56 protein-coding genes and 9 tRNA genes (2 of these 65 cut by a window edge) are annotated in these 57,671 nt (G+C 45.3%); 33 read left to right on the top strand and 32 right to left on the bottom strand.

The genetic code is table 11. The annotated features are described in order from the left end of the window. The 3 genes in view from gshB to ruvX are tightly spaced (at most 60 nt apart) and all read left to right on the top strand, a layout consistent with a single transcriptional unit that may run on beyond the window. Positions 1 to 261, top strand: the end of a protein-coding gene (gene gshB, locus FKN93_RS06905; RefSeq protein ID WP_158137782.1) for a glutathione synthase. The gene continues 696 nt to the left of window position 1, outside the view; 261 of the gene's 957 nt are visible here — the last part of the coding sequence; its start codon lies beyond the left edge, outside the window; it ends in the stop codon at positions 259 to 261. A gap of 39 nt (positions 262 to 300) precedes the next feature. Further along, positions 301 to 864, top strand: coding sequence for a YqgE/AlgH family protein (locus FKN93_RS06910; RefSeq protein WP_040904706.1), 564 nt, complete (start codon positions 301 to 303; stop codon positions 862 to 864). A gap of 60 nt (positions 865 to 924) precedes the next feature. Further along, entirely contained in the window at positions 925 to 1,350 is a 426-nt protein-coding gene (ruvX, locus tag FKN93_RS06915) for a Holliday junction resolvase RuvX (protein ID WP_004396054.1), read from the top strand. Positions 1,351 to 1,352: 2 nt separating this feature from the next. On the opposite strand, the gene FKN93_RS06920 is transcribed toward ruvX, so the two are convergent. Both FKN93_RS06920 and FKN93_RS06925 read right to left on the bottom strand, forming a co-directional pair. Beyond that, positions 1,353 to 2,459, bottom strand: a complete 1,107-nt coding sequence (locus FKN93_RS06920) for a PilT/PilU family type 4a pilus ATPase (RefSeq protein ID WP_158144300.1) — start codon at positions 2,457 to 2,459, stop codon at positions 1,353 to 1,355. A 10-nt stretch (positions 2,460 to 2,469) separates the two neighbouring features. After that, on the bottom strand, positions 2,470 to 3,507 hold the full coding sequence (locus tag FKN93_RS06925; RefSeq protein ID WP_170904735.1) for a type IV pilus twitching motility protein PilT: 1,038 nt from the start codon (positions 3,505 to 3,507) through the stop codon (positions 2,470 to 2,472). A gap of 26 nt (positions 3,508 to 3,533) precedes the next feature. Here FKN93_RS06925 and FKN93_RS06930 point away from each other — a divergent pair, with 26 nt between their 5' ends. The 6 genes from FKN93_RS06930 to hemW all read left to right on the top strand — a co-directional run bounded on the left by FKN93_RS06930 (position 3,534) and on the right by hemW (position 7,915). Further along, a complete protein-coding gene (locus tag FKN93_RS06930) occupies positions 3,534 to 4,250 on the top strand; it encodes a YggS family pyridoxal phosphate-dependent enzyme (RefSeq protein WP_154169238.1) in 717 nt (238 codons plus the stop codon). A gap of 82 nt (positions 4,251 to 4,332) precedes the next feature. After that, positions 4,333 to 5,151: a pyrroline-5-carboxylate reductase gene (gene proC / locus FKN93_RS06935; RefSeq protein WP_004396058.1), complete on the top strand. Its 819-nt coding sequence runs from the start codon at positions 4,333 to 4,335 to the stop codon at positions 5,149 to 5,151. Positions 5,152 to 5,203: 52 nt separating this feature from the next. Further along, entirely contained in the window at positions 5,204 to 5,761 is a 558-nt protein-coding gene (locus FKN93_RS06940; protein WP_170904736.1) for a YggT family protein, read from the top strand. Continuing rightward, positions 5,761 to 6,054 (top strand): DUF167 family protein YggU, encoded by a 294-nt coding sequence (gene yggU / locus FKN93_RS06945; protein ID WP_004396060.1) that lies wholly within the window; start codon positions 5,761 to 5,763, stop codon positions 6,052 to 6,054. The genes FKN93_RS06940 and yggU overlap by 1 nt, the downstream gene beginning before the upstream one ends. A gap of 92 nt (positions 6,055 to 6,146) precedes the next feature. Next, entirely contained in the window at positions 6,147 to 6,752 is a 606-nt protein-coding gene (locus FKN93_RS06950; protein ID WP_158137781.1) for an XTP/dITP diphosphatase, read from the top strand. Beyond that, the gene (gene hemW / locus FKN93_RS06955; RefSeq protein ID WP_170904737.1) at positions 6,746 to 7,915 is read left to right on the top strand and encodes a radical SAM family heme chaperone HemW; all 1,170 of its coding nucleotides are present in this window, start codon (positions 6,746 to 6,748) and stop codon (positions 7,913 to 7,915) included. The genes FKN93_RS06950 and hemW overlap by 7 nt, the downstream gene beginning before the upstream one ends. Before the next feature lie 56 nt (positions 7,916 to 7,971). Here the strand turns inward: hemW and glsB are convergent, their stop codons facing one another. Together glsB and trmB are read right to left on the bottom strand one after the other, a co-directional pair. Further along, positions 7,972 to 8,892, bottom strand: a complete 921-nt coding sequence (gene glsB, locus FKN93_RS06960) for a glutaminase B (RefSeq protein WP_154169242.1) — start codon at positions 8,890 to 8,892, stop codon at positions 7,972 to 7,974. 191 nt (positions 8,893 to 9,083) lie between these two features. After that, positions 9,084 to 9,803, bottom strand: a complete 720-nt coding sequence (trmB, locus tag FKN93_RS06965; protein ID WP_154169244.1) for a tRNA (guanosine(46)-N7)-methyltransferase TrmB — start codon at positions 9,801 to 9,803, stop codon at positions 9,084 to 9,086. 209 nt (positions 9,804 to 10,012) lie between these two features. On the opposite strand from trmB, the gene mutY reads away from it, so the two are divergent. The 12 genes from mutY (at position 10,013) to FKN93_RS07025 (ending at position 14,011) form a co-directional block, all read left to right on the top strand. Further along, the gene (gene mutY, locus FKN93_RS06970; protein ID WP_161425471.1) at positions 10,013 to 11,068 is read left to right on the top strand and encodes an A/G-specific adenine glycosylase; all 1,056 of its coding nucleotides are present in this window, start codon (positions 10,013 to 10,015) and stop codon (positions 11,066 to 11,068) included. Positions 11,069 to 11,088: 20 nt separating this feature from the next. Beyond that, entirely contained in the window at positions 11,089 to 11,364 is a 276-nt protein-coding gene (locus tag FKN93_RS06975) for an oxidative damage protection protein (RefSeq protein ID WP_004396066.1), read from the top strand. Positions 11,365 to 11,459: 95 nt separating this feature from the next. After that, positions 11,460 to 12,590, top strand: coding sequence for a membrane-bound lytic murein transglycosylase MltC (gene mltC / locus FKN93_RS06980; RefSeq protein WP_004396067.1), 1,131 nt, complete (start codon positions 11,460 to 11,462; stop codon positions 12,588 to 12,590). Positions 12,591 to 12,699: 109 nt separating this feature from the next. After that, positions 12,700 to 12,775 (top strand) — tRNA-Phe (locus FKN93_RS06985). A gap of 53 nt (positions 12,776 to 12,828) precedes the next feature. Then, positions 12,829 to 12,904 (top strand) — tRNA-Thr (locus tag FKN93_RS06990). 6 nt (positions 12,905 to 12,910) lie between these two features. Continuing rightward, positions 12,911 to 12,986, top strand: a tRNA-Phe gene (locus tag FKN93_RS06995). A 12-nt stretch (positions 12,987 to 12,998) separates the two neighbouring features. Then, positions 12,999 to 13,074, top strand: a tRNA-Asn gene (locus tag FKN93_RS07000). A 436-nt stretch (positions 13,075 to 13,510) separates the two neighbouring features. Then, positions 13,511 to 13,586 (top strand) — tRNA-Phe (locus FKN93_RS07005). 53 nt (positions 13,587 to 13,639) lie between these two features. Further along, positions 13,640 to 13,715, top strand: a tRNA-Thr gene (locus tag FKN93_RS07010). A 16-nt stretch (positions 13,716 to 13,731) separates the two neighbouring features. Further along, positions 13,732 to 13,807: transfer RNA gene (locus FKN93_RS07015), tRNA-Asn, on the top strand. A 36-nt stretch (positions 13,808 to 13,843) separates the two neighbouring features. Then, positions 13,844 to 13,919: transfer RNA gene (locus FKN93_RS07020), tRNA-Thr, on the top strand. Between the two features lie 16 nt (positions 13,920 to 13,935). Next, a tRNA-Asn gene (locus FKN93_RS07025) sits at positions 13,936 to 14,011 on the top strand. A 132-nt stretch (positions 14,012 to 14,143) separates the two neighbouring features. Here the strand turns inward: FKN93_RS07025 and djlA are convergent. Beyond that, the gene (gene djlA / locus FKN93_RS07030; RefSeq protein WP_158144308.1) at positions 14,144 to 14,998 is read right to left on the bottom strand and encodes a co-chaperone DjlA; all 855 of its coding nucleotides are present in this window, start codon (positions 14,996 to 14,998) and stop codon (positions 14,144 to 14,146) included. A 146-nt stretch (positions 14,999 to 15,144) separates the two neighbouring features. Between djlA and lptD the strand changes: the two genes are divergently transcribed. The 6 genes from lptD to apaH all read left to right on the top strand — a co-directional run bounded on the left by lptD (position 15,145) and on the right by apaH (position 22,093). After that, entirely contained in the window at positions 15,145 to 17,502 is a 2,358-nt protein-coding gene (gene lptD, locus FKN93_RS07035) for an LPS assembly protein LptD (RefSeq protein ID WP_170904738.1), read from the top strand. A 225-nt stretch (positions 17,503 to 17,727) separates the two neighbouring features. Next, positions 17,728 to 19,023 carry a peptidylprolyl isomerase SurA gene (surA, locus tag FKN93_RS07040; RefSeq protein WP_154169252.1) on the top strand — a complete coding sequence of 432 codons (1,296 nt, stop codon included), beginning with the start codon at positions 17,728 to 17,730 and terminating at the stop codon, positions 19,021 to 19,023. After that, on the top strand, positions 19,013 to 20,002 hold the full coding sequence (pdxA, locus tag FKN93_RS07045; RefSeq protein WP_170904739.1) for a 4-hydroxythreonine-4-phosphate dehydrogenase PdxA: 990 nt from the start codon (positions 19,013 to 19,015) through the stop codon (positions 20,000 to 20,002). The genes surA and pdxA overlap by 11 nt, the downstream gene beginning before the upstream one ends. Before the next feature lie 13 nt (positions 20,003 to 20,015). Then, a complete protein-coding gene (rsmA, locus tag FKN93_RS07050; protein ID WP_154169254.1) occupies positions 20,016 to 20,831 on the top strand; it encodes a 16S rRNA (adenine(1518)-N(6)/adenine(1519)-N(6))-dimethyltransferase RsmA in 816 nt (271 codons plus the stop codon). 67 nt (positions 20,832 to 20,898) lie between these two features. Further along, the gene (gene apaG / locus FKN93_RS07055) at positions 20,899 to 21,279 is read left to right on the top strand and encodes a Co2+/Mg2+ efflux protein ApaG (RefSeq protein ID WP_004396073.1); all 381 of its coding nucleotides are present in this window, start codon (positions 20,899 to 20,901) and stop codon (positions 21,277 to 21,279) included. A 10-nt stretch (positions 21,280 to 21,289) separates the two neighbouring features. Then, positions 21,290 to 22,093, top strand: a complete 804-nt coding sequence (gene apaH, locus FKN93_RS07060; protein ID WP_170904740.1) for a bis(5'-nucleosyl)-tetraphosphatase (symmetrical) ApaH — start codon at positions 21,290 to 21,292, stop codon at positions 22,091 to 22,093. 64 nt (positions 22,094 to 22,157) lie between these two features. Here apaH and folA read toward each other — a convergent pair whose 3' ends face one another. The 6 genes from folA to rplU form a co-directional block, all read right to left on the bottom strand. Continuing rightward, the gene (gene folA, locus FKN93_RS07065; protein WP_170904758.1) at positions 22,158 to 22,628 is read right to left on the bottom strand and encodes a type 3 dihydrofolate reductase; all 471 of its coding nucleotides are present in this window, start codon (positions 22,626 to 22,628) and stop codon (positions 22,158 to 22,160) included. Between the two features lie 132 nt (positions 22,629 to 22,760). Further along, positions 22,761 to 23,234: a threonine/serine exporter family protein gene (locus FKN93_RS07070; protein ID WP_161425480.1), complete on the bottom strand. Its 474-nt coding sequence runs from the start codon at positions 23,232 to 23,234 to the stop codon at positions 22,761 to 22,763. Positions 23,235 to 23,236: 2 nt separating this feature from the next. Beyond that, positions 23,237 to 23,998, bottom strand: coding sequence for a threonine/serine exporter ThrE family protein (locus tag FKN93_RS07075; protein ID WP_004396077.1), 762 nt, complete (start codon positions 23,996 to 23,998; stop codon positions 23,237 to 23,239). Between the two features lie 131 nt (positions 23,999 to 24,129). Beyond that, on the bottom strand, positions 24,130 to 25,299 hold the full coding sequence (gene cgtA / locus FKN93_RS07080) for an Obg family GTPase CgtA (protein WP_004396078.1): 1,170 nt from the start codon (positions 25,297 to 25,299) through the stop codon (positions 24,130 to 24,132). Positions 25,300 to 25,508: 209 nt separating this feature from the next. Next, positions 25,509 to 25,766 (bottom strand): 50S ribosomal protein L27, encoded by a 258-nt coding sequence (gene rpmA / locus FKN93_RS07085; RefSeq protein ID WP_004396079.1) that lies wholly within the window; start codon positions 25,764 to 25,766, stop codon positions 25,509 to 25,511. Between the two features lie 20 nt (positions 25,767 to 25,786). Continuing rightward, positions 25,787 to 26,098 (bottom strand): 50S ribosomal protein L21, encoded by a 312-nt coding sequence (gene rplU / locus FKN93_RS07090; protein ID WP_004396080.1) that lies wholly within the window; start codon positions 26,096 to 26,098, stop codon positions 25,787 to 25,789. Positions 26,099 to 26,370: 272 nt separating this feature from the next. Between rplU and ispB the strand changes: the two genes are divergently transcribed. Continuing rightward, entirely contained in the window at positions 26,371 to 27,342 is a 972-nt protein-coding gene (ispB, locus tag FKN93_RS07095) for an octaprenyl diphosphate synthase (RefSeq protein ID WP_154170703.1), read from the top strand. A gap of 88 nt (positions 27,343 to 27,430) precedes the next feature. Here the strand turns inward: ispB and FKN93_RS07100 are convergent, their stop codons facing one another. Together FKN93_RS07100 and mdh are read right to left on the bottom strand one after the other, a co-directional pair. Beyond that, complete coding sequence (locus tag FKN93_RS07100) at positions 27,431 to 28,837, bottom strand: basic amino acid/polyamine antiporter (RefSeq protein WP_158144312.1); 1,407 nt, start codon at positions 28,835 to 28,837, stop codon at positions 27,431 to 27,433. 722 nt (positions 28,838 to 29,559) lie between these two features. After that, complete coding sequence (gene mdh, locus FKN93_RS07105) at positions 29,560 to 30,492, bottom strand: malate dehydrogenase (protein ID WP_004396084.1); 933 nt, start codon at positions 30,490 to 30,492, stop codon at positions 29,560 to 29,562. A 449-nt stretch (positions 30,493 to 30,941) separates the two neighbouring features. Between mdh and argR the strand changes: the two genes are divergently transcribed. The 5 genes from argR to FKN93_RS07130 all read left to right on the top strand — a co-directional run bounded on the left by argR (position 30,942) and on the right by FKN93_RS07130 (position 36,729). Beyond that, positions 30,942 to 31,412, top strand: a complete 471-nt coding sequence (gene argR / locus FKN93_RS07110; protein ID WP_004396085.1) for a transcriptional regulator ArgR — start codon at positions 30,942 to 30,944, stop codon at positions 31,410 to 31,412. A 379-nt stretch (positions 31,413 to 31,791) separates the two neighbouring features. Further along, entirely contained in the window at positions 31,792 to 32,760 is a 969-nt protein-coding gene (locus tag FKN93_RS07115) for a TAXI family TRAP transporter solute-binding subunit (RefSeq protein ID WP_004396086.1), read from the top strand. Positions 32,761 to 33,120: 360 nt separating this feature from the next. Continuing rightward, complete coding sequence (locus FKN93_RS07120) at positions 33,121 to 35,703, top strand: TRAP transporter permease (protein WP_170904741.1); 2,583 nt, start codon at positions 33,121 to 33,123, stop codon at positions 35,701 to 35,703. Between the two features lie 68 nt (positions 35,704 to 35,771). Continuing rightward, positions 35,772 to 36,209 (top strand): universal stress protein, encoded by a 438-nt coding sequence (locus FKN93_RS07125; RefSeq protein ID WP_040904710.1) that lies wholly within the window; start codon positions 35,772 to 35,774, stop codon positions 36,207 to 36,209. 118 nt (positions 36,210 to 36,327) lie between these two features. Then, positions 36,328 to 36,729 carry a DUF2061 domain-containing protein gene (locus FKN93_RS07130; protein ID WP_154169264.1) on the top strand — a complete coding sequence of 134 codons (402 nt, stop codon included), beginning with the start codon at positions 36,328 to 36,330 and terminating at the stop codon, positions 36,727 to 36,729. 37 nt (positions 36,730 to 36,766) lie between these two features. On the opposite strand, the gene FKN93_RS07135 is transcribed toward FKN93_RS07130, so the two are convergent. The 19 genes from FKN93_RS07135 to FKN93_RS07225 all read right to left on the bottom strand — a co-directional run. Beyond that, positions 36,767 to 37,558, bottom strand: coding sequence for a hypothetical protein (locus FKN93_RS07135; RefSeq protein WP_170904759.1), 792 nt, complete (start codon positions 37,556 to 37,558; stop codon positions 36,767 to 36,769). Between the two features lie 139 nt (positions 37,559 to 37,697). Continuing rightward, positions 37,698 to 38,120 carry a ribonuclease E inhibitor RraB gene (gene rraB / locus FKN93_RS07140; protein WP_004396090.1) on the bottom strand — a complete coding sequence of 141 codons (423 nt, stop codon included), beginning with the start codon at positions 38,118 to 38,120 and terminating at the stop codon, positions 37,698 to 37,700. A gap of 132 nt (positions 38,121 to 38,252) precedes the next feature. Next, positions 38,253 to 39,698: a metalloprotease TldD gene (gene tldD / locus FKN93_RS07145; protein WP_154169266.1), complete on the bottom strand. Its 1,446-nt coding sequence runs from the start codon at positions 39,696 to 39,698 to the stop codon at positions 38,253 to 38,255. Continuing rightward, positions 39,695 to 40,528 (bottom strand): carbon-nitrogen hydrolase family protein, encoded by an 834-nt coding sequence (locus FKN93_RS07150; protein WP_154169268.1) that lies wholly within the window; start codon positions 40,526 to 40,528, stop codon positions 39,695 to 39,697. The genes tldD and FKN93_RS07150 overlap by 4 nt, the downstream gene beginning before the upstream one ends. A gap of 15 nt (positions 40,529 to 40,543) precedes the next feature. Next, positions 40,544 to 44,410 carry a YhdP family protein gene (locus FKN93_RS07155; protein WP_170904742.1) on the bottom strand — a complete coding sequence of 1,289 codons (3,867 nt, stop codon included), beginning with the start codon at positions 44,408 to 44,410 and terminating at the stop codon, positions 40,544 to 40,546. A gap of 12 nt (positions 44,411 to 44,422) precedes the next feature. Continuing rightward, positions 44,423 to 45,892, bottom strand: coding sequence for a ribonuclease G (gene rng / locus FKN93_RS07160; RefSeq protein ID WP_154169272.1), 1,470 nt, complete (start codon positions 45,890 to 45,892; stop codon positions 44,423 to 44,425). A 22-nt stretch (positions 45,893 to 45,914) separates the two neighbouring features. Continuing rightward, the gene (locus FKN93_RS07165) at positions 45,915 to 46,481 is read right to left on the bottom strand and encodes a Maf family protein (RefSeq protein ID WP_170904743.1); all 567 of its coding nucleotides are present in this window, start codon (positions 46,479 to 46,481) and stop codon (positions 45,915 to 45,917) included. Beyond that, a complete protein-coding gene (gene mreD / locus FKN93_RS07170; RefSeq protein ID WP_040904712.1) occupies positions 46,478 to 46,966 on the bottom strand; it encodes a rod shape-determining protein MreD in 489 nt (162 codons plus the stop codon). The genes FKN93_RS07165 and mreD overlap by 4 nt, the downstream gene beginning before the upstream one ends. After that, the gene (gene mreC, locus FKN93_RS07175) at positions 46,953 to 47,843 is read right to left on the bottom strand and encodes a rod shape-determining protein MreC (RefSeq protein WP_004396096.1); all 891 of its coding nucleotides are present in this window, start codon (positions 47,841 to 47,843) and stop codon (positions 46,953 to 46,955) included. Before mreC ends, mreD begins: the two co-directional genes overlap by 14 nt. 177 nt (positions 47,844 to 48,020) lie before the next feature. Continuing rightward, entirely contained in the window at positions 48,021 to 49,064 is a 1,044-nt protein-coding gene (locus FKN93_RS07180) for a rod shape-determining protein (RefSeq protein WP_004396098.1), read from the bottom strand. 159 nt (positions 49,065 to 49,223) lie between these two features. After that, entirely contained in the window at positions 49,224 to 52,373 is a 3,150-nt protein-coding gene (locus FKN93_RS07185; protein WP_170904744.1) for a DUF6701 domain-containing protein, read from the bottom strand. After that, positions 52,366 to 52,812: an MSHA biogenesis protein MshP gene (locus FKN93_RS07190; RefSeq protein WP_170904745.1), complete on the bottom strand. Its 447-nt coding sequence runs from the start codon at positions 52,810 to 52,812 to the stop codon at positions 52,366 to 52,368. Before FKN93_RS07190 ends, FKN93_RS07185 begins: the two co-directional genes overlap by 8 nt. Beyond that, positions 52,787 to 53,566 carry a type II secretion system protein gene (locus tag FKN93_RS07195; protein WP_170904746.1) on the bottom strand — a complete coding sequence of 260 codons (780 nt, stop codon included), beginning with the start codon at positions 53,564 to 53,566 and terminating at the stop codon, positions 52,787 to 52,789. The genes FKN93_RS07190 and FKN93_RS07195 overlap by 26 nt, the downstream gene beginning before the upstream one ends. Beyond that, a complete protein-coding gene (locus FKN93_RS07200) occupies positions 53,566 to 54,144 on the bottom strand; it encodes a prepilin-type N-terminal cleavage/methylation domain-containing protein (RefSeq protein WP_170904747.1) in 579 nt (192 codons plus the stop codon). The genes FKN93_RS07195 and FKN93_RS07200 overlap by 1 nt, the downstream gene beginning before the upstream one ends. Then, positions 54,134 to 54,616, bottom strand: coding sequence for a prepilin-type N-terminal cleavage/methylation domain-containing protein (locus FKN93_RS07205; protein WP_154169280.1), 483 nt, complete (start codon positions 54,614 to 54,616; stop codon positions 54,134 to 54,136). Before FKN93_RS07205 ends, FKN93_RS07200 begins: the two co-directional genes overlap by 11 nt. Before the next feature lie 112 nt (positions 54,617 to 54,728). Then, positions 54,729 to 55,208, bottom strand: a complete 480-nt coding sequence (locus tag FKN93_RS07210; RefSeq protein WP_154169282.1) for a type II secretion system protein — start codon at positions 55,206 to 55,208, stop codon at positions 54,729 to 54,731. Positions 55,209 to 55,255: 47 nt separating this feature from the next. Continuing rightward, the gene (locus FKN93_RS07215; protein WP_170904760.1) at positions 55,256 to 55,858 is read right to left on the bottom strand and encodes a prepilin-type N-terminal cleavage/methylation domain-containing protein; all 603 of its coding nucleotides are present in this window, start codon (positions 55,856 to 55,858) and stop codon (positions 55,256 to 55,258) included. Between the two features lie 168 nt (positions 55,859 to 56,026). Further along, positions 56,027 to 57,247, bottom strand: coding sequence for a type II secretion system F family protein (locus tag FKN93_RS07220; RefSeq protein ID WP_170904748.1), 1,221 nt, complete (start codon positions 57,245 to 57,247; stop codon positions 56,027 to 56,029). Positions 57,248 to 57,262: 15 nt separating this feature from the next. Next, on the bottom strand, positions 57,263 to 57,671 hold the end of the coding sequence (locus tag FKN93_RS07225) for a GspE/PulE family protein (protein ID WP_170904749.1). The gene runs 1,316 nt beyond the window's last position; 409 of the gene's 1,725 nt are visible here — the last part of the coding sequence; its start codon lies off the right edge, out of view; its stop codon occupies positions 57,263 to 57,265.

Consider the following 57,671-nt stretch of genomic DNA (forward strand, 5'->3'; position numbering starts at 1 on the left):
CGTGGTAACTTAGCGGCTGGAGGAAGGGGAGAAGCTCGACCACTGAGTGAAACCGATAAAGCGATTGCGTTAGCTGTGGCTCCAACATTAAAAGAAAAAGGCTTGATCTTTGTCGGTCTTGATGTGATTGGTGATAAACTCACCGAAATCAATGTCACTAGCCCAACCTGTATTCGTGAAATCGAAGCCGCTTTTGATATCTCGATTACCGGCAAGCTGATGGATGCGATTGAACGTCGTATTAAGGCCTTATCTATGTAGGAGCTTAACGCTCCTCAATACCAAAGGATTGAAGATTAGATGAATCTGACTAATCATTTTCTCGTTGCCATGCCCAGTATGCAAGATCCTTACTTCAAACGCAGCGTGATCTACGTCTGCGAACATAATGAAGAGGGTGCAATGGGGCTAATGATCAATGCTCCGATCGATATTACGGTCAGTGGGATGCTAAAACAGGTCGAGATCGAGCCCGCTTACCCACACTCTCGAGAGCAAAGCCTAAAGAAACCGGTCTTTAACGGTGGGCCGATTTCCGAAGATCGTGGATTTGTTCTGCATCGAATGAAAGATCATTATGAGTCGACCATGAAGATGACCGACGATATTGCGGTAACCACTTCGAAAGATATCCTCTGTGTACTCGGTACTGAGGCGGAACCGAATGGTTATATTGTCGCATTAGGTTATTCTGGTTGGTCTCCAGGCCAATTAGAACAAGAGTTAACCGAAAACTCTTGGCTAACCATTGAAGCGGATGCCGATTTAATCTTTGATACGCCAGTCCATGAAAAATGGCAAAAAGCGATTCAAAAATTAGGCATTAATCCCGCCCAACTGGCTCCTCAATCAGGCCATGCCTAACTTAACCTTTAAGGCGCATTAACCATCGAGTTAATGCGCCACAGCAATGAGACGTCTATTATGTCGCGTACCATTATGGCCTTTGATTTCGGCACTAAAAGTATCGGTAGTGCTATCGGTCAAGAAATTACCGGAACGGCCTCGCCATTAAAAGCCTTTAAAGCCAATGATGGCATCCCCAATTGGGATGAGATAGAAAAACAGATCAAAGAGTGGCAACCCAATCTATTAGTGGTTGGCTTACCCACTGACTTACATGGCAAAGATTTAGATACCATCACCCCACGGGCGAAAAAATTTGCTAACCGCTTACATGGACGCTTCGGCTTACCCGTTGAGCTGCACGATGAACGCCTATCGACCGCAGAGGCACGCTCCGAGCTGTTTGCCCACGGCGGCTACAAGGCACTCAGTAAAGGCAATATAGACTGCCAATCAGCGGTCGTGATCTTAGAAAGCTGGTTTGAAAGACAATGGGCAAACTAGTCTCACTCCATATCAATCTTAATATTATCCAACGCACCAGAAGAGTAGCCCTCTCCCCGCTGGGTTTTGAGCATAAGGCGTAAATCATTGGCTGAGTCGGCGCTGTGCAGCGCATCTTGCTCAGTGATTTTATCGTCAATCACCAATTGATACAGCGCTTGATCGAAGGTTTGCATTCCCACTTCTTTCGATTTAGCCATGGTTGCTTTTAATTCGTGCAAATCGCCACGGCGGATCAAATCCGCCATTCTTGGACTATTGAGCAAAATCTCAAACACGCCATGACGTCCTTTACCTTGTTTATCACGCAGCAGTTGCTGACCAATCACTCCTTTTAAGTTCATCGATAAATCAAACAGAAACTGTTCTTTTTTCTCTTTCGGCATCAAATGTAAAATACGCTCTAAGGCTTGGTTGGCATTGTTGGCGTGTAAGGTTGCCATACATAAATGCCCAGTTTCGGCAAAGGTCATCGCGTATTCCATGGTTTCACGACTGCGTATTTCACCAATCAAAATCATGTCCGGCGCTTGGCGAAGTGAATTTTTCAATGCCACTTCATAGCTCTCAGTATCTAAGCCGACTTCACGCTGAGTCACAATACAGCCTTGATGAGGATGAACAAATTCAATCGGATCCTCGACAGTAAGAATGTGCCCGCGGGTTTTCAAATTACGATAACCGGTCATCGCCGCCATGGTGGTTGATTTTCCCGAGCCTGTCGCACCTACCACTAACACTAAACCCCGCTTGGTTAGCGCGAGATCTTTAAGCACCTCCGGCAACTGCAAGTCATCAAAACTAGGAATTTGCGTTTCGATCCGGCGAATAACGGCACCCGGTAGCTCACGCTGAAAAAAGGCACTGACTCGGAAACGGCCAAAATCACGCACAATCGCAAAATTGGCCTCACGCGTTTGGTTAAACTCCGTTTGTCGGTCGCTATCCATCATCCGCAATAACAACTCTTTGACCTGAGCTTCACTTAACGCTTCCCCCTGAGGTTGGAGATCGCCATTAACGCGATACAAAATTGGAGCCGCGACAGTGATGTAGAGATCGGACGCCCCTTGGGTGAGCATCTCTTGTAATATTTGATCCAATTGCATGATGCGTTCCTTAGAATGATGAGCTGTCTAAACCGAGTTTTTGATGGACCTCTGGTAAATCCACAACCCCTTGAGCGACCAACTGCTTAGCATGCTGCTCCATAGTTTGCATCCCATGCGCAGCGCCCGTTTGGATGATCGAATACATCTGTGCGACTTTATCTTCTCGGATCAAGTTACGAATCGCGGGAGTCGCTAACATAATTTCGTGACACGCCACGCGCCCCCCTCCGACTCGCTTAAACAGTTTTTGCGCAATCACCGCACGCAGCGATTCCGATAACATCGAACGCACCATGTCTTTATCGCTGCCCGGGAATACATCGATAATCCGATCAATGGTTTTTGCGGCAGAACTAGTGTGTAGCGTACCAAACACTAAATGTCCGGTTTCAGCGGCGGTTAACGCTAAACTGATTGTCTCTTGATCACGCAGCTCACCGACTAAGATCACATCAGGGTCTTCTCGCAGCGCCGAACGTAACGCATTTTTAAAACTATGGGTATCACGATGAACTTCACGCTGGTTAATCAAACACTTATTATTGCTATGCACAAATTCTATCGGATCTTCAATGGTCAAAATGTGTTTATTATGATGAGTATTGATATAATCAACCATTGCCGCTAACGTTGTCGATTTACCGGATCCAGTAGGGCCAGTAACAAGGACTAACCCTTTCTCATAATTGGATATTTTTCGAAAGATCTCCGGAGCATTCAACTGATCCAACGTTGGGATCACTGTAGGAATCGTTCGAAATACGGCGGAGCTGCCGCGCGACTGATGAAAGGCATTAACCCGAAAACGTCCCACATTCGGTAGCTCAAAGGAAAAATCGACTTCGAGGCGCTCTTCATATTCACTGCGCTGGGCATCATTCATGATGGCAAAGATTAATCGATGCACGTCAGCATGACTAAAAGCAGGCACTCCCAGCTTACGGACTTCACCATCAATCCGGACCATGGGCGGAACACCTGCAGAAAGATGTAGATCTGACGCATTATGCTTTACACTAAAATCCAGTAACTCTGAGATATCCATTTATTTTTCCTTAATAAAGTCGAGCCATGAGTAGTATTCAACAAAACATTGAACAGATCACCTCACAGATTAAGAGCGCACAACAAAAGTGTGGTCGCTCTCCAAGCTCTGTGCAACTTTTAGCGGTCAGTAAAACCAAACCTGTCGAGGCAATTCTCGAAGCAGCCCTTGCTGGGCAACTTGCTTTTGGAGAAAACTATGTTCAAGAAGGGGTGAATAAAATTCGCTATTTTGCTGAGCATCATCCACAACTCGATTTAGAATGGCATTTTATTGGCCCATTGCAATCCAATAAAACTCGTCTTATTGCCGAACATTTTGACTGGATGCACACCGTGGATAGAGCAAAAATCGCTCAGCGACTGAGTGAGCAACGTCCGGCTCACAAAGCACCGTTACAGGTCTTAATTCAGGTAAACACCAGTGGTGAAACCTCAAAATCCGGTATTAGTGAGCAAGCGTTGTTTCCCTTAGCAGAGTTGATTTCTGAACTACCGAACCTCACATTAAGAGGGTTGATGTCCATTCCGGAGAACGTCGCTGATTATGCTGAGCAATTGGTTGCTTTTCAGCGCTTAGCTGACCTGCAAGCACGCTTAAGGGAACGCTATCCAGCACTGGATACTCTATCAATGGGGATGAGTGGTGATATGCAAGCGGCCATCGAAGCCGGAAGTACGATGGTACGCATTGGAACGGCGATTTTTGGCCAGCGCGATTATCCAACCTCAACGAAACCATGATCCTTGCTCAAAGCAGGTTTACTTTTCGTCGAACAATGACCCGCTACCACCAGAGTAGCCAACTGTAGGATAGAACATCATTATGGAACAAAGAACGATTGCTTTTATTGGCGCAGGAAATATGGCTCATGCGATCATCGCTGGCCTGATTGCCAGTGGTTATCCAGCGCAGCGGATCATTGCCAGTGCGCCGTCCCAAGCCAACTTAGCCTCGTTACATACTCAGTATGCGATTAAAACCACCAGCGATAATCTCGCCGCCGCTCAGCAAGCGGATGTCGTGGTGCTGGCGGTAAAACCTCAATTAATGGCTGAAGTATGTCAACCAATGCAAGCTATTGATTGGTCAAATAAATTAGTTATTTCTATCGCCGCGGGGATTTCGGTAGCGCGCTTGCAACAATTGCTCAATACTCAACCTGCGTTAGTACGGGTGATGCCAAACACCCCCTCATTGGTTAATCAAGGCATGGCAGGGTTATTTGCCGCACCAGAGGCAAGTGAAAGTGACAAAAACTTCACTGAGCAGTTGATGAGTTCGGTGGGAAAAACTTGCTGGGTGAGTGAAGAATCAGCAATCAATAGTGTCATCGCCGCCGCAGGTAGCGCACCGGCCTACTTTTTCTTGTTTATGGAAGCCATGCAAGCCGAGGCAATCGCTCAGGGATTTGATAAGCAAACCGCACGCTTATTGGTGGAGCAGTCGGCGTTAGGCGCAGCGCAGATGGTTGCAGCAAACCCGCAGCTAGAGCTAGCAACCTTACGTGAGCAAGTGACGTCCAAAGGAGGCACGACAGCACAAGCTATCGCAACCTTTGAGCAGCATCAGCTATCGGATATCGTTGCTAAGGCCATGCGTGCCGCAGTCCATCGTGCGCAAGAGATGGAAAAACTATTTTAAATAGACCGCCATTTCAGTACTCTATTCATTAATTTATCATAAGGGCTTTCTCATGAATGCTATGAGCTTTTTAATCTCCACCTTGTTTGATATCTATATCATGGTGGTTATTCTGCGTGTTTGGCTACAAGCCGCTCGCGCCGATTTTTATAATCCGTTTTCACAATTTATTGTCAAAACCACTCAACCCGTGGTTGCGCCATTACGTCGAATGATCCCCTCGGTGGGTAATCTGGACCTTGCCACCATCCTCTTTGCTTATGTGTTATCGGTGCTCAAATTCGTCGTCCTGATCCTGATAGTCTCTAAAGGTGCGATGGTCTTCAGTCTCGATTTCTTATGGTTTGGATTATTGTCTTTAGTCAAAGCAGCCGGTGGATTACTGTTTTGGATCTTACTGATCCGGGCAATTTTGAGCTGGGTCAGCCAAGGACGTAGCCCAATAGAGTTTGTTTTCCATCAATTAACCGAACCTATGCTAAGCCCTATTCGCCGGATCATCCCAGCGATGGGTGGTTTCGATTTAAGCATTTTAGTGCTGTTTATTATTCTACAATTCGCTAACTTTTTAATGGGTGATTTCATTGGCCCCATTTGGTATCAGTTGTAATGTCAATCGCTTGGCTTGATGGGCAAGATCTTTGCCTGCGGATTTATGTCCAACCTAAAGCCAGCCGCGATAGTTTAGTGGGGCAGCACGGTGATGAGCTCAAAATAGCCATCACTGCGCCACCTGTTGATGGAAAAGCGAATGCCCATTTAAGCCGCTATCTTGCCAAACTGTGTAAAGTATCGAAAAGCGCGGTTGAAATAGAAAAAGGCCAGCTAGGGCGGCATAAACAAGTACGCATCCTCTCACCTACGGTGATCCCTGCCGAAATTCAAGCTCTGTTCCCCACTTAATGTGGGGAATTTTTTTCTCCGAACTGTTGTACAATAACCGTTAGCGATGACGACAAGTCTCATCGAGCTCCCTATTCAGACGTGAGAGATTTATGAATAAGATTGTTTTAGCCACTGGTAACCGAGGAAAAGTCGCGGAAATGGCCGATTTATTAGCCGATTTCGGTTTTGAGGTTATCGCACAAAGTGAATTAAATGTGCCAGATGCTGATGAAACAGGCTTAACCTTTATTGAAAATGCCATCATCAAAGCACGTCATGCCGCTGCCCTTACTGGTCTACCAGCGATTGCCGATGATTCTGGACTCGAGGTTGACTATCTTGATGGCGCACCGGGCATTTATTCTGCGCGCTATGCCGGAGCCAATGCTTCAGATAACGATAACCTGCAAAAGTTATTAACCCGCTTAGAAGGTGTGCCGAGTGAACAGAGAACCGCTCGCTTTCACTGTGTTTTAGTCTATCTGCGTCATGCTAACGACCCAACACCTCTGGTTTGTCATGGTCAGTGGCAAGGTGAAATCTTAACTGAGCCTCGTGGTGAGCATGGCTTTGGTTACGATCCCATTTTCTGGGTTCCCGAAGAAAACTGCGCTTCTGCCCAGTTACCTGCCGCCCGTAAAAAGCAGCTCTCTCATCGCGCTAAAGCTCTACAATTACTGTTCCAAGCCTTAAAAGAGCAACGCGCCTCATGCTAACACCGCCCAAGTTGAGCTTGTACGCCCATATCCCGTGGTGCGTACAAAAATGCCCTTATTGCGATTTTAACTCTCACGCCTTAAAAGAAGAGATCCCTGAAACGCAATATATCGCTGCACTACTGGAAGATCTGGATCGTGATATTGAGCGCTATCAGCTTGCTAACGATCCAAGGCGATTGCATTCGATCTTTATCGGCGGGGGGACGCCGAGCTTAATTTCACCACAAGGCATCCAAGATTTGATTGACGGCATTGCCGCGCGCATTCCGTTTCAACCTGAGATTGAGATCACCATGGAAGCCAACCCTGGTACGATTGAAGCTGAGCGTTTCGCGGCTTATCGCCTCGCAGGCGTCACTCGAATCTCGATTGGCGTACAAAGCTTTGCCACCGAGAAGTTAGCCCACTTAGGTCGTATTCATGGCCAACAAGAGGCAGTACGTGCGGCAAAACTGGCGCATGCCATTGGTTTAAAAAGCTTTAATTTGGATTTAATGCACGGCCTGCCCGATCAAAGCCTAGCGCAAGCCTTGGATGATTTAGACCAAGCGATAGCGTTAAATCCTCCTCACCTGTCTTGGTATCAATTAACCATTGAACCTAATACGCTGTTTTATTCTAAGCCCCCCACTCTGCCCGATGATGATGCACTGTGGGATATTTTTGAACTTGGCCATCAAAAACTCACTGAGGCAGGTTATGTACAATATGAAATCTCTGGCTACAGTAAGCCTGGTTATCAATGCCAACATAACCTCAATTACTGGCGATTTGGTGACTATCTGGGCATTGGCTGTGGAGCGCACGGTAAATTGAGCTTTGCTGATGGCCGAATTATTCGCACCACTAAAGTGAAACATCCACGTGGTTACTTAGCGGCTTATCAAAATATGGTGAAGCCTTATTTGAGTGATGAACAGCTCGTTGCCGCCGGCGATCGCCCTTTTGAATTTTTCATGAACCGATTTCGTCTGCTCGAAGCGTGTCCAAAACAAGATTTCACCACCACCACAGGGCTAGCGTTAAGTGTAATTGAGCCAACCATCCAATGGGCGTGTGAGATGAATTACTTAACCCAAGATGCGACTTCGTGGCAGATCACTGAACATGGTAAGTTATTTTTGAATGATTTACTGGCGGCATTTATGGCTGAAGAGTAACTCAACAACAACTCGCTACTGACAATCGAATGATTGCCAGTAGCCATTTTAATCAGCTAGAAAATTGAGCGGCCAATGCGCTCGGACAACAGCTCCAGCGCTTTAGTGCCCGCTAACGAATTACCTGATGGATCAAGCTCAGGAGACCAAACCGCAATGGTCATTTCACCGGGCACAATAGCGATGATGCCACCACCGACCCCCGATTTACCCGGCATGCCCACTCGATAAGCAAATTCACCCGCACCATCATAAAGACCACAGGTAGCTAATAACGCATTGATTTGCTTACTTTGCGTCACACTAACCACGCGCTGCCCCGTGTGTACCGAGACCCCTTTGTTGGCCAAATAGCTGAATGTTTTCGCTAATTCAACACAGCTCATTTTTAGTGCACAAGCGTGAAAATAGTTATTTAAGACCGGAATCACTTCGTTTTCAAAATTACCAAACGAGCGCATTAAATAAGCAATCGAAGCATTACGATCACTGTGCATCATTTCCGACGCTGCCACCACTTTGTCATAGATGATCTGCTCTTCACCACTTAACTGACGCACAAATTCCAGCAAACGCTGGCGAGGGGCGGATAAGCGGCTATAAAGCATATCCGCGATCACAATCGCTCCGGCATTAATAAATGGATTACGCGGGATGCCCTGCTCCATTTCCAGCTGAATCAATGAATTAAAAGCTTGTCCAGAAGGCTCTTTGCCAACCCGCTGCCACAGCTCCTCTGGCTGATATAAACCCATCGCCAAGGTTAAACTTAACGCTTTGGAAATCGATTGGATGGAAAATCCCTCCTGCGCATCACCAGCAGCAAAGATCTCGCCTTGGTTAGTGTAAACCGCGATACCGAGTTTATCGCTCGCCACTTGGGCCAGAGCGGGAATGTAGTTAGCCACTTTGCCTTGTCCAATCAATGGACGAACTTCATCGAGAATGGTCGCTAAAATAGCGGAGCTTGGTTTCATAGTCTGAGTTTACTTTTATTATTATTGCCGCTGAAAACAATGGAACGGCCAAATGAGTTACCGTCTCATCGCCCAACAGATTTTTAATGTAGGGAGAGTCAAAAAAGCCAACACGATAAACCATGTTGGCTAAGTTCTAAGCAGTATCTTGCCGAGCTTGATACTTGTCCAGCATAAACTGGTAGGACAGGTTAACTCACTCGTTGGAATTTAATATCCCATACGCCATGGCCTAGGCGATGGCCGCGCTGTTCAAACTTGGTTAACGGACGCTCTTCTGGACGTGGAATATAATCCCCTTCCAGGGCGAGATTACGATAACCAGGTGCTTGATTCATCACTTCAATCATATGCTCAGCGTAATTTTCCCAGTCCGTTGCCATATGAAATACCCCTTCGCCAACGATCAGTTTTTGTCGCACCATTTCTGCAAACTCTAACTGCACAATACGGCGCTTATGGTGACGTTTTTTATGCCAAGGATCAGGAAAAAACAGTTGTAGCGTCGCCAAGCTATTATCAGGGATCATGTTAGCAAAAACTTCAACCGCATCGTGGCACATCACTCGTAAGTTAGTCACACCAGCATCGCGGGCGGAAGCCAAACAAGCACCAACACCAGGGCTATGCACTTCAATACCAATGAAATTTTTATGTGGGGCATTTTTTGCCATTTCAACCAATGAGGCTCCCATGCCAAACCCAATTTCTAACACCACTGGATTTTGGTTACCAAACACCTGAGCCCAATCCAGTAACTCGGTTTGATAATCAATCCCCATGGTTGGCCAGCAGGCTTTCATCGCCGCTTCTTGACCTTTGGTTAGTCGACCTTCACGACGCACAAAACTACGGATTCTACGTAGCACTTTGCCATCTTCTGTCAATTGATTGGTGGTAACTTCACTCATTGCGATTGCCTGTCTATTTTTTCGTCTTCACTCAAAGGGAGTGTGATTATCCAAAGAATTGCTTGCCATGCAAGTGTTATTATAGTCCAGCGCTTCACTAGAACGATCACCTGAAACCTTAAAGATACCCTTATAATTTATCGGTTGTACTCGACGGGCATTCTGTGGTGCAATTTTGATTCATTATTTTTATTATTACAGAGCATGTCGTGACTCCATTCGCTTCCGCAATTTTGACTTGGTATGACGCCTATGGGCGAAAGCATCTGCCTTGGCAGCAAAATAAAACGGCCTATACGGTATGGCTATCAGAAATCATGCTGCAACAAACCCAAGTAACCACCGTGATCCCTTATTACCAGCGCTTTGTTGAACGTTTTCCTAGTGTTGCTGACTTAGCGGCGGCTCAACAAGACGAAGTGCTGCACTATTGGACCGGCCTTGGTTACTACGCTCGGGCGAGGAACTTACATAAAACTGCAAAGATCATTGTCGATCAGTATCAAGGCCAGTTTCCAACCGAGCTGGAGGCGATGAATGCGTTACCTGGTGTTGGTCGCTCGACAGCAGCGGCAGTGCTCTCTTCAGTGTTTAAAAAGCCGCATGCTATTTTAGATGGCAACGTTAAACGGACCCTAGCTCGCTGCTTTGCTGTTGATGGATGGCCGGGAAAGAAAATCGTTGAAAACCAGCTTTGGCTGCATGCGGAGCAACAGACCCCAAGCGTCGATGTCGATAAATACAATCAAGCGATGATGGACATGGGAGCGATGATCTGTACCCGTAGCAAGCCAAAATGTACACTGTGTCCAGTGGAATCCTTATGTATTGCCAAGCAACAAGGTAACCCCTTAGATTATCCTGGTAAAAAACCGAAAAGCGACAAACCAGTCAAGCAAACGTGGTTTGTCATTCTTTATCATCAGGGTCAAGTCTGGCTTGAACAACGCCCACAAGTCGGGATTTGGGGCGGATTATACTGTTTTCCACAACATACCGATCAGCAGATTGAAACAACGTTAGCGCATCGTGCTGTACAAGATAACCACATTCAATCTCAGCGCCCATTAATTGCCTTTCGGCATACTTTTAGTCATTACCATTTAGATATTACCCCGATTCTATTGGAACTGACTCATAAACCAGACATCATCATGGAAGGAACGAAAGGTCTTTGGTATAACTTACAACAGCCTGAAGAAATCGGCTTAGCAGCCCCTGTAAAGCAGTTGTTGCACAGCTTACCCTTTGAAATTCATCCGTAAACGATTAAGAGGAAGTCATTATGAGCCGCACGGTATTTTGTGCTCGATTACAGAAAGAAGCTGACGGTTTGGATTTTCAGCTCTACCCCGGAGAGCTGGGTAAACGTATTTTTGATCATATTTGTAAGCAAGCTTGGGCAGAGTGGCAAACCAAACAAACTATGCTGATCAATGAAAAAAAACTCAATATGATGGATCCTGAACACCGCAAATTTCTCGAAAATGAAATGGTCAATTTCCTCTTCGAAGGTAAAGAGGTCCATATTGAAGGTTATACTCCACCAAGCCAAGCTTGAGTTTCACAGATAATCTCTAGACAATTTGATCTTGCAGCTGTTTATTTTCGCTGCAAGATCAAATCAGCAGGGAAATTGATTTGCCTAGGAAAGCGATGAAAAAATCACTGTACTGTTTAACCACACTCTTACTCTTAGTCGGCTGCAGTCGTGAGTTTGTTGAACGTTTCTATGCGGTGGATTATGAGCCAACCAACCGTTTTGCAAAAAATCTCGCTCAATTACCCGGGCAATTTGAAAAAGACACCGCCGCATTAGATAGCTTGATCCTCAGTTTCTCTGGCAATATCGAACGCCGCTGGGGTAGCCGAGAAATCAAAATTGCTGGTAAAAGTAATTACGTAAAATACATCGATAATTACCTTAGCCGAACAGAAGTCAATTTTAGTGATGGTAAAATATTGGTTGAAACCATCTCACCCACGGATCCTCAAGGACACTTAAAAAGAGCGATCATCACCACGTTATTAACGCCTGACGATCCGGCTAGCGTCGATCTTTTTTCATCACAAAACATTGAGCTAAAAGGACAACCTTTCTTATACCAACAAGTTGTCGACCAAGATAAGCAACCCATTCAGTGGCGCTGGCGTGCCAACCGCTACGCCGATTACCTGATTGCTCATCACCTCAAAGTCAAACAAGTTGATTTTAAGAAAGCCTATTATGTTGAAATTCCGATGGTCGCGGATCAAATGCAGATCCGTAGCTACCAATACGCCGACATTGTTCGCCGAGCTTCCCGTAAATATGGTATTCCGGAAGATCTTATTTACGCGATCATCAAAACAGAAAGTAGCTTCAACCCTTATGCGGTCAGCTGGGCTAACGCTTATGGCTTAATGCAAGTAGTGCCGAAAACTGCGGGACGGGATGTGTTTAACTTGGTAAAAAATAAACCCGGTGAGCCAACACCTGAATACCTCTTTAATCCAGAAAATAACATAGATACCGGTACCGCCTATTTTTATCTACTCAAAAACCGTTATTTGAAAGATGTCCGTCATCCTCTTTCTCTTGAGTACAGCATGATTTCTGCTTACAACGGAGGCGCTGGCGGTGTTCTGCGAACATTCCATCAAGATCGACAGCGAGCCATGAATAATTTAAATAGCCTACAACCTAATCAGGTGTATTGGGCTTTGACCAACCGTCATCCTAATGCGGAAGCACGGCGCTACTTAGAAAAAGTAACTCAATTTAAACGAGAATTTAACGCGAAGTAATCTTTCACGCCCTACTTGCCTAAAATAGCGACACTTAAACCAGTTTTCTATTTTTTTTTAAAATAGTGGTTGACGTACAGAGGGAAAATCCGTTTAATAGCGCTCCGTTGCCCGGATAGCTCAGTCGGTAGAGCAGAGGATTGAAAATCCTCGTGTCGGTGGTTCGATTCCGCCTCCGGGCACCACAAATTTTATTGTTGGTGCTGTCGTCAGTAACAACAAGCAATAAATTAAGTGCGCCGACTTAGCTCAGTAGGTAGAGCAACTGACTTGTAATCAGTAGGTCACCAGTTCGATTCCGGTAGTCGGCACCATTTATTGCCTCGATAGCTCAGTCGGTAGAGCAGAGGATTGAAAATCCTCGTGTCGGTGGTTCGATTCCGCCTCGAGGCACCATATTAAAGCTGTTCCTCCTTAGCTCAGTTGGTAGAGCGACGGACTGTTAATCCGCAGGTCGCTGGTTCGAGCCCAGCAGGAGGAGCCACTTTTCAAAGCCCAGTCATTGACTGGGCTTTTCTTTATCTAAACATCACTGACGATCACTCGATTCCCTCTGCCCCGTTCCATGGTAGGCAAACGGTTTAAACTCATCAGTCGATACTCTGTTCTACACCTTACCGAGAAGATAAGGTGGTTTCCTTTTTGCGCGATTAAAAAACTTTTATCGCGGACAACGTTTAACCGCAAACCATTCACTTGTCCCAGCTTGAGCTTAATCAAACGATTCTTCCCTATCCGATTAGCGACACGATAAAGACGTTAAGTCGAAGGATAGGTAAGAATTTACCGCTGTTTCTGTTAGCTTTTCTAAACAAAAATGGATAAAAACAGCCCACTAAGTATAGAAAATCAGCAAACGAGTTTTTTTTTGCATTTTACTGTTGACGAAGGATCGGAAAACTCGTTTAATACACCCCGTTGCCTCGATAGCTCAGTCGGTAGAGCAGAGGATTGAAAATCCTCGTGTCGGTGGTTCGATTCCGCCTCGAGGCACCATATTCTGATAGAGATTGGTGCAAGCGCAACCAGTATCTTAACTGATAAAGTGAGCCGGCTTAGCTCAGTTGGTAGAGCAACTGACTTGTAATCAGTAGGTCGCCAGTTCGACTCCGGCAGCCGGCACCATTATCAAAAAATCTGTTCCTCCTTAGCTCAGTTGGTAGAGCGACGGACTGTTAATCCGCAGGTCGCTGGTTCGAGCCCAGCAGGAGGAGCCACTATTATTAACTGATGATACGTCATCCGTTATTAATGCCGACTTAGCTCAGTAGGTAGAGCAACTGACTTGTAATCAGTAGGTCACCAGTTCGATTCCGGTAGTCGGCACCATTATTAAAAAATCTGTTCCTCCTTAGCTCAGTTGGTAGAGCGACGGACTGTTAATCCGCAGGTCGCTGGTTCGAGCCCAGCAGGAGGAGCCAAATTTTAAAGCCCAGTCATTGACTGGGCTTTTTTTATGGTGATTCAATGGTGAGTAAAAAGGCTTATCCCTTTATAAGATAAGCCTTACTAGCACTAATCGTTACGCCTTCAATCAGCGTAAAGAAACGCGATCACTTAAACCCCTGCTCTTTCTTTATCAAATCATAAGCATGTTGGATCTCTTGTGATTTCTCTTTTGCCATGTTCATCATCTCAGGGGGTAAGCCTTTAGCCATTAATTTATCTGGGTGATGCTCATTCATCAATTTACGATAGGCCCGTTTAATGGTTTGTACATCCGCATCTTGATTGACACCCAGCACAGAAAAGGCATCCGCCAATCTATCTCGACTAGAGGGTTGCTGCCATTGACTTGAACCCGATGACCCGCCCTGCTGACCGGTAAAACCACCACTTTGCTGAAAACGAAACGCGGCTTCTTGCATACGTAAACGGCGCTCTAGCTGATCCGATGAGAATCCAAGTCCCTGAGCAATTTTATGTAGAACCTGACGCTCACTAGGATGTAAATCACCATCAGCAAAGGCAGCAGAAACTTGTAATTCAAGGAAGAATTGCATTAAATCAAATCGACCACCCGTAAAAAAACGGACATTTTCTAATGTTTGTTGCAAAGGAAAGTCGGCTTCCTTACCTTCGCGAAAAGCATCTTGTGCAGCGCGGCGCTGGTCACCATGCAAGTTCATTCTGTCCATCATAATACTGGCCAATTGAATCTCTTGCTGGGTGACTTGACCTTTCGCTTTGGCAACGTGTCCCATCACAGCGAAAGCGGATTTAAAGAATTCTTCTTGCCTCTCGGTTTGTGTTGGTCCTGAACTGAATTGTCCATTTGCAAACGGGTTTTGGCTTCGATAACGAGCCTTATCAAACTGGTGGCCAAGAAATAGACCAAAGATTGCGCCCAATGGGCCGCCAAATAGCAGGCCAAAGAAAGCGCCAAGAATTTTGCCAAAAATATGCATTATGTGCTCTCAATCTATGAATTTTTTAGGTGTGCTGTGGTCTGATAGTGCCGGGAGCGTTATTTTCCTTTATGATAAGGAAGCATTTTATTGACTTAACACTCTTAAAGTCGGAATCAAACAGAACAACAGGATAGTACAACTCGATGTCACGTTTTTCCCGCACATTTTTAGCCGCTTCGATCAGCGCCGCGCTCTTTGCGCCACAGACTCAAGCAGAAGCAACGGTGGATAACAGTGTGCAGGAACTGCCCACTCTTGATCAATGCCTAGTGAATGAACCCGAGTCGGAAAATCCGAATCCACAGCCTATCAAGGTCAAAGCGGATAAGCTAGAAGCAATTAGTGGTCAGCGCGCCACTTATTCTGGCGATGTCGTCGTTTTACAAGGACAAAAACAGATCCGCGCTAATAATGTGACACTCCATCAACAAGAAAATATTGTTGTGGCCGAAGGTAATGTGACCTTTAGTGATGGCCAAGTCAAAGCAACCTCAGATAGAGTGACCAATCAACTCAATATTGATCAAATCACATTAGAGAACACCCAATATCAGTTTTTATGTCAACCGGGTCGCGGTCATGCGGCTTATATCGCCAAAACCGGTAAAGCCATTTATGAGATTGAAGATGGCTCAATTACCTCTTGTCCAGAAGGTGATAGCGCTTGGCGTTTGCGTGCCTCAAGTATTGACGTTGACCAAGACGCTGAACAAGCGACGTTTTACAATCCTCGTTTAGAAATACAAAACGTCCCCGTGTTCTATTTGCCTTATCTCACCGTACCGATTGGCGATACTCGTAAAACGGGTTTCCTCTATCCAGATATTTCCTATGGTTCACGTGATGGTTTTGAAATCTCAGTTCCTTTTTATTGGAACTTAGCGCCTAACTACGATTTAGAAACCACTCTGCGTTATATGGATAATCGTGGGACTCAGTTAAATACCGTGTTTCGTTATCTCACCGAATTTGGTTCTGGTAGCCTCAAAGGTGAATTTTTACCTGATGATGAATTACATCCAGAACAAGGGAAACGTTGGGGTTTCCAATATCGCCACGATGGTATTTATCAACAAGCATGGAAACTGGATCTGGATTACTCCCGTGTCAGTGATGTCGAGTATTTTTCAGATTTAAGCTCAGGGATTGGTAATCGAGAAGATGGCCAACTGATGCAGCAAGCACGAGTGACTTACCGCTCTTCCGCATGGGATACCTCATTGTTGGCAAGAGACTTTCAAGTATTAACCGATAAAGATAACCTCCCCTATCGATTAATGCCGCAAGTCGCTTTTAACTACTATGCACCAGAGCTGCTGCGCTATCTAGATGTAGACATTAAAAGCCACATTTCACGTTTTGAAACCGATGCAATCGGTAAACCGTCGGCAACTCGTGCCCATATCGAACCCGGTATTAGCATCCCGCTAGGAAACACATGGGGAACATGGACCACAGAAGCAAGGCTGTTAGCGACCTATTACCAACAAGATTTATCTGGCGTGATCAGTAGTGATTACCAAGAATTAGAAGAAAGTGTATCAAGGGTTATTCCTGAATTCAGAACGCATGCCGGTATCGTCTTAGAACGAGACACCACGCTATTTAATGGCTATACCCAAACGCTTGAACCACAAGTTCAGTACTTGTATGTTCCAAAAGAAAACCAACAAAATATCGCACGTTATGATACGACATTATTACAAACCGATTACTACGGCCTATTCAGAAGTAGAAAGTACAGTGGCGTAGATTTTATCTCTGCCGCCAACCAAGTCAGCTACGGCGCATCAACGCGGTTTTTTGATGACCAATACAAAGAACGACTAAACATCGCGTTTGGACAAATTTTCTATATCGATAAAGGCTTAAAATCGAGTAATACCGATACGAGCCAAGTGGAAGATACGCAATCGAACTATTCCGCTTGGGCCGTAGAAATGGATTTTAATTACGATGATTTTCTCTTTTATCACGGCGGCATTCAGTACGACATCGACACCAGTGCGATGCAATTGGCCAACAGTACCTTGGAATACCGATTTAACGGCGGCTATCTACAAACCAATTATCGTTACGTTACCAAAGAGTATATCGAAGATACGGTGGGTGACAGTATTCCGGTGAGCAGTATTACTCGACGAGGGATATCTCAAGCAGGCCTACTTGGCGGCTATCAGCTTTCTCATAAATGGCATGTTACTGGACAATATTTTTACGACATGACGACCAATGAAGCACTGGAATGGCTAGTGGGCATTCGCTATACCTCTGATTGCTGGTACATGGGTTTCTCTTACAATAATCAGTTAAAAGATTGGAATAGAACCCCAAGTGGCAATTATCTGGGTTTCGAAGATCCAAACTATGAAAATAACTTTAGTTTTAACATTGGTATTATCGGCTTTGGCACCAAAGTGAGCTCCAGTGAAAGCATGGCTGGAATTAAAAGTTCTGATAATTCCTTGGGTTATGGACGCCCGTTTTTCTTAAATAATTAGGGCAGTAAATTTGGGCATCGTAGCCTAAAAAACTCTGAATTTTCCGAATATACCCAAACCACTTGAAGTTGCAGGTAGGCGGTAAGTGAGTGAGTCCCAATGAACATAGATAGACTATGTGATTGCGGTGCACGAACGTAGCCAACATCGCTGTAGCTTCAAGTAGAAAGGGGATAATGACCGTGAGCAACAACGATTAACGCTCGATAATGAATAGGATTTCTAATGAAACTGTGGACATTGGCTTTATATACGTTAACCAGCTTAGTGAGTATTGCGACGGTGCAAGCTCAACCCGTCGAGCTTGATCGCGTAGCCGTGATTGTGAATAGTGGGGTGATTTTGCAAAGCGATATAGACAGCGCCTTACTAACAGTAAGAGCGAATGCAAAAACAAACCAGCAAACACTCCCCCCTGAAAATATTTTGCGTGAACAAATCATCGAAAAACTGATTGTCGATACTTTGCAACAGCAAGAAGCCGATCGTATTGGGGTACGTATTGATGACAATACCCTAAATGACGCGATTACCGAGATTGCTCACAATAATCAACAAACACCGGAACAACTTCGCTTATCGATTGCTGAACAAGGATTAACCTACCCAGAATTTCGTGAACAGATCAGAAAAGAGATCGCCGCCAGCGAAGCACGTAACGCATTAGTACGCCGTCGTATTAACATTATTCCAGCCGAAGTCGATACCTTGGCAGAGCTGCTCGCTCAAGAAACCAGCGCGACCGTACAATATAAAATCAGCCATATTCAACTGCGTTTTAACGATGGACAAGACAAATCCGAGGTTGAAGCACAAGCCAATAAATTAGTCGCTGAACTCAACCAAGGCGCAGACTTTAGCACCATGGCCATCACCTATTCAAAAGGCCCACGGGCACTACAAGGGGGAGATTGGGGATGGATGCGTAAAGAAGAAATGCCGACGATTTTCGCCGACCAAATTAAAATGCAAAATAAAGGCAGTATTATTGGCCCATTTCGTAGTGGTGTCGGTTTCCACATTCTAAAAATTGATGATATCAAAGGCTTAGAAACGGTTGCGGTGACGGAAGTCAATGCACGTCACATTCTGATTAAACCAACGATTATTTTGAGCGATGAAGGTGCCAAAAATCAACTTAATGATTTAGTACGTCGCATCAATGCTGGCGAAGCCAGCTTTGCTGAATTAGCTCAGCAATATAGCCAAGACCCAGGCTCAGCAGCGCAAAATGGCGAATTAGGTTATCAAACACCTGAACTGTATGTTCCTGAGTTTAAACATCAAATCGAGACACTTCCGGTTGGAATAATTAGTGAACCCTTTAAAACCGTACACGGCTGGCATATTGTGGAAGTCTTGGATCGCCGCGAAGTTGACCGTACTGATGCCGCAATGAAAAATCGAGCTTATCGCATTTTGTTTAACCGTAAATTCAATGAAGAAGCCAGTACTTGGCTACAAGAGCTGCGCGCCGGTGCTTTTGTTGAAATCCTACAGGATGATCAAGATGACGATTAAACGTATCGTAGTCACCGCTGGAGAACCTGCCGGTATCGGCCCTGATTTAGTACTGGCACTATCGCAAAATGACTGGCCACATCAACTGGTGATTTGCGCCGATAAACAGATGCTCGCTGAGCGCGCCAAAGCACTGGGAATTGCAGTAAAGCTACTTGATTATCAGCCCGATCAAAAAGCCACACCGCAAAAAGCGGGGTATTTACTGGTTGACTCAATTGCCGTATCAGAACAGGTCATTGCTGGACAGCTCAATTCCGCGAACGGTCATTATGTATTAAAAACGCTAGAAAGAGCGGCATTGGGCTGTATGAATGGTGAATTTGATGCTATTGTCACCGGCCCAGTGCATAAGGGCGTGATTAATCGCGCAGGCGTCGCTTTTAGTGGTCATACGGAGTTTTTTGCCGAGCTATCCAATACCCCATTAGTGGTAATGATGCTGGCAACGGAAGGACTACGCGTCGCTCTCGTGACCACACACATACCATTGGCAACGGTCTCTGCTGCGATAACGGCTGAACGTCTAGAAAGCATCATTCGTATTCTTCACCATGATTTGGTCGAGAAATTTGCGATTGCTCAGCCGACAATTTATGTTTGCGGTCTTAATCCTCACGCAGGAGAAGAAGGGGTATTGGGTCATGAAGAGATAGATACCATCACCCCAAGTTTAGAAAAACTTCGCCGACAAGGTATCAATTTAGTGGGCCCTTTACCGGCAGATACCATCTTTAGCGAAAAATATTTGCAAAAAGCGGATGCCGTTTTAGGAATGTATCACGATCAAGTTCTCCCTGTACTAAAATACAAAGGCTTTGGTCGTTCAGTTAACATTACCTTAGGCTTACCTTTTATTCGAACCTCGGTAGACCATGGAACAGCGCTCGATTTAGCCGCAACGGGATTAGCCGATGTGGGCAGTTTTAAAACCGCTCTCGATCAAGCAATTGAATTAGTTGATAAAAAAACGCAATAACTTTGAGAACACTATGAGAAATGATGTCCATTTAGGGCACAAAGCGCGTAAACGTTTTGGTCAAAACTTTTTAAACGATCCTTATATTATTGATGGAATCGTATCCGCTATTAATCCTTTACCAGGTCAAAATTTGGTAGAAATTGGCCCAGGTTTAGGGGCCATTACAGAGCCCGTAGGCCGTGAAGTTGATAAGTTTACGGTGATCGAGCTCGATCGTGATCTAGCCGAGCGTTTACGCAACCATCCTGAATTATCGAGCAAGTTGACGATTCACGAAGGTGACGCCATGCGTTTTGACTTTCAGCAATTGGTTAAACCGAATAATAAACTGCGTATTTTTGGTAACTTGCCTTATAACATCTCGACACCGCTGATGTTTCATTTATTTGAATTTCACAAAGAAATTCAAGATATGCACTTTATGCTGCAAAAAGAGGTCGTCAACCGTTTAGCGGCAGGACCGGGTAGCAAAGCGTATGGTCGATTAACCGTCATGGCACAATACTACTGTAAAGTTGTTCCGGTATTAGAAGTCCCACCGAGTGCCTTTGTTCCGCCACCTAAAGTCGATTCTGCGGTGGTTCGTTTATTGCCTTACGAAGAACTACCGCACCCTGCAACGAGTTTAAAATGGTTGGATCGTGTCGTACGTGAAGGATTCAATCAACGCCGTAAAACGGTGCGTAACTGCTATAAAGGGTTATTGGATGATGAGACCTTTGCACAGCTTGCGATTGACTCAACGATGCGTCCAGAGAACCTGACCTTGCAGCAGTTTGTATCGATGGCAAATTGGCTTGATGCTCAGAATACTCAACCCGCATAAATAGACTAGGATGGCCAATGTGCCATCCTATATTTTCTTCGTTTTGTCATCCGAATCAGGAGTATTTATGGATATTACTCATCCTTGTATCAAGATTCAGGTTCAAACTAAGTACGTGCCAGAACAATCCCATCCTGAAGCGCACCGTTACGTTTTTGCTTATCTTATTACCATAAAAAATCTCAGTACCGAAACCGTACAACTCATCAGTCGCTCTTGGTTAGTAACCGACGCTAACGGAAAACAGATGCGGATTGAAGGGGAAGGCGTCGTTGGAGAACAACCTGTTATTGCCGCCAATGATGAGTATACCTACACCAGTGGCACGGCATTAGAAACGCCAGTTGGCGTCATGCAAGGCCATTATGGAATGATCAACAGCCTCGGTGAACCTTTTCTAGCTGAAATAGACCCTTTTCGCCTAGCCGTTCCCAACGTACTGAATTAAGGGAGTTTGTGTGGCAAATTACATTGTCGGCGATATTCAAGGCTGTTTAGATGAACTGCAGCTATTGCTCAAACAAGTCAACTTTCATCCTATTAGTGACACCTTATGGCTCGCTGGTGATTTAGTCGCGCGCGGCCCAAAATCACTAGAAACACTGCGCTTTATTCGTGACTTAGGACCCGCTGCAAAAACGGTGCTCGGCAATCATGATTTACATCTATTAGCCGTATCACTGGGCATTCATCCAGCCAAAAACAAAGATAAAACATTGGCCATTTTTGCTGCGCCTGACGCTGATGAGCTACTAGATTGGGTTCGCCAATGGCCACTCTTGTTAGAACACCCCGAGTTTGTCCTCACTCATGCGGGCATCTCACCCCAATGGAATTTACAAACCGCTCGAAAAGCTGCCCACGAGGTAGAAACGGTATTACGTAGCCAACGATGGCCATGGTTACTCACCAATATGTATTCCAATACTCCGGACTTATGGAATGAAGATTTACAAGGGATTGAGCGTTATCGCTATATCATTAATGCGTTCACTCGCATGCGCTTTTGCTTTTTTGATGGGCGTCTTGATATGGCGTGTAAACTTCCTCCCGCTCAAGTGAGTAGCCACGAGCTAATGCCTTGGTTTGCCCTACCCCAAAGGATTGAGTTAGAAAAAACGGTGATTTTTGGCCACTGGGCAGCGCTAGAGGGCTACTTCAGTCCAAACGTAATTGGCTTAGACACTGGCTGCGTATGGGGCGGGCCGCTGACCATGTTACGTTGGGAAGATAAACAGTATTTTGTGCAAAAAGCTCTTTAAAATGATTATAACAAATGTTGCTGGCACTACCGCCAGCAACATTTGAAGTAAAAAGTGCTTATAACTACTTTCTCTCAAGCACTACAAAATGCATATCAAACTGGTTTTCAGTATCTTTATTATATTTTCGTTGTTCTGCTACCTTCCAATCAGATCCCCATTCAGGAAATCTAGTATCACCATTGATATCAGCTTCGATAAAAGTCAAATATAGTCTTTTAGCTAAAGGTAAAAAAGCTCTATAGATGGAACCACCACCAATGACCATTATTTCATCCACATTACCAGCAGAATTAATAGCTTCTTCAACAGACGAGACAACTGTAACACCTTCAATGTCTAGTGACGAATCACGACTTATTACAATATTATGGCGTTCAGGTAATGGACGACCTATAGATTCATATGTCTTACGCCCCATTACAACAGGCTTACCTAACGTATGTTCTCGAAACCAAGCAAAGTCAGCTGGCAAATGCCAAGGCATCGAATTCTCGTTACCGATAATCCGAGAACTAGCATTAGAAAGATACATATCTTGAGATTTATCTATCTTACCGCCATGGGCCATAGCCGCGATCATGCTAATTAACACGTCAAATATACCTTAGAATTCTTGAAGAAAACGGATTATACCTAATTCCCTTCTTAGTACAAACCATTGCCCTTATACAATGGGTTTGCGACGATAGAATAACAGCCCGGGTATTGCTAAGCCAACTGCTAATCCCGCAATGATAAACATCGCTTTTAAGAAGTTTTCCATTAAACTCGCAAACAGCTCAGGTTTAAAGCCTAAATGGTGAATTTCTACCATCGCAATCATTGCCTTATAAGCAAATACACCGGGAACCATAGGAATTAATGCTGCTACGGTAAAGACTTTAGGATGAGCCAAAAATCGTCTCGACCACTGAACACCAATCATACCCACAATCCCTGCCGCAAACAGGCTCGCCCACTCAATCGGAATACCAAAATGCAGCATCAAATAACGCGATCCATGACCGATCGCGCCTCCTAAAGCGCAATACTTTAATGCTGGGACTGGGACATTAAAGATCAACGCAAACCCAACAGCAGGAATCGAGGCAAACAACATATCGTTGATTAACCCGAGTAATAAATCCCAACTCACCAGCGCTACCATCCCCACACTCCCGTCACGCTCATCGCGGCAATAATCCCTAAACTGGTTGCTAAGGTCAGTAAGCTTGCCATCACAAAGCGAGCGATACCCATATTGATGTAACCTTTCAGCATATCAGAAACCGAGTTGATCAATGGAAAGCCCGGTACCAGCATTAATACTGAAGACGCCATCACGATGGTTGGTTTATTACCAAGCTGATAGATCACCGCTTGAGTAGAAATGAGTGACGTGACAAACGCTGTCGCCGCAAAATTAAGTAAAGGGTTAAATTGGCGATGACCAATCTCTTGGCGCACCATCATGCCGATGGCAGAAGCGATAAAGGTCATTAGAAACACGATTCCATCACCACCAGCCAAACGACTAAACGCCGCGCATGACAAACCGATCATCACCACCACTAACCATCGGTTATAACGCTCTGGCGTTATTCGTTCAAGTTTGTGCTGTGCCATCGAGTAATCGAGTAAGCCTCGCTCCATCAAAATACAAATACGCTGGATCTGGGTCACGACTCGCATGTTAATGCCTCGATCAGCACAACGTCGAGCGGTGGTAATACAATGCTGATGATAAACGGTAGTCACCACTAATGAGCTCGCAGAGAGCGAGACTTCCACTTCATCCATGCCAGAAGCCAGCCCCATACGTCGCATAATATCGCCAACCAAAGTACTTTCTGCACCATGTGCGAGTAACATTTGACCCGCTTGAGCAATCAAACGTGAAATTGCTCGTTGTTTGGATGTCATGATTCCATTCCTAACTGCCTTGATTTATCTAAGGCCTAGTTTGCAACAAAATGTGTCGTGACGATATGATTTAGAATATAAAAAAAGCCGCAATCAAGATTGCGGCTCACTAACGTTAAACATCAAGTGGATCATTCACGGACATAAATAACATGACCGTCGTCTTCTTCATCATCCCAATCATCGTCGTCGTCATCTTCGTCAATGATCGGTTGATTGGCAATGGCATCTTTGTGGTAATCATTCCACATAAATTCCACTTTTTGCTCTTCAGAAATCTCTTCTTGCTGACGAGGTAAGGTTTCCATAAAGTCAGCTAACTTCATGCACAACTCTTTGGTACCCTGACGATTAATAGCAGAAATCTTAAAGTATTGATCTTCCCATCCCAGTGCGTCCAAAACGTTTTGAATCACTTCATTGGCTTCTTGCTCTGGCATGAGATCGGTTTTATTGAACACTAACCAACGTGGTTTTTGAGCCAATTTCTCACTGTATTGCTCAAGCTCATCAAGGATCGTTAATGCATTTTGAACAGGATCGCTTTGATCTGCAGGCATGATATCGATCATGTGTAGCAATACTCGACAACGCTCTAGGTGTTTCAGGAATCGAATACCTAGCCCAGCACCTTCCGCAGCACCTTCAATCAACCCGGGAATATCAGCAACAACAAAACTCTTTTCAGGGACGACACTCACGACACCTAAACTTGGGATCAAGGTTGTAAAAGGATAATCAGCCACTTTAGGCTTTGCTGCCGATACGGCACGAATAAAGGTTGATTTCCCAGCATTAGGCAAGCCAAGCATACCGACATCAGCAAGCAGAAGTAGCTCTAAACGCACTTCTCTCACTTCACCTTTAGTACCCATACTTTTCTGACGCGGAGCACGGTTTACCGACGATTTAAAACGAGCATTGCCTAAACCGTGCCAACCACCTTTAGCAATCATCACCTTTTTGCCATGCTCAGCGACTTCAGCGATCACTTCATTAGTATGGATATCAACCGCACGTGTACCAACAGGAACGCGCAATACTTTGTCTTTACCACGCTTGCCAGTACAGTTCGCACCACGCCCATTTTCTCCGCGCTCAGCGTCGTAAAAACGCTGAAAACGGTAGTCAATCAGTGTATTTAGGTTTTCATCAGCCAGTATATAAACATCACCACCGTCACCGCCGTCACCACCATCTGGACCGCCTTTGGTAATGAATTTTTCACGCCAGAAACTGACCACGCCGTTGCCGCCGTCACCAGCCTGAACTTTTATTACCGCTTCATCAACGAATTTCATTTGTTACTCCGCACAATTTGCGCTGCAATACCATTGCTTATTAATAGTATCAATTTTTTAGCAGGAGACATTAATCAGCGTCTCATCTCTGCTTTAGAACACATAACAAGTCAACCCAAACAATAGGGATCACTAGTTATAAGCACTTTGCCGATAAATAAAAAACCCCACCAAACGGCAGGGTTTTTAAATTCAGCGAGAAACTAAACTTATTCAGCTTCGATGCTAACGAATTTACGGTTCTTAGGACCTTTCACTTCGAATTTCACTTTGCCATCAGACAGAGCAAAAAGAGTGTGGTCTTTACCGATACCAACGTTATTACCAGCGTGGAACTTAGTACCACGTTGACGAACGATGATGTTACCTGCTAATACAGCTTCACCACCGAAACGCTTAACACCAAGACGTTTACTTTCTGAATCGCGGCCGTTACGAGTAGAACCACCAGCTTTTTTGTGTGCCATTGTTAAACTCTCCTAATAACTTAAGCGTTGATACCAGTGATTTTCACTTCCGTGAACCACTGACGGTGACCCTGTTGCTTACGAGAGTGTTTACGACGACGGAACTTAACGATTTTGATTTTATCGCCACGACCGTGTTGTACCACTTCAGCAGTCACTTTACCGCCCTCAACTAGAGGAGCACCAACTTGAATTGCTTCACCATTAGCGATCAGAAGAACTTTATCAAATTCTACTGTTGCGCCAGTTTCAACGTCTAATTTCTCTAAGCGAAGAGTTTGACCTTCACTTACACGGTGTTGTTTACCACCAGATTGGAAAACAGCGTACATATTTTACTCCGCTCTTTCCGCACAGCCTATGCTAACATTTTTGAGCAAAAAGGGTGTGCGCTAAACTAATCATCAATAGGGCGCAGATTCTACGTGAATGGCGTCCCCATGACAAGCCATATTTAAAAAAAATTGGCGAAAAGCTAATCGCCAAACAAAAGTGCGGCAATCATGCCTTTAAGCCATGTATTAATCAATATTTTTTAGTGTATTATTCACTAACTCAAGCAGAACATAATGCCTTACAAGCTCTAACTTCAGCCGGATTTATGATGGATTTTAAAGCTATCCAAGCGCTTACTGCCGATGACATGGCAAAAGTGGATAAAACGATACTTGCTCAACTCAATTCTGACGTTTCCCTTATTAATCAACTGGGGTTTTATATCGTCAGTGGTGGCGGTAAACGCCTACGTCCATTACTGGCCATTTTGTCAGCCAAAGCCTTAGGCTATCAAGGTGAGGGGCACACCATGGCTGCTGCGTTTATTGAATTTATTCATACGGCAACTTTGCTACACGATGATGTGGTGGATGAATCCGATATGCGGCGAGGTAAAGCCACTGCCAATGCGACGTTTGGTAACGCCGCTAGCGTACTGGTGGGCGATTTTATCTACACCCGCTCTTTCCAAATGATGACCGAACTTGGTTCGATGAAAATTCTCAAGTTGATGAGCCATTCCGTCAACGTTATCGCTGAAGGTGAAGTGCTGCAATTAATGAACTGTAACGATCCCGATACTACGGAAGAGAGTTATATGCAGGTCATTTACTCAAAAACAGCACGATTATTCGAAGCCGCCACGCAAATTGGAGCGATGTTATGTGATGCCTCTCCCGAAGTTGAGCGGGCGATGCAAAACTACGGTAAATATTTAGGTACTGCCTTCCAATTGATTGACGATGTGATGGATTACACCGCTGATGGCAAAGAAATGGGCAAGAATGTCGGTGATGATCTCGCAGAAGGTAAACCCACGCTTCCTTTGCTGCATGCAATGCGCAATAGCCAAGGAGAACAATCGGCGATGATTCGTGAAGCGATTGAAAAAGCCAATGGGATGGAGAAATTAACGGCGATTTTAGCAACGATGCAGCAAGCAGGCTCATTAGAATACACCACCGCTAAAGCGCAACAAGAAGCCGATAAAGCGATTGCCGAATTGGCTATTCTACCCGAAAGTGACTACAAACAAGCATTGATCGCTTTGGCTCATATGGCGGTCAAACGCAGTAAGTAATAAGACTCGTAAGCGAGCTCAGTCTTATTACTTCATTCACTTGTCGCCCCGACTCAAGTAAGGCGACAAGTGAGTCTTTGCTGGTTATCTAAAACCACCCTTGCCAGATTAAACCAAAGGCAAACAAAGCACATAGGGTTAAAGTGCCAGCACCGAGTTTCTCTCGTCCCAGAAAAGGCTGCACTCCCTGCTCTCGTTTGGCTTTAATATAAAAAGCAATACCAGGCAGATACAGCAGGCTTGAAAGCAATAAATAATGCAATCCAGAGGCATACAACAACCAAGCACCGTAAAGCGTTGCTCCACATCCTATCAGTAATATTTTGCCTTGTTTAGACTCACTAAGCGCCAACTTCAGTGTGTAAGCGCCGACCAAAAAGTACGGCACTAAGATCATTTCCGAAGCAAAAATCAGCAAGGTGTCGTAGGTACTACCAGCAAACATCACAACGATTAATGACACTTGGATACAAACGTTGGTTAACGTCAATGCACTCGCTGGGCTACCTGCCGCGTTTTGTTTCGCCAACCGAGCGGGAAACATACCGTCTTTTGCCCCTAAAAATGGCGCTTCCGAAGCCAACACTGTCCAGCTTAAAAATGCGCCACAAACAGAGATAATTAAACCAATCGCAATAATATACTGCCCCCAAGGACCCAGTATCTCGGTTAGTACTCTCGCCATCGACGGATTCTGATAGCTGGCTAGCTCGACGGGGATAATCACGCCCATCGATAACAATGTCACTAAGACATAAATGGCTAACGCAGTCAGTAAACCAAAGATTGTCGCCCGTCCAATATCACGTCGCACCCGAGCTCGGTTAGAGACCACCACCGCTCCCTCGACCCCAATAAATACCCAAACGGTAATCAACATGGTGGCTTTGACTTGCGACCATAAATCGTGCTCAGCGCCAAAGTGGAGTCCCGTAAAGTCGACCGTAAACGTCTGCCATCGAAAAGCGACCATGGCACATAGAATAAACAGTACCAACGGGATCATTTTCGCGCAGGTGGTCACCAAATTGATCAACGCTGCCGTTTGCACGCCACGTAAAACCAGCCAATGCACTAACCAAAGAAGTACCGAGGCACCCGCAATCGAAATCAACGTATTACCATCGCCAAAAATAACCCGATCAGGCGTATCAAACAGCATGCCGAAAGTACTAAAGACAATCACTAGATAGGAAACATTAGCGACCATCGCACTGAACCAGTATCCCCAGGCCGAACAAAATCCAGCGAAATCACCAAAGCCAGCACGGGCATAACCAAACACACCGCTATTAATCTCTGGTTTATGGATCGCTAATTGCTGAAATGATAGGGCAAGGAAGATCATACCGATCCCGGTAATACACCAGCCAATCATCACCGCTAAAGGACTCGCCACTGCTGCCATATTTTGCGGTAGGCTGAATACCCCAGCCCCGATCATAGAACCGATAACCAAGGCGGTTAAAGAGCCTAAACCTAATTTGTTATCCATGATTATTTCCAACCTTGCTTCTGGAAAACGCTATAGTAGTCAGAAATAGCATTCAATAGCAGACTCAACGTGATCCACTTCACTAACAAAGCCAACGTTTTTACACATTCATTGCCAACGATCAAATCTATGTCAGATTGCGCCATAAAATAGCCTTAGCTACCATAAAAAAGGCCAGATAATACTATTTTTCCAGAATTAATGAATAAAAATTTAATCTAATGCCACTTTTATGACTACTTTCATAGATAAAAAATTCAAACAATCAAAAGCTTAATCATCATTTGAAACTGAGAAAAACACGCTCGAATAATATCGCTCTACAACACATCAACCGATGCAGTGCGGCTTACTATATCTAAACAATTTGGCGTTGCAGGTAATCGGCAAGTAAGCGAGTCCCCATGAGCCTAGACAGACTCTATGATTGAGGTGAACGACCTAGCCCCCCTGCAAGCTTCAAGTAGGAAAGGGATAAAGGATGATGAATCGCAGAGAAGAGAACCTTAAGAATGGACGATCAATTCTTGATCTTTTAGGAAAGATAAGAAGGATGGTTGATACGGGTTTTAGATCATAAGATCATCGCCCAAAAAAAATGCCACGAAGTCAAAACCTGCGGCATTATTCTTAGTTTTCATGCTTTACCATAACGACTACCAATACGCACGCTGGGTGAGCGAACGAAATAGCGAGTCAAATGATCTTACGTCTAACGATCGTTATTTAACGAACTCAACGCCGATCTCAATGTCTTTATTGAGCGTTTCTAACATACCGTCGAGCGCTGCTTTTTCAAAGTCACTCAATGGTCCGTAGCTCAGCACTTCCTCAACACCATTTTTACCCAGTTTAATCGGTTGAGCAAAGAAAGGAGCGTGTTCGCTACCACCTTCAACATAAGCGTATTCAATCACTGACTCGCCTTGTAGTGCTTTCACTAAAGAGAGGCCGAAACGGCACGCAGCCTGTCCCATTGATAGTGTTGCCGAGCCACCACCCGCTTTGGCTTCCACAACTTCAGTGCCCGCGTTTTGAATGCGTTTAGTCAGCGCTGCAATTTCCTGCTCAGTAAACTCAACACCATCAACTTGTGACAGTAAAGGGAGAATCGTTACCCCAGAATGGCCACCAATCACAGGCACATGGACTTCGCTAGGATTTTTGCCTTTTAATTCCGCCACAAAAGTTTCAGAACGGATAACATCCAGTGTCGTGACACCAAATAGCTTGCGCTTATCGTAAACACCTGCTTTTTTCAATACTTCAGCCGCAATAGGCACGGTTGTATTGACCGGGTTAGTGATGATCCCAATACAAGCGGTTGGACAAACGTTGGCGATTCGTTCAGCGAGTGATTTGACGATTCCAGCGTTAACATTGAAAAGATCCGCCCGATCCATTCCCGGCTTACGTGCCACACCTGCCGAAATCAGCACAACATCCGCGCCTTCTAATGCAGGCGTTGGATCTTCACCGCAATAACCTTTGATCGACACTGGCGTTGGAATATGACTCAAATCAGCAGCCACACCAGGCGTCACTGGAGCGATATCATACAAAGCAAGATCTGAACCAGCAGGAAGATGATTTTTTAATAACAGAGCTAGGGCTTGACCGATGCCGCCAGCGGCACCAATAACAGCGACTTTCATCGTAATTCTCCTTGAGAGTGAATCTTTTATATGTTTTGGTAGGGTATCTTTTTATCCGATATCAAAAAGCTATAGCAACTACATCTTGATTACAATCAATTAACCTCAGCTTTGCGACTTTGCGCAATTCCTCACTAAGACGCGACCGCTCGTTAGGCATTATGAGGGGATTTATCAGTTATGACAAAGCATTAGCCCCCATTGATAAGCAAACGACTGAGCGTTACAGATAGGCGACAAGTGAGAGAATCCCCATGAGCATCGATAACGCTATGATGAGGGTAAGCGAGCGTAACCAATCCCACTGTAGCGACAAGTAAGAAGGATATAAACGTAAATACGGTATTTTTACAGTGACCATTTAGACAGTTTTCGACGATAATTTGCCTCTCTATCGTGAGCTATGTGACAATAGTCATTAATGGTTGAACAGCAAAAGAAAATCCACAATGCGCCCTACAGATAAACAAGATAACTTAGTTCGTGTTTTTAAAGCCCTATTGAAAGAAGAACGCTTTGGCTCACAAAGCGATATTGTTGATGCTTTAAAGAATGAAGGATTTGATAACATCAATCAGTCTAAAGTATCGCGTATGCTAACCAAGTTTGGTGCCGTTCGTACTCGCAATGCCAAAATGGAGATGGTGTATTGCTTACCCGCTGAGCTCGGAGTGCCAACGGTATCCAGCTCACTAAGAGAGCTTGTCCTCGATGTCGATCATAATAACGCTTTAGTCGTGATACACACCGGCCCAGGTGCAGCGCAGTTAATTGCTCGTTTACTCGACTCTCTTGGTAAATCAGAAGGTATTTTAGGTGTTGTCGCTGGCGATGATACTATTTTCATTACTCCAACCATGAATATTACGACTAAACAGCTATTTACTTCTGTCTGCGAGCTCTTTGAATACGCTGGTTAAAGCGCATTAATGACGGGTTACATTGTTAAACAAATGTGACCCAATTCACATCTCGCGTATCTTGCTATATCCAACAAAAAAGACTTTAAATTAATACTTATCAAATAATTAGCCTCATTCAATAACATTACCTATCGCTCAATACCACAGTGCTACCGATGATAATTTTTTACAATTCTATAATTTATTGAGTATTTTTTGTTATTATCATTCGGCACTTTTTCTGTTTTTCAACAGAACCAGCGCCAATTTCTAGAACCAAACGACTTGCCGAGGGCGCTAACCGCGCAATAACCTCAAGTCATCAGGGGAAAGGAATCATACCCCTCGACAACCGTACAAGCTCTTTGGGAATAATAAATAAAAGGAAGGGATATTCATGTTATTGAACAAGATCATTAAAGTGGGTGCTATCGCTGCGGCTGTCATGGGAGCGAGTGCGGTTCACGCTCAGGAATTTATTACTATTGGTACTGGAGCCGTAACCGGCGTTTACTATCCAACTGGCGGTGCGATTTGTCGCTTAGTGAATCGAGACCGTCAAGAGCACAATATTCGTTGCTCTGTGGAATCAACCGGTGGTTCGATTTACAACGTCAATACCATGCGTAATGGCGAGCTCGATTTTGCTATCGTTCAATCTGACTGGCAATACCACGGTTATAATGGCACCAGTCAGTTTTCTGAACTCGGCCCTTACAAAAAGCTACGCGCGATGTTCTCTTTGCATACTGAACCTTTTAACATCATCACTCGCGCAGACTCGGGCATCAATAATGTAAAAGATCTTGAAGGAAAACGCGTTAATATCGGAAACCCAGGTTCCGGTGACCGCGCCACCATGCAAGTGGTAATGGACGCCTTTGGCTGGACCAATAGCAGTTTCAGACTAGCCTCTGAACTAAGAGGCTCTGAGCGCTCACAAGCGTTATGTGATAATCGTATTGATGCCTTTATCTATATGGTCGGACACCCCAATGGAGCCATCCAAGAAGCGACGACTTCTTGTAACGCTAAATTGGTCTCAGCAACTGGACCTGAAGTGACGAAAATTGTAGCCGAACGTCCTTACTACGCTTACAGCACCATTCCTGCGGGCATGTATCGTGGGACCGATAACGAAGTGACGAGTTTTGGGGTTGCTGCCACACTAGTGACCAGTGCCGATGTCTCCGATGAAGTTGCTTATAATGTTGCTAAAGCGGTGTTTGAAAACTTTGATACCTTTACTCGTCTTCATCCCGCCTTTGCAACCTTGAAAAAAGAAGACATGGTCAAAGCCGGCCTTTCGATTCCGCTCCACCCTGGTGCTGAAAAATATTACAAAGAAGTTGGTTTACTAAAATAAATCGCGATTCGTTGTAGGTAGTCGACCCATCCTCCAATCCCCATGCCCAGCACACGGCGCGTGGGGGTTGATTGGCGGTCTCTACTCAAAGTACTTTGTTTTATGGCTATCTATTTCCTCTCCTGACAACCATGGCTGACACAGTAAAGTGACTGAACATCAATGTTTTTAGGGGAAGGCATAGAATGATTATTTATTTGCACAGCACCCTCTTCTATTGAGCCTTCAGCGAACACCATACAGCCTAACGTTCAGCGTTATGTTGTGAATCTCCATGTACTTGAGAGTATCAATACCGTTCACTGACTATCGACGGCGCAATAGAAAAGGGATAAACCATCAATATTAAGGATAACGTACATGACGCAGGCAACAACTCCGTCGCAGGATGTGCAAGAGATGGTTGCACAGGCAGATACTGGCGCAAGAAATCCACAGGGTTTCTCTGGGCGCATTTTGTGGTTTGTACCACTGTGCTGGTCTCTTTTCCAACTTTGGTATGCTTCACCCCTGCCATTTATTTTTAACTTTGCGATTTTAAATGATACCGAAGCTCGCGCTATCCATTTAAGCTTTGCGGTTTTTCTCGCTTTTACCGCTTATCCCGCGTTAAAAGATTCTCCCCGTGACCGCATTCCAGCCGTGGATTGGATCTTAGCTCTGGCGGGCAGCTTCTCGGCTGCTTATATCTATCTTTTTTATACTTCTTTATCCGGTCGCTCCGGTGCACCCACCGATACTGACATCATTGTTGCTGGTATGGGTATGCTGCTGCTCCTGGAAGCTACACGTCGTGCATTAGGTCCGCCGTTAATGTGTGTGGCAGGGCTCTTTTTGCTCTACACCTTTGCTGGGCCACATATGCCCGACGTCATCGCACACAAAGGGGCAAGCTTTAATAAGGCCATGTCCCATCTCTGGCTGACTACTGAAGGCGTATTTGGTATCGCTTTAGGGGTTTCGACTTCTTTTGTGTTCTTATTCGTGCTCTTTGGTGCGATGCTAGAACGGGCCGGTGCTGGTGCTTATTTTATCAAAGTGGCGTTTTCTTTACTCGGTCACATGCGTGGCGGACCGGCGAAAGCAGCCGTTGTCGCCTCAGGACTGTCCGGTTTAGTCTCAGGGTCGTCGATAGCTAACGTGGTCACAACCGGGACCTTTACTATTCCGCTCATGAAGCGAGTGGGTTTTTCTGGTACGAAAGCTGGAGCCATCGAAGTCGCCGCTTCAACCAATGGCCAGCTTACGCCACCAATCATGGGCGCTGCGGCCTTTTTGATGGTCGAATACGTGGGTATCTCTTATGTCGAGGTGATCCGAGCAGCCCTACTACCTGCGCTTATCTCGTACATTGCGCTTATCTATATTGTCCACCTAGAAGCTTGTAAAGCAGGGATGACTGGCCTACCTCGCCGTCGCCCTTCAACGTTGCTCAACAGTTTGCTCTCTTTCACTGGCACCATTTTAGGGTTATGTGTAGTGAGTGCAGTGGTCTATTACGGGGTCGGTTGGACAAAAGATGTGTTTGGCGCGGCAGCAACACCGATCGTCACGCTGGCACTGTTAATCTGTTATTTTTTGCTGTTGAAAATCTCCGCTCAATACACTCACGAGCGTGAATTTAGTTTGGATGAAAACATTCAGGAAATCCCAGACGTTGGCCCAACAGTCAAATCTGGACTGCATTACTTACTGCCGATCGTGGTCTTAGTCTGGTGTTTGACCGTTGAGCGTTTCTCCCCCGGATTGTCGGCTTTCTGGGCCAGTGTGTTTATGATTTTTATTCTCTTAACGCAAAGACCGATCATTGCTTGGTTTAATCGCACTAACGATGCCGCTCAACAAGCCAAAGCTGGCGTTACAGACTTACTCGAAAGTTTGGTGTCTGGTGCACGCAATATGATAGGGATTGGTGTCGCGACCGCCGCTGCTGGCACCGTGGTTGGTGTAGTCACCTTAACGGGCATTGGCTTAGTGATGACCGACTTTGTCGAGTTTATCTCTGGCGGTAACATTATGCTGATGTTGCTGTTCACCGCTGTGATTAGCTTACTTTTAGGTATGGGATTACCGACAACTGCCAACTACATTGTGGTATCGACGTTGATGGCTCCGGTGATCGTCACCTTAGGCGCACAGAGTGGATTGATCATCCCATTAATTGCCGTACACCTGTTTGTATTTTATTTCGGCATTTTAGCCGATGATACGCCCCCTGTCGGCCTAGCTGCTTTTGCTGCTGCCGCAATAGCGAAATCGGACCCCATTCGTACCGGTATTCAAGGCTTCACCTACGACATACGAACCGCTATTTTGCCATTTATGTTTATCTTTAATACCCAGTTATTATTGATGGGCATTGAATCATGGTGGCACTTAGCCTTAACCGTCGGCTCCTCGATCATCGCCATGCTGTTATTTTCAGCCGCGACTCAAGGCTGGTGGTTTACCAAAGCAAAATGGTGGGAAGTCCTGTTGCTGTTGCTGCTGACCTTTAGCTTTTTACGACCTGGATTTTGGTGGGACAAAATTTATCCGGCTAAGTATCAATACCCAGGTACGGACTTAGCCTATATCGTCGATAAAGCGCCGGTGGGTCAACCGATTGTGATGATCGTCGCCGGAGAAACCTTAATGGGCGACTATGTGTCGAAAACCGTGCAACTGCCGTTTGATGATCGAGCGCTAACGGCCGAAGAACGGATTCGTTCGATGGGGCTTACCGTTAATAAGATCAATAATCGAATGCTGATCGACGCTGTTGAGTTTCGTAGTCCAGCTGAAGCGGCAGGGATCGATTTTGATTGGGAAGTCCGTACGGTCGTCGTGGATAGCGATCGTCCAATGAAAGAATGGGTCTTTGTCCCTGCACTGTTGCTGACCTTACTGCTTGGCTGGAATCAAAGACGCCGCGCCCTCAAGAAAACGGCGATACAACCTTAACCTATTGTGACTTTGCTTTCCCCTGGCTATCGAATCTGCGGGGGAAAGCCATACAGAGATAAAAAACCATGTATAAACATATCTTAGTCCCCGTCGATTTAAATGAACAAGGCTTTGCTGATAAAGCCGCACAAAGTGCGGTATGGCAAGCAAGACACAGTGGTGCTCAACTGCATCTTTTAACCGTACTACCGGGTATTCACATGTCGATGGTCGCAACTTATTTCCCGCGTGACGCTGCCAATAAAATGAAGCAAGACGTTGGGCAACGTTTACAAGCATTTGCTCAGCAGTATCTACCAGAGGATATTCACTATCAGTTGCATGTCGCTGAAGGAAAGCCCTACACGACCATTCTGGAGTATGCCGCCAAGCTCAAGGCAGAGTTAATTATTATGCCCAGCCATAAGCGCTCACGAATGGACAAAGTGATGCTCGGTTCGGTAGCCAGCAAGGTCGTCGAGAACGCCCCCATCCCCGTTTTAGTCATCAAACCGCAAGGTTAATTAGCAAACGGAAGGTTCATCGATTTTACCGATGAGATTAATTGTTCGATTCTCCTTTTCTTTTTGAGAATAATTATCAATAATGTTTACATCAAAAAGAAATAGGTGGGACCGGATCATGAAAAAAACACTCAGCTTCGCTGCTATTCACTTTACCATCGCTTTTACTATCGCTTATCTACTGACAGGCGATATCATTCTCGGTAGTTTAATCGCTATGCTGGAACCGATGGTCAATACTGTCGCTTTTTATTTCCATGAACGGGTATGGACTCAGCATCCAGCACTGCAACGTTACGCGGGCAAGACTCGGATAAAAACCGCCAGCTTCGCCGTCATCCACTTTAGCGTTGCTTTTGGTATTGCTTATTTACTCACTGGAAGTTGGTTAATTGGCGGCATCATGGCGATGATTGAACCCAGCTTTAATACCTGTGCTTACTACTTTCATGAAAAAGTATGGCAAAGCTTGCATCCGCAGAAAAAAAGCACCGACAAACACTTTGGCTGTGCACACTAGGTAACATGAGCCAAAATGATCGGAGCCACCCGCCGCGTTATAACGGAAAATGAGTGACACACAAGGTGTCACTCAATGCCAGTTTAACCGAGGCTTGTTGTCCGTCTAACTCAACATCAATCGTGTAAAGATCTTCAGGATTCGGTTTTTCTGCGTCGTAATAGCGAGGCGCATCGACTTGGAAAATAGCCGTTACATGATCACTGCGTACATCTATCGGTAAATGGTAAGTCATGCCATCAAAACGAACTGCCGCCGACACTAAACCCGTTGCGTAGGTAGTGAAGTAAAGATTCACTAACAGCTCACAGCCACCACCATGATGCCAGATTTGCTCTGTCGTTAGATGCTCAAGACGTAAGTGAGAAATAGCCTGTAAATAAGGCGCTCGCCAAATACCTATCCTCGAGTCGTATGCGACTCGCTTTTCTTCACCAAGCGGACAAATTGGCTCTTCAATCAACCAATCGTCTTCCTGATTTAAGAATAAAATTTCAAACCGATTTCGACCTAACTTAAGCAGCGAGCGGATCTCTTTTTTATAGCGATGTTGCGTCCCATCACAATCAAAAATAGCGGCACCATTAAGACGCACTTCGGCTGGATAATCGATGCCTTCTATCACGACATCAATAGCAGCAAACGCTAAGAGATGGTCATCGACTTCAATATCATGCATTAAATGCCATTCTTGCTGCGCGAGATCATGCTCGGCCAATTCACTTGGCAAGGCGCAACTGAATGGATTGGGAAAATAAAGATCAACTTGAGGAATGGATACGTCTGTCAGAGGCGAAAGCTGCCATGGACCAGAGAGAGAAAACTGCATTGTCATTGATTATCTTGAGCAAATTTATCTCATATATACCTGAGCGGGATCAAAAATACCAGCCGGCTGACTGGTATTTACTGTGACAAATTAATTGCTCACTGTGGCCGCGTTAATCGATAACGGCAACCACTGAAGGTTAGGCTTGCTCTTCGTCTTCGTCATCTTCTTCTGGATAAAGGGCATCTTCACCTTCGTAATACGTGCCCCACCCGTCGTAGATAACATCAAACTTTTCAGCTAACTCGACCAATTTTGCGACTTGCTGATCGATCGCTTGCGGGTCCAAAACCGATTGCATCGTCGCATCAAAACAGAACAGTTTATGACCATCTTCATCTTCAGTCTCTTCCGCTTCCAATACTTCAAAACCCAGTTTGAAAGCTTCAACGGCCGCTTTCTCTAAAATTTCAAAATCTTCAGCAAACAAGTGATGCTCGATATCGTACAAGGCTTCTGGATCACTGCCGTCGTCGAGTAGTGCTTGGATAATATCGCGAGTCTCTTCTTTTTGCATTTCGATAAAGGCTTCAACAGAGAGATATTCATCTTCATGAGACATAATGGTGACTCCAGAGTTTATAAACAGGCTCAAAAATTAGCGCGAAATATCGCACGGATCGTCAATAATTACTACCGAGAAAAGCCGCTTTACACTAACTTCTCGTGTAAGCGGCCGATTTTATTCCGTCAATTATTCTGTCCCACCCACAGTTAACGCATCCAACTTCAACGTTGGTTGGCCAACACCGACCGGAACACTTTGTCCCGCTTTACCACAGACACCAACACCGCGATCAATACTCAGATCATTACCGACCATTGAGACTTGCTGCATCGCTTCAATACCAGAGCCAATTAATGTCGCTCCCTTGATAGGGCGTGTCACTTTACCATTTTCAATCAAATACGCCTCTGAGGCCGAGAAAACAAATTTTCCAGAGGTAATATCCACTTGACCACCCCCAAAATTAGGCGCGTAAATCCCTTTCTTAACACTGGCAATGATCTCTTCTGGAGTATGCTCGCCGGGTAACATATAGGTATTGGTCATACGAGGCATCGGCAAATGAGCATAGGATTCACGGCGACCATTCCCCGTTGGGGCAACGCCCATTAAATGCGCATTGTGCTTATCTTGCATGTAACCTTTAAGCACGCCTTTTTCAATCAGCACATTGTATTGACCGTGGACCCCTTCATCATCGACATTCAATGAACCACGTAAATCCTTTAACGTTCCATCATCGACAATCGTGCACAGCTTAGAGGTCACTTGCTGACCGATTTTTCCAGAGAAAACAGAAGACCCTTTACGATTGAAATCACCTTCCAAGCCATGGCCTACTGCTTCATGCAATAAGACACCAGGCCATCCAGAACCCAATACTACTGGCATGGTACCCGCAGGAGCCGCCACCGCTTCTAAATTCACCAACGCTTGGCGAATCGCTTCATCGGCGTAGGCAAAAGCAATTTTTTGGCCATTTTCTTCATTTAAAAAGTAATCATAATTAAATCGGCCGCCGCCTCCTGCGCTGCCGCGCTCACGACGATCGCCTTTTTTAGCCAACACGGAGATCGATAAACGCACCAACGGACGAATATCACCAGCATAAGTCCCATCGGTTGCCGCAACCAGCATCTGTTCATGAACCCCACTCAGGCTCACCGAGACTTCTTGAATCAAAGGCTCTTTGGTTCGAATATAAGCATCGAGCTGTTGTAGTAGCTCAGTTTTTTTCTGTTTTTGCCAATTCTCTAATGGGTTATCCGCCGCATAATATGCTTGGTTATCACTGCGTCGAAACGCCTGAACCTGACCATTTTTGGCTTGAGTCGCAATGCCTCGTGCGGCAATCGCACTTTGCTTTAATCCATCAAGCTGAATTTGATCCGAGTAAGCAAAACCGGTTTTTTCACCGCTGATCGCCCGTACACCAACCCCACAGTCGATATTAAATGAACCATCTTTAATAATGCTATCTTCTAAAACCAGCGATTCATGCCAACTCGATTGAAAATAGAGATCAGCATAATCAATATCGCGAGTCATGATACTGGCTAGCGTGTCAGCAATATCCTGTTCAGTCAGGCCGGTTGGGGCGAGTAACGCTTGTTCAATACGGGTAATACTCATAGCGGATTCTTTTTCTCTATAAATTGATGATGAAAACGTGTGTGCTCAAGCACGGGCATGTTTTGACGAATAGTTTGCAGCGAGCGTAAATCAATATCGACCAAGAGATTATCGGCTTCAGGACCGAGAGCGGCGGTGATCTCTCCCCAAGGGTTGATCACCATCGAATGTCCCCAAGTCTGCCTTCCCCCTGCGTGCTGCCCTGTTTGTCCAACGGCGACGACCCAACACTGGGTTTCAATCGCTCTCGCCCGTAATAACAACTCCCAGTGGGCTTGACCAGTCACAGCGGTAAACGCAGCAGGGACCAGTAAAATTTGTGCACCTTTTCGGCGTAGCTCACTGTATAAGGTAGCAAAACGCAGATCATAACAAATCGATAAGCCTAAATTAGCCAATCCCGTGTTCGCTACCACTACGCGCTGCCCCGCACAGAATAACGACGATTCACGATAACAGCGATGCTGATCAGCGACATCAACATCGAACAAGTGTAGCTTATCATAGTCTGCTAGCCATTCGCCCTGAGGTCCGAATAAAATCGAGGTACTGGTGATCCCCGTTGTGCGCCGAATGGGTAAGCTCCCCAGCAGTAAATAAACCTGATGCTGTTTAGCCAATAGAGCGAACCGCTGCTGAATAGGTCCTACATTCAATGGCTCTGCATTTTGCTGGTATTGCATATGGCTAGCAAATAGGGTCGCGTTTTCTGGCGTGACTATCAATTGTGCGCCTTGGCTCGCCAGCTGGGCGACCTGCTGTTCAATGTAGCTTAGGTTATCATTTACGACGTCACTTGACGTCATTTGCACCAATCCTATTCGCAGCATGATTCTCTCCTTGGCTTATTTTTTTAGTCGCTCAGGCAACTTAAATTCCCCTTTACGACGTGATATTTCACGTACATTCGGCGAGTTCAAAGGCCCTTTAACCTCATAATTAACTTGAGTAAACACCTCAACGACCGGTGAAATAACCGTAGTGATCGCTAACACATATAAGGCGGTAACTGGAGTAACGGCAAACGCTGTCATCACAGGGATCCCAGAGGTAGGATCAGGAACAAAGTTCACTTGTGCATCCACCATCTGGGTATTGAGATCCGCCATACCGCGGATAGTCATCTCACCAGCAATCGCATCCATTTTAATATTATTGGTCACAAAAATACCTTGCTCGATATCTCCACTACCCGTTATACGGCTGAACGCCATCCCTTTGTCAAAAATATCGCTAAAATCGAGCTGCATTTTACGAATGATCGAATCGAGACTGAATAATCCAAGCAGATTCGCCGCCCCACTGACATTAGAAATAACCCCTTTACCTAATTCCGTTTCTACCGAACCCCGTAAGGTATTAATGCGCATCGACCATGGCGCACCGTCCCATTCGCTATGACTTTTCAGCGAAAAGGGGGCTCGTTGTATCCCTGATGTGATCCCAAAACGCTCCATAAGATCACTGTTATTCTCGCCTTGCATATCGATATTCATCAGGGTATGACTGTGATCTTCAGTTAGTGTCCACTCACCACTAATATTGATTTGATTGGTACCGCTGACAATATCAATTTTTTTCCAAGCTAAAGTATCGCCCTGACGCTGAAAGTCCATACTCAGCTTACCGACGCTGTATCCTTGTAGCCAAAAATCATCAATCACGAGAGTGAGATTCGGCATTAACTGATGAAAACGGCGATCAAACTCGGAGATCAGTGGCGCATCTTGCTTTTCTCTATCAATCAACAGACTGTGACCTTGATGTTGATCGAGCTGTGGAAGATAGAGGTGGAGACGTTGTAAAGCCACCGTCAGATCATAAGGTTGAATATAACTGGCTTGGCCTTGCACCTCTTGGCTATTGACCGTTACTGACCATCCAAGATTTTTTTGGCGTGCACTGAAGGCAACATCATGCCACTCTAAACCAGCGAAAGTGAGCTCTTGGACATCAACGTCGACTCGCTCAGGAATCGGCAGACTTGGTGTTTGCAACTCAGCTAACACACTGACCGCTTGGCTATCCGGTTGCTGATCAAGAATATCCAGCCATTGATCAAGATTAAATCTCTCACTGCGAATCTGAACATCATGCCCGGCGACAGGGCTCATTTTAAAACTGCCTTGCCCCAGCAACAAATAGCTTGCCGTTAAGTGTGGCACTGGCTGAGTAATATCAATCTCAGTTTGGTACTTCGCATCAGGCAGTTGTAAACGAGCGGACACCGTTTGCTGGTTACCTGAGGCTTGCAAATGTGCTGTGCCTTGACGGTTGGCAGGTTTACCCAAAGGATATGGATAGTCACTCGCGATAGACTGTAAATTAGCCTGTGCATCGATTTGATAAGTAAAGCCAACATCATTGAGCTGAATATTGACCCCCATTTGCCAAGGCGCATGACCAGTGACCGGCGCTATCCAGTGCTCACCGACATAAGGCGCTAGCGGCAAGATATCCCAGTCACCGACTAAATCGATTCCGACATGATAACCTTGCGCGGCACTCTCACCTTTAAAATCAAAGGAAATCGGTTGTGTGAGCAGCTCGCCGGTTAGCCCTGCGGCCGAGACCTGATCATTATCAAAATGAATTCGTCCCGATACACCATTTAACGTCATGGGTGGCGTGTTGATCTCAACCTGATTATTCATCAAATCGGCCCACCCCCACGCTCGAACATCATGACCATGCGCAAAAGGAATCGCTAATTGGAACTGAGAATTGACCAGTCCACGTACGTCAATCGCGGTTAATGCAGCGCCAACGGAATCGACTAATGGGCTTGCGGTCATATAATCTCGCACCGCATTACCTTGAGCTTTCACCGTGGCACTGAGTTCTAACCAACCATCTTCAGACAAGTGAGCAATTTGTCCAACAATCCGCTCCGCCTCGACATCCATTAATGTCGCTGACCGAGAATCAAGGTACATGGATTCATTTTCAAACAGTAGATCAAGCTGTAGATCGGTGATCGCTGGCCAGGCGGTATCAAAGCTGAATTTCGCGTTTTTTAAACCGACCCAAGCTTGGAAAATACCGTTGTTATCCTGATAAGGAAACGCGGCTAGTTCGCCATACCAAAGTAATTTAGCGGTATCAACGTTACCGCCCTGAATCGATGTCGATAAGTAATCGGTAAGAGACTGGCCCAGTGCTCTCGTAGGTAAATAACGCCACGTTTCGCCCGCATTGTAGAGATCGGCTTCGGCATAAAAAGATAAGAAGGGCTCTCCTTGAGCCGGAAAATCAAGCCGAAATGCACCTAATACTTGAAGATCATCGGTCGCAGCGCTTACCTTATCGGCCCATAAACGCCAACCGTTTTCATCACGCTGCCACACCAGATCAACCGCGCCTTGACGCAGAGACAGCGGCGCTTGAAACACATCACCATAAGGCAGTGTTTCATCAGTCAAGCTCGCATGTATCACGGCGCTCTCTGCCGTCCCTCGGATAGTGGCTTGCAGATGCTCGATCCCGGGCAACAAATCCCACTGCTTAATCCCGCCTTGATTCACTCGAACAGAATACTGGATATCATCGTCTTGATTCACTGACAGTCGCACATCATCCAACAAACCATGGGGTTCTAAATGTGCAAGCCAGCTTTGCGCTGTTTGTGAATTTGGTATCAGTCTGACCAATGGCGTTAAGGTGGGTAGTGCCAGTTGAGAGACATTCAATCGCCAACCTTGTGGCTGCCAATCTAAAGCGAAATCCAATTCCGGCCATGGATTATCATCGGTTCGCAATTTGAGTGAGTGAGCGCTAACTTGCCAACCATTTTCTGTTGGAAAGAGTTGAACAATCCCCGACTCTAGCAGTAACTCATGCCGTTCCGTATCATGCCACGCGAGCTCTGAAGGTTTGAGTTCAACATAACCATCAATAGGCTGATTATGCTGCAACGTGACCCAAGCATTAAAACTGATCAAACCACGCTCAATACCCGTAGCATCAGCCAAATAACGCGTTAACCACGGACGAACTCGCAGCTTATCGGCGCTGATATAAAATTGCCCAGAAACATCGCGTAATGAACCATGATCTTTAAAGTGAGCACTAACTTTTAATGAGTTAATTTCGCTATCGGCTAAACTGATGATCCCTTCCGCGATGTGTTGACGCCCACGATTCTTCCAATGCAGTTTTTCGACATCTAATTGACGAAAGTCGCCCGCCATCGTTTGATAAAGAATGGTCGAATCTTGAATAGAAAAATCATCGAGCTGACGTAAGAATAAATCGTCTAAGCGCTGTAAAATTCGCCCTTGATCGCCCGTTTGGTTTGATGGCTCATCCGATGCTTGGTTGATTGCCAACCAATCAACAGAACGAACATCGAGATTTAATTGATGAATAACGAGATTGGCCACCACAGGCGATCGCTGTCTGAAGCTTTCTAATAAATCAAACTCGACATCAATCCGTGCGGTTTCAAGTTGTATTTGACTGCCATCAGGCAGGTTCGCCTGAACCCCTTGCAGAGCAAGCGAAGGATGGGTATTACGCCAAAAGCCACGCACATCGGCAATGGTAATTTGAATTTGGGTTTGTTCACCAACCCACTGTTGAATCTCGTCTTTAAAACGATTCATTTCTGGTAAGACGATACGTAAAGTGGTGATGACCAAGGCCAGCACCACCAACAGACTTACCAGTAACCACAACACTATCCGCCTAAGGCGAGTTAATATCGAAAGCACTCACAATCCTACTTACATCATGACAACATCAAATTGCTCTTGTACATACAAAGGTTCCGCTTGAATACGAACTTGCTTACCAATAAACACCTCTAATTCCGCAAGTGAGTGAGACTCATCTCCTTGCAAGGTATCCGCGACGGCCGGTGAGGCATACACGACAAATTTATCGGCGTCATAAGCACGATTCACTCGGGTAATTTCACGTAAAATTTCAAAACAGACCGTCTCAACGGTTTTTACGCTGCCACGCCCTTCACAAGTTGGACAAGTCGAACACAGAACATGTTCAATACTTTCGCGAGTTCGTTTACGGGTCATTTCCACTAAGCCTAATTGAGTAAAACCATTGATATTGGTTTTTACTCGATCTTTACTTAACGCCGCTTCAAGAGAGGCCAATACACGCTTACGATGGTCATCTGAAATCATATCGATAAAATCAATGATGATGATCCCGCCAAGATTACGCAGTCTCAGCTGGCGCGCAATGGCTTGAGTGGCTTCAACATTGGTATTAAAAATCGTTTCTTCTAAGTTTCGACGCCCAACAAAAGCCCCTGTATTGATGTCCACGGTGGTCATCGCCTCAGTTTGATCAATGATCAAGTAGCCACCCGATTTGAGCTCAACTTTTCGTTCTAACGAACGCTGAATCTCATTCTCGGTGTCATACATATCAAAAATCGGCTTATCGCCTTCATACAAGCTTAATTTATCGGTCAGTTCAGGGACGTATTCAGAGGTAAACTCAAGCAAATTATCGAATTCTGTTCGCGAATCGACCAAAATCTTGGTTAACTCAGTACCAACAAAATCACGCAAAATTCGTTGCGCTAGGCCCAGCTCACCATACAACGTGGTACGCGTTTTGTATTTCGCACGCCGCTCCATGATTTTGGTCCATAGCCGTTTTAAAAACGCAGCATCTTGTGCTAACTCTTTTTCATTCGCCCCTTCGGCTGCGGTACGAATAATAAAGCCGCCATGTTCATCACAATATTGACCGACGACACTTTTTAAACGATTTCGCTCTCGCTCACTTTCAATGCGTTGCGAAACACCGACATGAATGGCACCCGGCATATAAACCAAATAACGAGAAGGAAGCGTGATATCCGTGGTTAAGCGAGCGCCTTTGGTGCCTAATGGATCTTTCACCACTTGCACCACAATATCTTGCCCTTGACGCACGAGCTCAGAAATGTCGCGCACCTTAAACTGTTGCTTCTCATTCTCAGCAACACATTCCGTGTGGGGAACAATATCAGAGGCGTGCAAAAATGCCGCTTTATCTAAACCAATATCAACAAACGCCGCCTGCATACCGGGTAAGACACGGCTGACTTTACCTTTATAAATATTCCCGACAATACCCCGTTTGGCTTCGCGTTCTATGTGGATCTCTTGCAGTACTCCACCTTCAATCATCGCTACCCGAGTTTCACTTGGGGTAACGTTTAACAACAACTCCGCACTCATGAGCGCACCTCAATGATGTAAGTTATAAAAATTCGTGCAAGAGCTGGTCCGTTTCATAAAGAGGCAAGCCAACCACGGCGTAATAACTGCCTTCTATTCGAGTGACAAAGCGTCCCCCTAATCCTTGAATGGCATAACTGCCCGCTTTATCGCAAGGCTCACCCGTTTGCCAATAATGCTCAATCTCTTGTTCAGATAATGCTTTAAACCACACCTCGGTAGTGACCAGTATCGAGCGCTGGCGATCAGCATTGACCACCGTTACCGCGGTCATCACTTGATGACTAGTACTAGAGAGCTGTAACAGCATGCATCGAGCATCAGCAAAATCTTGCGGTTTTTCCAGCACTTGTTCATTCAAGACAACAATCGTATCCGACCCGAGTACAACCGCGTCTGAGTTAGCCATCGCCAACCCTGCGCGTGCTTTATCCTCAGAGAGACGTAACACATAATCTTGGGCAGATTCTTCTGTTTGACGCTGTTCTTGCACATTAGGCACGACAATATCAAAATCGTATCCTAATTGAGCCAATAGCTCACGTCGCCTCGGAGAACCTGAGGCGAGCAGTAATTTTTTATGGTTCATTTTATATTCCAATGGCGACGAATACGGCGCAGTAATAAAAACATCCATGGCCAAAGTATACAGCTAATCACGCCACTCCAGAGTGACAAAGGGTTAAAAGTGACATCTTGTATTAAAAACTCACCACAAAAAATCAGTACCTCTAACCCCATCGCTAATAAAGCAATCACAATCGCTTGCTGCCAGAGTGCCATATTACGCAGTAATAAAAAGTTAACCGCGACAAGGTAAATCACGATGGACATCATCATGCCACGAATGCCGAGTGTGGAGCCGAGTAAAAGATCCCACAACAAGCCCATGATAAATGCAGTACCGACATTAACCCGATGAGGTAAGGCCATTACCCAATAGCAGATCACTAACAGCAACCAAGAAGGACGCAGTAGATCTAATGTCCCCGGCCAAGGGATCGTTTGTACAATTAGCGCTAATAAAAATGAGCCCCAAATCACTAAGCGGCTTGACCAATCATTGCGAGCCATGTCGTGCCTCCTTAAGCATATGTTGAGGCGTGGCTTGTAATACCTTTTGCTGCCGATCTTCATTCGGCCAAATCAACAGCAAATAGCGCAAACGAGTAAAATCAACTACCGGAGTGGCTTTGATCACGGCAAATTCACGTCGAGTATCTTTATCCACTTCAGCAATATAAGCCACCGGATAACCTTCTGGGTAAATCCCTCCCAATCCAGACGTCACTAACATATCTCCTACGTTCATATCCGTACTGGTGGCAATGTGCTCAAGTTGAATCTCATCCGTTTGTCCATTACCGGAAGCAATCACACGAATATCGTTACGAATATTTTGCACGGGTATGGCGCTATTAGGGTCGATTAATAGTAGAACTCGGCTATTATGTGCGGCGACAAACGTCACCTGACCGACAATCCCTTTTTCATTAATGACTGGTTGACCTTCATAAACGCCATCCACTCGACCTTTATCGATCACGACTTGATGACGATAAGGTGAGGTATCGACCCCCATCACCTCAGCAACCACTTTTTTCTCATCACGGACAAAAGACGACCCAAGTAACTTACGCAGACGTTGGTTCTCTTCACGATATTGATCCAACAAAATGAGATCACTTTTCAAGATCAATACTTCACGTTTTAAACCATGATTACTCTCCATCAGTTGCTGACGAGAGCTGAATCGATCATAGAAACCATCAAACATACTGCGCGGTAAATCAGCAGCGTATTGAATCGGCGCCACAGCACTGTTTAAGAGAAAACGGACCTGAGAGAAGGCATCTAAACGACTGTCAGCTAGCATTAAGCTGGCTGAAGCGATCACGGCGAAAAAGAGACGTTGCTGTAAAGAGGGTCCTCGACCAAATATAGGCTTCATGTTAAATAATCCCAAATGTTGATTCAGGCATCAGGCGACACCTGTACCCAAACAACTTGGCGTTGCAGCAAGGCGACAGGTAGACAAACCCCAACGCATAGGTAAACACTATGTGTTGGGGTCTACTAACTTAGCCAATACCACTAACGCTGCAAGCAGATAGGGCATTATTCGCCATTACTCGTCACTGAACAGATCGCCGCCGTGCATATCAATCATTTCTAATGCTTTACCGCCACCACGAGCAACACAGGTCAACGGATCATCAGCGATCACCACAGGAATACCCGTCTCTTCGGTCAATAAACGATCGAGCTCTTTCAGTAGTGCGCCACCACCAGTCAGTACCATGCCATTCTCAGAGATATCTGAAGCCAGCTCTGGCGGACACTGCTCTAAAGCGACCATTACTGCAGAAACAATTCCACTTAGCGGCTCTTGTAGGGCTTCGAGAATTTCATTGGAATTAAGGGTAAAACTCCGCGGAACCCCTTCCGCTAAGTTTCGACCACGCACTTCAATTTCAAGCACTTGATCGCCAGGATAGGCAGAACCAATTTCATGTTTGATTCTTTCTGCGGTTGCTTCACCAATCAAACTGCCGTAATTACGACGCACATAATTAATGATCGCTTCATCAAAACGGTCACCACCGATACGCACGGAAGAAGAATAAACAACGCCGTTTAGCGAGATAACCGCCACTTCGGTAGTACCACCACCGATATCGATCACCATTGAACCGGTTGGCTCAGAAACACGAAGACCAGCACCGATCGCCGCCGCCATTGGCTCATCAATCAAATAGACTTCACGAGCACCAGCGCCAAGCGCTGATTCACGAATCGCGCGGCGCTCAACTTGAGTCGACCCACAAGGCACACAAACCAAAACGCGAGGGCTTGGTTTTAATACGCTGTTGTCATGCACTTGACGAATAAAATGCTGTAGCATTTTCTCGGTTACATAAAAATCAGCAATTACGCCATCTTTCATTGGACGAATGGCAGAGATATTACCCGGCGTACGGCCAAGCATTTGTTTAGCAGCATGGCCGACAGCCGCCACAGTTTTACCACCGCGCCCTTTATCTTGGCGGATGGCAACAACAGAAGGTTCATTAAGGACAATCCCTTGACCTTTTACATAAATAAGCGTGTTGGCAGTACCTAAATCTATTGATAGGTCATTGGAAAACATGCCACGAAGTTTCTTAAACATAATCTTCGTTCGTCCTGCAAGGTGAATAAAATGAAAATTGCACTAAATGTACCAATGCCTTGCAATCACAGCAAGGCGTTGATCCATAAACATGAAGGAAAACCCATAATTTCTGACCATTCCCTAACTTAAGCATCGATCTGAGCGACAATAAGTCGCTTAATTGGTCTCACGCCACCAAATAACTCGGTTACTGCCACTATAAATTCCAAACTGAACCTGCCCAGCGACACTATCATCCCAAATTCCGTTTTGAGGGTTATAACGGCGTAACCAAGACAGTCCATGCTCTTCTAAATCGAGTAGCGCTTTGATCACACCGCGATTACCTACCCCCGGCGCGGTATAGTCTAACCTTCTCACCCCTTGCACTAAAGTAAATGGGCTTGTATCTGGTTGCATGCTTACGGTAACGAGAGGAGGTGTTGGCCCACCTTGGTTAACACTAAAATCGTCCGATTGAAACTCAAAGGCACTTAGTACAGGTAATTCAGTGCAATTATCATAGCTGTTAGTCACAAATCCGGCTGAGGTGTAATATTCACTGAGTATTTTTTGCTGTAAACCCTGCGTTTCTGGACCATCAACATTTTCAATGGTTAAGCGTCCCCAATACAGTGGCATACTTTGGTCGATATTTTCGAAGATATAACCTAAGCAAGGCTCTGAATAAGACGCTCGATAACAAACATCATCACTGTCTCTTAGATCATTGATTGACAAGTGTAAGTTAAAGTCTGCATTGAATGGAACCATCGGATCTATCGGTTTTTGATAACGAAGCTGCTCATCATTAAGTATTACACCACTACCCAACGATGGTTGACGAATAACATTAGCATTAAGACTGACCTTCTCGACGGTTAAGCTATTAATATTATTAATATATTCTCGGTTTTCCCAATCATTATCATAGCGCCACCAATCGCCAATTAAATAATTAAGCGTATCCGAGCCACTACCTGATTTGGGCCGTAAATAGAGGCCTGGATTGTTCGCATAACCAAACGGTTGGCCTAGGTAGGTAAAAGGTTGACCGCCTGTCGAACACGCAGCAGTCAATGTAACCGTCATCGGTGAGACAGCAAAATAAGCTGGGATAAAGCGGCCTATTGGGCCGGAAGGCACAACGTCTATCTCTAACCCTTCCTCCACTAAATTGATAGGTGGTAGTTCGGGTAGCCAATAGTAAGTTGGCGGTTTCACTGAAAATTGAAACACGCCAACTTCATTAATATTACGCCAGATGGTCGTAATATCACCTAGTTGATGGTCGTAGCTAGGATTATTAAGTTGACCATCTCGACCGCCTAGTTCAATTTTTGCTGGAGCAACAACGTCATTGGTCAGCTCTAAACCTTGGTACTCAAAGTTACTTATTGGTAAATGATCATTATTGGATGAATAAGCAATAGGAGAGATGGTTAACTTAAAATCTTCACCAGAACGTGCAAATATTGGGCAGTTAATATAGTCATTATCACATAATTCATTTTCACCATCGTAATTCTCAGCACGTACAATTAAAGCTTTAGGTACACGAATAAAATTAGCTTGTCCCTCCAAAAGCAAGTCTTGCTCATCACCGCTGCCATTAAAACGAGCATGGAAATCTAAGCTCCCCGCTTCGCGATAGGTAAGTTCAAATTCGGCTTGACCATTTTGATCAAAATACAGGCTAAGATGACTCGGGGCTGCGATATTATTGCTAATCGGTGAACCATCCACGACAACATTCATTGCTAAAAACCCTGGTCCTCCTGAAGGGGTAATATATTCACTCCACAATGCGACCTCTTTAGATACATCACCAAAACTGGGGATACATTGTTCAGGGTTATCTCCTTTACTCAATGCAGTAATAGTTCCAGTAACTAATTGATTGGCATAGGCATGAGGAACATCGATAATGAAGCCACTATCAGAAAAATTAATGTAACAATTATCTACTGAATAAGCACCACCACTACGACGACAGAGCGTTGGATTGGAGCCAGAAACACCCACATTGACTCGCTTTGTAGGCTTAATACTATTTTTTCTTAAGTGAGCAATACCTACTCCATCGGTTAGTGACAAGTTTGCTCCATTTACCCAACCACCGGTCGCACTCGGTGGTGAAGCAGGCATTAAAAAAGCGGTCACAGGATCGGTAAATTTTTCACTACAGTTACTATTAGCACAAGCGGTTACTGTCACTTCAGATGCTTTACAGGTTACCCCTTGAGTGGGTAAATCCATCCGAAAATGGTTAATTTTCAAGATTGGCCTAGTACCACAAGCATTATCAGGTACTGTTCTATACTGACAAACTCCAGTAACAGTGCTGCCTCCATTTACATTAACCGTACCCCAATCAGGTCGTCCTGCAGTAACATTTCCCAATATATAAGATTTATTATTTAAAGTTACTTGGTTATTAGTACTAGTAATATCTCCTGTTACAAAACTGTTGTCCGTAATAATATTACCATTAGCAGAAAGATCACCAACAACATTAGTTTCGGTAATAAAAATACCATTATTTGATGTCGTAACATCTCCTTTTAATTCAGAATTCGTGACTTTTATATCTCCGTTAGCAGTTAAACTACCGACTATATCAGAGTCTAATACTGTTATAGCATTATTTGGTGTTGTGATATTTCCAGACACATTTGCTCTAGTCACCATAATATTACCATTAGCGGTTAAACTGCCCGTAATGGTGGAGTCGGTAACCGTCAAGGAGTTATTTGGTGTTTCAATACTTCCACTGACAGACGAGTTATCAATTATAATATTGCCATTCGCAAATACCGCACCTTGAACACTGGTATTTTCAAGTGTAATGCCATGATTACTGGAGCGAACATCGCCACCCACACTTCCCCCTTGAACGTCAATCGCTCCTCCTGTGGTAATTGAGCCTTGTACATTGACATTGTTGAACGTGACTGGAGTATTAGTAGCTTGATAGCTGCCAAAAAGATGATTGTTACTCCCTTGCCAACTTGTTGCACCATAAGAAGAAACCAAATCCACAACCGTCGTGGACGAGCCAATTATATTGCTACCCGCGAAGCTAAAACCAGCATCCGCCAATAAAATCGCTTGTGAGGTAGCAGTGATGTTATCTCCAGATGAGAGGGAGACAGAGCCATTAGCACAGCGGTAAGTGCGTATGCCATCTGAGACACTTTGCAGCCAATTGTTGCTGCTACACGTGGGTAAATCTGCACTGGTAGCGCCTGAGGAAAGCAGATAATCTCTTGCAACGGAAGAAAAGGAAGCCAGTAAAACCAGCAAAGCAAATACAATTCTACTCATCACCCCTCACCCCCACTTGAATTGTCCGTTGCCATGACCAGCCGCCACTGCTGCATTGTCCGTCGCTGGTAATTTGTAGTACCGTTTGCTGATTATCTAACACACCGATATATTCACAGCTGATTTGCGCCTTACATTGCGCTAAGCCATCACCTTGAAATGTTATAGGACCGATGTCAGAAGTACCGGTTCGATCTTCAGCTTGGCGACAACTACTTTGTTGATTATTTTCTTGATAATAGCGGCTAATCTCGATCTCCGCCGCCGAGCGGGCGGCCATTTCGGCGCGAGTGCCCATCACCATAGACACCAACTGCTGACTATTACGTTGCTGATTACGATTAGCGACCGCGGCGACCAAGCCCACCACGACGATGATAAAAATAACGATCACCAAGCCGCTGCCTTGCTGGCTACGGCGTGTTGTAGATAAGTGCATTATGAACAAACTCCACCTTTTCACCGCGATCTTCAAAGGTTAATTCAATTTTAATTAAACCGTTGCGTTGCAACTGGGGCTTTGCCGCCTCAAAGCTGGCTTGGCTGAGGTTTTCTGCCATTAAGACTCTCGAACCGAGCTCGCTTGGCTGAAGAGCCGTGCGATCCAGTTGATAATCAGCGTAACGATAGATTCGGTTGTTCTCATAACAAAAAGCCACAGGATTATCATAAATATAAACGCGCCGAGCTGGTGAATGTAAAGAAAATCCGTTTTCTGCTGAGATAACCACATCAATCATGGTCAATGCATTAGTTTCATCCAATTCAAAATTTTGCGCTTCAATACGAGCCCATTGCTCTTCCATTGCACCTAAAGGATAACCAAGTAACTCAACTGCATTTCTCGGGAAAACCACTAAACGTTGTCCCTCTGTCAATTGCTTATTAATCAGTAACAGACGAAAAGGACCACCTTCGACGGGTAGCTCGCTGTATAGTGCTGAATTAACGATCGGTAAAAACTCAATACAGGTGTTATCATTATTCACAATCACACTATTGGGCACCGCCTCACGAATTTCTCGGCTTAATCGCTCGGTAATAAATCGCCCTTGTTGAATAAGCGCTTCACGAGACGAACTGGTCGCCGCAATACCCATCGCTTGACCGGCGACATTGCCCAAAAACAGGCCAACAATGCCAAGTAAAATAATCGCAATCACCATTTCCATTAAAGTAAAACCACGCGCCATCAGTAGTTCCCCTTAATCGCGGCAAACGGGTAGCGATTGCCTTGTGAATAAATAATCACCACCTCGATGCGTTTATAATGGCTGAGCTGATTAGCATTAACGCCAGTAAACTGACCACTATTATCTTGCTCATAAAAGACCTTAATGGTAACCGTAAAATTGCGATAACTGCTGTCGAGGGTTTGACCAAGCACATCTTGAATCGGTCTAGGTGGCTCCCCAGTGATAAAATCATCGACGTCGTTAAACAATGTTCGACCGTTTTCAGCTGCATCAGGCCCAAGTGAATCAGGCTCGGTGCAAAGCTGCTCAAATGGCTGTAAAGGGCCAATGAGTAAACACTCCGGCAAACCACCATTAGGGCCAGATTTTTGATCAAACTGACGCCCCAAAATTTCATCCAATACCGCTCTGCCCAGCTCAGCGGCTTTGACCGCAATCACCTGCTCGGCGCTCTGCTGCGAGCGCGGATAAAGCGCCGCTGCCAAGCCAGTAATGGCAATCGCGGTGATGGTGATGACAATGATCATTTCTACTAGGGTAAAACCACGCGTTCGATTAATTGACTTAACAGGCATAAATATAGCCCTCAGTATTAATACACACTTGGCGCTGATCGCTTGCACTGGAAATGGTTACGGTACAGGGTGAAGCGCTGCATTGAGCCGCGCGACCAAGGGAGTCAAAATCAAGATAACCGTGAGGTGGAGAAAAGCTTAACAACACACCACTCGGAGCTTCCACCCAAGAGACATCGTTATCAACAGCAGCAAAAATGCTGCTGCAACTTCCAGCTTCAGCCTGTGGTGATATTTGACCAGCTTGGTTAGCAATTACTAACCAGCGATTACAATAACCCGTGCGCTGCATCGCGCGGTTTTGGATTAAACGCAGTGAGGCAAGAATTTCTTGTTGCGTGGTGAGCGCCGCGACCGAACTGGTGCCCGAATAACGACTGGCCGCATAGGCAGACAGAATACCGAGCAAGAGAATAACCACGATCAGCTCGACTAAGGTAAAGCCCAATGTTCGACTGAGTGATGGACGCATCGTTGTCTCACTGGTTGGGGTATGAAATGAAAAACAAACCAAATGACGTGTAGATAAAAGGCCGTTAAGCAGCTTAATTACTGCTTAACGAACTGCTTAATTTAAATTCTAATTAATTACATTTATTAACTGTAATTGTAGGTTCGGAGAAAGATACCGCTGGAGTAACTGCATAAACAACTGAGCAGCTAGTTTCAGTACCTACATTGCCTGACTTAAAAGTATATGCAATTGAGTTACCAGTAGAGGTTGAAGCTGAAACAACACCCCAATCACCATTTGAACCTAACCCAGTAACAACTCGCCCAATACCTGTTTCGCTGGCGGCAGGATAGCCCCAAACTACATCCACATCACCAGTGCCTAAAATGGTCACTTTTGCTGAAGATACAGACTCTTGTCCATCAATGGCAGCACGACCATAAACTATCCCTGCCGCCCCTTGCATTGCACCTTTTAGGCCTTGTAGCGAAGCGTCACGCGCATCACCTTGTAAGTTTAAAAATCGTGGAGCTGCCGTTACGGCGAGGATGCCCAAAATTACGATCACCACCACCAATTCAATTAGGGTAAAACCGCCTTGTTTTTTCATTATGACTCTCTCTCTATTCTTGATTTAATTAACAATTCATGATCGGGTTAATTTAAGGTCACCGTCACTCGTCCGGTAGTAATTTCATACACAAATTGGTGTGCGGTTTTTCCCTCTTGCTGGACATAAACGCACTGCCACTCTGCACTATTCGCTCGCGCGAGATAACGCAAATTATTACTTTCCCCCGCCTGAGACGCGCTGGCCACTGGCGGTGGGTTTTGTAATAAATTTTCCATCAAATCGACACAGATTTGATCGGTTAAGCCGGAAGGAAAGCTGCCGTTATTATTGACCGCGATCGGGTAACCATCTCGAAACCCAGTTGCATTACCGCTGCTGTCTTGGGCACGCGTGAGCCAAAACTGCACGCCATCGTAATCAATACTGTTTTGATTTTGCTCACCGGAGGCGACACTCGGTCGCGATTTGGCTTCCCATTGCGCTCTGGCAGATAACACCCCAGTCGCAAAGCCACCGGCAACGCCTTCAATACTGGCTTTTTTCGCTTCATCAGTCACATCAAGAAATTTCGGTAATGCCGCGACGGCTAATAGGCCAATGATCACAATGACAATCACTAACTCAACCAGAGAGAATCCCTGCTCTGATGGTTGCGTTATATGCTGCCGATGATACAAATTAGGCATCGTCGTGAAAGGGGTAATTTGCATCGATGACCTCTGTAATACTTTACCTATGCTGATGATTATAGAATGAAATACAGTAATAAACTGTGCTGAGCAGATAAATTTTTACATCGTCTTAAAAATAAGACTAATGATAACGCACGTTAATTTCATCAGCGCAGGATAATATTAACCTTTCAGAGCATCGAGCATGCCCCACATCGGTAAGAAAATGCCAAGGGCAAGCACCAACACCATGCCAGCAACTAAGGTTAATAAAATTGGTTCAATTCGTGCGGTGAGGGTTTTTAATTCATAATCGACTTCACGATCATAAAAATCAGCCACTTCAAGTAATAACTCATCAATCCGGCCCGTTTCTTCCCCCACCGCAATCATCTGCAGCACTAACGGAGTAAAAATATTGGCATTGGCCGCGGTCACTGAGACACTGGTCCCCGCTTCGATCTCACTTTTCATTTTTAGAATCCGATTCTCTAAAAACTTATTTTCCAACGCTTCAGCCGATAAAGAGAGCGACTGGTTGAGCGGCACCCCCGCTTTAAGCATTAAGGAAAAAGTGCGAGAAAAACGGGCTAATTGCGCGCGATTAACAATTCCACCAACAATCGGCATCCGTAAACGAAATTTATCCCACGTTTCAGCGCCACGACGAGTATTGATCCACGTCCGGAATGCAAACAATAAGGCAACGATCGCTCCTATCATCACCATCCAGTAATTAACAAAAAAATTCGACATGCCAATTAAAATTCGCGTCGGTAACGGCAGCTCAACCCCGAAACGACTGAACATGGTGGTAAATTGTGGGATCACTTTTAGGTTAAGAATAAACATCGCCAAGGTGATAAAACTGATCACAAAGGTTGGATAACGCATAGCAGTTTTAATTCGTTTACGGGTTTCCACTTCCTGCTCATAGTAATTCGCCAACTGCAGCAAAGCCTGATCCAGACGACCGGTATTTTCCCCAACATTGATCATTGAGACAAACAGCGGGCTGAAAACTCGACTGTGCATTTGCATTGCCGCCGATAAACTGCGGCCATTGGTCAGCTCTCGGCCAACGTCTTCTAATGCTCGCTGTAACTGCTTATTGGAACAATTTTGAGTTAAGCCACGCATCGAGCGCAAAATCGGCACTCCCGCTTTCGTTAGGCTATAAAGCTGACGACAGAAAATCACCAGAACCTCAAGCGGCAGCGAAGGCATAAACCACGCTTGCCAATCAATCGACGGAGTTTGACTGGATGATTTAGCAGTGATCGCTGTCGGAATAATACCTTTATTGAGTAAGCTTTCGGCAGCCAAATTTTCTGTTGCCGCTTCAACGGTTCCCGAAGCTTTACTGCCATCAGCATGTCGTCCGGTATAGTGGTATCTCGGCATAATCTACTCTGCCTCCTAGAGATGAATCGGCTGATTAAGGCCGGAAATATCCCCTTCACCCAGCGCCATCACTTCATCTAAACTCACAATGCCTTGCAAAGCCAGATCCATCGCGGAAGCTAATAAAGGCTTGTATCCTGCTGAAGCGCGAGCCGCTTTAGCAAAGCCTACTGCGTCGTTTGAGCGCAAAGCATCCATCATATGCGCTTCGAGTTCCAACATTTCAAACACCCCGATCCGTCCTCGGTATCCGGTTAGGTTGCAGCTTTGACAGCCTCGCCCACGCACAAAGGTTGCCGACACTTGGTTAGGAAAACGTACATTCAACCATTGCTGGCGAGCATCATCGAGAGTCTCTTCGGTTTTGCAATCTGGGCAAACTTTACGGATCAGACGCTGCGCGACCACGGCACGCACAGCACTG

It is taken from the genome of Vibrio sp. A8-1 (assembly GCF_013048685.1).
In the GTDB taxonomy this organism is placed as follows: domain Bacteria; phylum Pseudomonadota; class Gammaproteobacteria; order Enterobacterales; family Vibrionaceae; genus Vibrio; species Vibrio metschnikovii.

What these genes read in the sequence shown, in the direction of transcription:
- FKN93_RS06910 (WP_040904706.1), top strand. Translation starts at nt 301, where the DNA reads ATGAATCTGACTAATCATTTTCTCGTTGCCATGCCCAGTATGCAAGAT.
- ruvX (WP_004396054.1), top strand. Translation starts at nt 925, where the DNA reads ATGTCGCGTACCATTATGGCCTTTGATTTCGGCACTAAAAGTATCGGT.
- FKN93_RS06920 (WP_158144300.1), bottom strand. Translation starts at nt 2,459, where the DNA reads ATGCAATTGGATCAAATATTACAAGAGATGCTCACCCAAGGGGCGTCC.
- FKN93_RS06925 (WP_170904735.1), bottom strand. Translation starts at nt 3,507, where the DNA reads ATGGATATCTCAGAGTTACTGGATTTTAGTGTAAAGCATAATGCGTCA.
- FKN93_RS06930 (WP_154169238.1), top strand. Translation starts at nt 3,534, where the DNA reads ATGAGTAGTATTCAACAAAACATTGAACAGATCACCTCACAGATTAAG.
- proC (WP_004396058.1), top strand. Translation starts at nt 4,333, where the DNA reads ATGGAACAAAGAACGATTGCTTTTATTGGCGCAGGAAATATGGCTCAT.
- FKN93_RS06940 (WP_170904736.1), top strand. Translation starts at nt 5,204, where the DNA reads ATGAATGCTATGAGCTTTTTAATCTCCACCTTGTTTGATATCTATATC.
- yggU (WP_004396060.1), top strand. Translation starts at nt 5,761, where the DNA reads ATGTCAATCGCTTGGCTTGATGGGCAAGATCTTTGCCTGCGGATTTAT.
- FKN93_RS06950 (WP_158137781.1), top strand. Translation starts at nt 6,147, where the DNA reads ATGAATAAGATTGTTTTAGCCACTGGTAACCGAGGAAAAGTCGCGGAA.
- hemW (WP_170904737.1), top strand. Translation starts at nt 6,746, where the DNA reads ATGCTAACACCGCCCAAGTTGAGCTTGTACGCCCATATCCCGTGGTGC.
- glsB (WP_154169242.1), bottom strand. Translation starts at nt 8,892, where the DNA reads ATGAAACCAAGCTCCGCTATTTTAGCGACCATTCTCGATGAAGTTCGT.
- trmB (WP_154169244.1), bottom strand. Translation starts at nt 9,803, where the DNA reads ATGAGTGAAGTTACCACCAATCAATTGACAGAAGATGGCAAAGTGCTA.
- FKN93_RS06975 (WP_004396066.1), top strand. Translation starts at nt 11,089, where the DNA reads ATGAGCCGCACGGTATTTTGTGCTCGATTACAGAAAGAAGCTGACGGT.
- mltC (WP_004396067.1), top strand. Translation starts at nt 11,460, where the DNA reads ATGAAAAAATCACTGTACTGTTTAACCACACTCTTACTCTTAGTCGGC.
- djlA (WP_158144308.1), bottom strand. Translation starts at nt 14,998, where the DNA reads ATGCATATTTTTGGCAAAATTCTTGGCGCTTTCTTTGGCCTGCTATTT.
- lptD (WP_170904738.1), top strand. Translation starts at nt 15,145, where the DNA reads ATGTCACGTTTTTCCCGCACATTTTTAGCCGCTTCGATCAGCGCCGCG.
- surA (WP_154169252.1), top strand. Translation starts at nt 17,728, where the DNA reads ATGAAACTGTGGACATTGGCTTTATATACGTTAACCAGCTTAGTGAGT.
- pdxA (WP_170904739.1), top strand. Translation starts at nt 19,013, where the DNA reads ATGACGATTAAACGTATCGTAGTCACCGCTGGAGAACCTGCCGGTATC.
- rsmA (WP_154169254.1), top strand. Translation starts at nt 20,016, where the DNA reads ATGAGAAATGATGTCCATTTAGGGCACAAAGCGCGTAAACGTTTTGGT.
- apaG (WP_004396073.1), top strand. Translation starts at nt 20,899, where the DNA reads ATGGATATTACTCATCCTTGTATCAAGATTCAGGTTCAAACTAAGTAC.
- folA (WP_170904758.1), bottom strand. Translation starts at nt 22,628, where the DNA reads ATGTATCTTTCTAATGCTAGTTCTCGGATTATCGGTAACGAGAATTCG.
- FKN93_RS07075 (WP_004396077.1), bottom strand. Translation starts at nt 23,998, where the DNA reads ATGACATCCAAACAACGAGCAATTTCACGTTTGATTGCTCAAGCGGGT.
- cgtA (WP_004396078.1), bottom strand. Translation starts at nt 25,299, where the DNA reads ATGAAATTCGTTGATGAAGCGGTAATAAAAGTTCAGGCTGGTGACGGC.
- rpmA (WP_004396079.1), bottom strand. Translation starts at nt 25,766, where the DNA reads ATGGCACACAAAAAAGCTGGTGGTTCTACTCGTAACGGCCGCGATTCA.
- rplU (WP_004396080.1), bottom strand. Translation starts at nt 26,098, where the DNA reads ATGTACGCTGTTTTCCAATCTGGTGGTAAACAACACCGTGTAAGTGAA.
- ispB (WP_154170703.1), top strand. Translation starts at nt 26,371, where the DNA reads ATGGATTTTAAAGCTATCCAAGCGCTTACTGCCGATGACATGGCAAAA.
- FKN93_RS07100 (WP_158144312.1), bottom strand. Translation starts at nt 28,837, where the DNA reads ATGGATAACAAATTAGGTTTAGGCTCTTTAACCGCCTTGGTTATCGGT.
- mdh (WP_004396084.1), bottom strand. Translation starts at nt 30,492, where the DNA reads ATGAAAGTCGCTGTTATTGGTGCCGCTGGCGGCATCGGTCAAGCCCTA.
- argR (WP_004396085.1), top strand. Translation starts at nt 30,942, where the DNA reads ATGCGCCCTACAGATAAACAAGATAACTTAGTTCGTGTTTTTAAAGCC.
- FKN93_RS07115 (WP_004396086.1), top strand. Translation starts at nt 31,792, where the DNA reads ATGTTATTGAACAAGATCATTAAAGTGGGTGCTATCGCTGCGGCTGTC.
- FKN93_RS07120 (WP_170904741.1), top strand. Translation starts at nt 33,121, where the DNA reads ATGACGCAGGCAACAACTCCGTCGCAGGATGTGCAAGAGATGGTTGCA.
- FKN93_RS07125 (WP_040904710.1), top strand. Translation starts at nt 35,772, where the DNA reads ATGTATAAACATATCTTAGTCCCCGTCGATTTAAATGAACAAGGCTTT.
- FKN93_RS07130 (WP_154169264.1), top strand. Translation starts at nt 36,328, where the DNA reads ATGAAAAAAACACTCAGCTTCGCTGCTATTCACTTTACCATCGCTTTT.
- FKN93_RS07135 (WP_170904759.1), bottom strand. Translation starts at nt 37,558, where the DNA reads ATGCAGTTTTCTCTCTCTGGTCCATGGCAGCTTTCGCCTCTGACAGAC.
- rraB (WP_004396090.1), bottom strand. Translation starts at nt 38,120, where the DNA reads ATGTCTCATGAAGATGAATATCTCTCTGTTGAAGCCTTTATCGAAATG.
- tldD (WP_154169266.1), bottom strand. Translation starts at nt 39,698, where the DNA reads ATGAGTATTACCCGTATTGAACAAGCGTTACTCGCCCCAACCGGCCTG.
- FKN93_RS07150 (WP_154169268.1), bottom strand. Translation starts at nt 40,528, where the DNA reads ATGCTGCGAATAGGATTGGTGCAAATGACGTCAAGTGACGTCGTAAAT.
- rng (WP_154169272.1), bottom strand. Translation starts at nt 45,892, where the DNA reads ATGAGTGCGGAGTTGTTGTTAAACGTTACCCCAAGTGAAACTCGGGTA.
- FKN93_RS07165 (WP_170904743.1), bottom strand. Translation starts at nt 46,481, where the DNA reads ATGAACCATAAAAAATTACTGCTCGCCTCAGGTTCTCCGAGGCGACGT.
- mreD (WP_040904712.1), bottom strand. Translation starts at nt 46,966, where the DNA reads ATGGCTCGCAATGATTGGTCAAGCCGCTTAGTGATTTGGGGCTCATTT.
- mreC (WP_004396096.1), bottom strand. Translation starts at nt 47,843, where the DNA reads ATGAAGCCTATATTTGGTCGAGGACCCTCTTTACAGCAACGTCTCTTT.
- FKN93_RS07180 (WP_004396098.1), bottom strand. Translation starts at nt 49,064, where the DNA reads ATGTTTAAGAAACTTCGTGGCATGTTTTCCAATGACCTATCAATAGAT.
- FKN93_RS07185 (WP_170904744.1), bottom strand. Translation starts at nt 52,373, where the DNA reads ATGAGTAGAATTGTATTTGCTTTGCTGGTTTTACTGGCTTCCTTTTCT.
- FKN93_RS07190 (WP_170904745.1), bottom strand. Translation starts at nt 52,812, where the DNA reads ATGCACTTATCTACAACACGCCGTAGCCAGCAAGGCAGCGGCTTGGTG.
- FKN93_RS07195 (WP_170904746.1), bottom strand. Translation starts at nt 53,566, where the DNA reads ATGGCGCGTGGTTTTACTTTAATGGAAATGGTGATTGCGATTATTTTA.
- FKN93_RS07200 (WP_170904747.1), bottom strand. Translation starts at nt 54,144, where the DNA reads ATGCCTGTTAAGTCAATTAATCGAACGCGTGGTTTTACCCTAGTAGAA.
- FKN93_RS07205 (WP_154169280.1), bottom strand. Translation starts at nt 54,616, where the DNA reads ATGCGTCCATCACTCAGTCGAACATTGGGCTTTACCTTAGTCGAGCTG.
- FKN93_RS07210 (WP_154169282.1), bottom strand. Translation starts at nt 55,208, where the DNA reads ATGAAAAAACAAGGCGGTTTTACCCTAATTGAATTGGTGGTGGTGATC.
- FKN93_RS07215 (WP_170904760.1), bottom strand. Translation starts at nt 55,858, where the DNA reads ATGCCTAATTTGTATCATCGGCAGCATATAACGCAACCATCAGAGCAG.
- FKN93_RS07220 (WP_170904748.1), bottom strand. Translation starts at nt 57,247, where the DNA reads ATGCCGAGATACCACTATACCGGACGACATGCTGATGGCAGTAAAGCT.